Annotated in this window: 41 protein-coding genes; 17 read left to right on the plus strand and 24 right to left on the minus strand. The window is 61.0% G+C overall.

The window, feature by feature from the left end; translation table 11 throughout:
• Both AC3WJW_RS28740 and AC3WJW_RS28745 read left to right on the plus strand, forming a co-directional pair.
• Positions 1 to 2,898: beta strand repeat-containing protein (locus AC3WJW_RS28740; protein ID WP_493728367.1), on the plus strand; the 2,898-nt coding region annotated here is incomplete at its 5' end.
• A 389-nt stretch (positions 2,899 to 3,287) separates the two neighbouring features.
• Entirely contained in the window at positions 3,288 to 3,926 is a 639-nt protein-coding gene (locus tag AC3WJW_RS28745) for a LysE family translocator (RefSeq protein ID WP_493728368.1), read from the plus strand.
• A gap of 218 nt (positions 3,927 to 4,144) precedes the next feature.
• On the opposite strand, the gene AC3WJW_RS28750 is transcribed toward AC3WJW_RS28745, so the two are convergent.
• Positions 4,145 to 4,975, minus strand: coding sequence for an alpha/beta fold hydrolase (locus AC3WJW_RS28750; RefSeq protein WP_102699860.1), 831 nt, complete (start codon positions 4,973 to 4,975; stop codon positions 4,145 to 4,147).
• Between the two features lie 239 nt (positions 4,976 to 5,214).
• Between AC3WJW_RS28750 and AC3WJW_RS28755 the strand changes: the two genes are divergently transcribed.
• Positions 5,215 to 5,694, plus strand: a complete 480-nt coding sequence (locus AC3WJW_RS28755; protein WP_493728391.1) for a MerR family transcriptional regulator — start codon at positions 5,215 to 5,217, stop codon at positions 5,692 to 5,694.
• Between the two features lie 15 nt (positions 5,695 to 5,709).
• Here AC3WJW_RS28755 and AC3WJW_RS28760 read toward each other — a convergent pair whose 3' ends face one another.
• Positions 5,710 to 6,714: an acetoacetate decarboxylase (ADC) gene (locus AC3WJW_RS28760; RefSeq protein ID WP_493728369.1), complete on the minus strand. Its 1,005-nt coding sequence runs from the start codon at positions 6,712 to 6,714 to the stop codon at positions 5,710 to 5,712.
• 37 nt (positions 6,715 to 6,751) lie between these two features.
• Entirely contained in the window at positions 6,752 to 7,555 is an 804-nt protein-coding gene (locus AC3WJW_RS28765) for a type 1 glutamine amidotransferase domain-containing protein (RefSeq protein ID WP_493728392.1), read from the minus strand.
• Between the two features lie 194 nt (positions 7,556 to 7,749).
• Between AC3WJW_RS28765 and AC3WJW_RS28770 the strand changes: the two genes are divergently transcribed.
• Positions 7,750 to 8,829, plus strand: coding sequence for a saccharopine dehydrogenase family protein (locus AC3WJW_RS28770; RefSeq protein WP_493728370.1), 1,080 nt, complete (start codon positions 7,750 to 7,752; stop codon positions 8,827 to 8,829).
• A 231-nt stretch (positions 8,830 to 9,060) separates the two neighbouring features.
• Positions 9,061 to 9,975 carry a LysR family transcriptional regulator gene (locus AC3WJW_RS28775; RefSeq protein WP_102701806.1) on the plus strand — a complete coding sequence of 305 codons (915 nt, stop codon included), beginning with the start codon at positions 9,061 to 9,063 and terminating at the stop codon, positions 9,973 to 9,975.
• Here the strand turns inward: AC3WJW_RS28775 and AC3WJW_RS28780 are convergent.
• The 3 genes from AC3WJW_RS28780 to AC3WJW_RS28790 form a co-directional block, all read right to left on the minus strand.
• Positions 9,965 to 10,741 carry a substrate-binding domain-containing protein gene (locus tag AC3WJW_RS28780; RefSeq protein WP_493728371.1) on the minus strand — a complete coding sequence of 259 codons (777 nt, stop codon included), beginning with the start codon at positions 10,739 to 10,741 and terminating at the stop codon, positions 9,965 to 9,967. The two genes, AC3WJW_RS28775 and AC3WJW_RS28780, sit on opposite strands and share 11 nt — an antisense overlap.
• Before the next feature lie 26 nt (positions 10,742 to 10,767).
• The gene (locus AC3WJW_RS28785) at positions 10,768 to 12,072 is read right to left on the minus strand and encodes an MFS transporter (RefSeq protein ID WP_429393443.1); all 1,305 of its coding nucleotides are present in this window, start codon (positions 12,070 to 12,072) and stop codon (positions 10,768 to 10,770) included.
• 155 nt (positions 12,073 to 12,227) lie between these two features.
• Positions 12,228 to 13,301, minus strand: a complete 1,074-nt coding sequence (locus AC3WJW_RS28790) for a diguanylate cyclase domain-containing protein (protein WP_493728372.1) — start codon at positions 13,299 to 13,301, stop codon at positions 12,228 to 12,230.
• Positions 13,302 to 13,474: 173 nt separating this feature from the next.
• Between AC3WJW_RS28790 and AC3WJW_RS28795 the strand changes: the two genes are divergently transcribed.
• Positions 13,475 to 13,813, plus strand: coding sequence for an FKBP-type peptidyl-prolyl cis-trans isomerase (locus tag AC3WJW_RS28795; RefSeq protein WP_493728373.1), 339 nt, complete (start codon positions 13,475 to 13,477; stop codon positions 13,811 to 13,813).
• 19 nt (positions 13,814 to 13,832) lie between these two features.
• On the opposite strand, the gene AC3WJW_RS28800 is transcribed toward AC3WJW_RS28795, so the two are convergent.
• Both AC3WJW_RS28800 and AC3WJW_RS28805 read right to left on the minus strand, forming a co-directional pair.
• Positions 13,833 to 14,156 (minus strand): protealysin inhibitor emfourin, encoded by a 324-nt coding sequence (locus AC3WJW_RS28800; protein WP_102701812.1) that lies wholly within the window; start codon positions 14,154 to 14,156, stop codon positions 13,833 to 13,835.
• Entirely contained in the window at positions 14,153 to 15,214 is a 1,062-nt protein-coding gene (locus AC3WJW_RS28805; RefSeq protein WP_102701813.1) for a M4 family metallopeptidase, read from the minus strand. Before AC3WJW_RS28805 ends, AC3WJW_RS28800 begins: the two co-directional genes overlap by 4 nt.
• Before the next feature lie 200 nt (positions 15,215 to 15,414).
• Between AC3WJW_RS28805 and AC3WJW_RS28810 the strand changes: the two genes are divergently transcribed.
• Entirely contained in the window at positions 15,415 to 15,891 is a 477-nt protein-coding gene (locus AC3WJW_RS28810; protein WP_493728374.1) for an MEKHLA domain-containing protein, read from the plus strand.
• A gap of 7 nt (positions 15,892 to 15,898) precedes the next feature.
• Here AC3WJW_RS28810 and AC3WJW_RS28815 read toward each other — a convergent pair whose 3' ends face one another.
• On the minus strand, positions 15,899 to 17,020 hold the full coding sequence (locus AC3WJW_RS28815; RefSeq protein ID WP_493728375.1) for a cytochrome P450: 1,122 nt from the start codon (positions 17,018 to 17,020) through the stop codon (positions 15,899 to 15,901).
• Positions 17,021 to 17,099: 79 nt separating this feature from the next.
• Between AC3WJW_RS28815 and AC3WJW_RS28820 the strand changes: the two genes are divergently transcribed.
• Positions 17,100 to 17,867: an ArsR/SmtB family transcription factor gene (locus AC3WJW_RS28820; protein WP_493728376.1), complete on the plus strand. Its 768-nt coding sequence runs from the start codon at positions 17,100 to 17,102 to the stop codon at positions 17,865 to 17,867.
• A 244-nt stretch (positions 17,868 to 18,111) separates the two neighbouring features.
• Here AC3WJW_RS28820 and AC3WJW_RS28825 read toward each other — a convergent pair whose 3' ends face one another.
• The 5 genes from AC3WJW_RS28825 to AC3WJW_RS28845 all read right to left on the minus strand — a co-directional run bounded on the left by AC3WJW_RS28825 (position 18,112) and on the right by AC3WJW_RS28845 (position 24,344).
• A complete protein-coding gene (locus AC3WJW_RS28825) occupies positions 18,112 to 19,131 on the minus strand; it encodes a branched-chain amino acid aminotransferase (RefSeq protein WP_007976584.1) in 1,020 nt (339 codons plus the stop codon).
• Positions 19,132 to 19,375: 244 nt separating this feature from the next.
• Positions 19,376 to 20,758 (minus strand): dihydrolipoyl dehydrogenase, encoded by a 1,383-nt coding sequence (gene lpdA, locus AC3WJW_RS28830; protein ID WP_493728377.1) that lies wholly within the window; start codon positions 20,756 to 20,758, stop codon positions 19,376 to 19,378.
• 18 nt (positions 20,759 to 20,776) lie between these two features.
• Complete coding sequence (locus AC3WJW_RS28835) at positions 20,777 to 22,048, minus strand: dihydrolipoamide acetyltransferase family protein (RefSeq protein WP_102701818.1); 1,272 nt, start codon at positions 22,046 to 22,048, stop codon at positions 20,777 to 20,779.
• Positions 22,049 to 23,107, minus strand: coding sequence for an alpha-ketoacid dehydrogenase subunit beta (locus AC3WJW_RS28840; RefSeq protein WP_015095444.1), 1,059 nt, complete (start codon positions 23,105 to 23,107; stop codon positions 22,049 to 22,051).
• Between the two features lies 1 nt (position 23,108).
• The gene (locus tag AC3WJW_RS28845) at positions 23,109 to 24,344 is read right to left on the minus strand and encodes a 3-methyl-2-oxobutanoate dehydrogenase (2-methylpropanoyl-transferring) subunit alpha (RefSeq protein WP_007976592.1); all 1,236 of its coding nucleotides are present in this window, start codon (positions 24,342 to 24,344) and stop codon (positions 23,109 to 23,111) included.
• Positions 24,345 to 24,529: 185 nt separating this feature from the next.
• Between AC3WJW_RS28845 and bkdR the strand changes: the two genes are divergently transcribed.
• A complete protein-coding gene (bkdR, locus tag AC3WJW_RS28850) occupies positions 24,530 to 25,018 on the plus strand; it encodes a Bkd operon transcriptional regulator BkdR (protein WP_007976593.1) in 489 nt (162 codons plus the stop codon).
• Between the two features lie 266 nt (positions 25,019 to 25,284).
• Here the strand turns inward: bkdR and AC3WJW_RS28855 are convergent, their stop codons facing one another.
• The gene (locus AC3WJW_RS28855) at positions 25,285 to 26,148 is read right to left on the minus strand and encodes an MBL fold metallo-hydrolase (RefSeq protein ID WP_493728378.1); all 864 of its coding nucleotides are present in this window, start codon (positions 26,146 to 26,148) and stop codon (positions 25,285 to 25,287) included.
• A 96-nt stretch (positions 26,149 to 26,244) separates the two neighbouring features.
• Between AC3WJW_RS28855 and AC3WJW_RS28860 the strand changes: the two genes are divergently transcribed.
• The 3 genes from AC3WJW_RS28860 to AC3WJW_RS28870 all read left to right on the plus strand — a co-directional run bounded on the left by AC3WJW_RS28860 (position 26,245) and on the right by AC3WJW_RS28870 (position 28,806).
• Positions 26,245 to 26,586: an ArsR/SmtB family transcription factor gene (locus AC3WJW_RS28860; protein ID WP_007976596.1), complete on the plus strand. Its 342-nt coding sequence runs from the start codon at positions 26,245 to 26,247 to the stop codon at positions 26,584 to 26,586.
• Between the two features lie 165 nt (positions 26,587 to 26,751).
• Entirely contained in the window at positions 26,752 to 27,996 is a 1,245-nt protein-coding gene (locus tag AC3WJW_RS28865) for an NAD(P)/FAD-dependent oxidoreductase (protein ID WP_493728379.1), read from the plus strand.
• A 9-nt stretch (positions 27,997 to 28,005) separates the two neighbouring features.
• Positions 28,006 to 28,806, plus strand: a complete 801-nt coding sequence (locus AC3WJW_RS28870) for a sulfite exporter TauE/SafE family protein (RefSeq protein WP_493728380.1) — start codon at positions 28,006 to 28,008, stop codon at positions 28,804 to 28,806.
• Between the two features lie 3 nt (positions 28,807 to 28,809).
• On the opposite strand, the gene AC3WJW_RS28875 is transcribed toward AC3WJW_RS28870, so the two are convergent.
• From AC3WJW_RS28875 to copC, 6 genes are all read right to left on the minus strand, one after another.
• A complete protein-coding gene (locus AC3WJW_RS28875; protein ID WP_493728381.1) occupies positions 28,810 to 29,673 on the minus strand; it encodes an aldose 1-epimerase in 864 nt (287 codons plus the stop codon).
• Between the two features lie 117 nt (positions 29,674 to 29,790).
• Positions 29,791 to 30,678 (minus strand): SMP-30/gluconolactonase/LRE family protein, encoded by an 888-nt coding sequence (locus AC3WJW_RS28880; protein ID WP_493728382.1) that lies wholly within the window; start codon positions 30,676 to 30,678, stop codon positions 29,791 to 29,793.
• Positions 30,679 to 30,730: 52 nt separating this feature from the next.
• A complete protein-coding gene (locus tag AC3WJW_RS28885; RefSeq protein WP_493728383.1) occupies positions 30,731 to 31,555 on the minus strand; it encodes an NAD-dependent epimerase/dehydratase family protein in 825 nt (274 codons plus the stop codon).
• 260 nt (positions 31,556 to 31,815) lie between these two features.
• Entirely contained in the window at positions 31,816 to 33,111 is a 1,296-nt protein-coding gene (locus AC3WJW_RS28890) for an OprD family porin (RefSeq protein WP_493728384.1), read from the minus strand.
• Between the two features lie 242 nt (positions 33,112 to 33,353).
• A complete protein-coding gene (gene copD, locus AC3WJW_RS28895) occupies positions 33,354 to 34,211 on the minus strand; it encodes a copper homeostasis membrane protein CopD (RefSeq protein WP_493728385.1) in 858 nt (285 codons plus the stop codon).
• Between the two features lie 3 nt (positions 34,212 to 34,214).
• Entirely contained in the window at positions 34,215 to 34,580 is a 366-nt protein-coding gene (gene copC / locus AC3WJW_RS28900) for a copper homeostasis periplasmic binding protein CopC (protein WP_493728386.1), read from the minus strand.
• 135 nt (positions 34,581 to 34,715) lie between these two features.
• Between copC and AC3WJW_RS28905 the strand changes: the two genes are divergently transcribed.
• Positions 34,716 to 35,336 (plus strand): TetR/AcrR family transcriptional regulator, encoded by a 621-nt coding sequence (locus AC3WJW_RS28905; protein ID WP_102702465.1) that lies wholly within the window; start codon positions 34,716 to 34,718, stop codon positions 35,334 to 35,336.
• Positions 35,337 to 35,479: 143 nt separating this feature from the next.
• On the opposite strand, the gene preA is transcribed toward AC3WJW_RS28905, so the two are convergent.
• The 3 genes from preA to hydA all read right to left on the minus strand — a co-directional run bounded on the left by preA (position 35,480) and on the right by hydA (position 39,766).
• On the minus strand, positions 35,480 to 36,754 hold the full coding sequence (preA, locus tag AC3WJW_RS28910) for an NAD-dependent dihydropyrimidine dehydrogenase subunit PreA (protein WP_116582825.1): 1,275 nt from the start codon (positions 36,752 to 36,754) through the stop codon (positions 35,480 to 35,482).
• On the minus strand, positions 36,755 to 38,122 hold the full coding sequence (locus AC3WJW_RS28915; protein ID WP_493728387.1) for an NAD(P)-dependent oxidoreductase: 1,368 nt from the start codon (positions 38,120 to 38,122) through the stop codon (positions 36,755 to 36,757).
• Positions 38,123 to 38,326: 204 nt separating this feature from the next.
• Positions 38,327 to 39,766, minus strand: coding sequence for a dihydropyrimidinase (gene hydA, locus AC3WJW_RS28920; protein ID WP_493728388.1), 1,440 nt, complete (start codon positions 39,764 to 39,766; stop codon positions 38,327 to 38,329).
• A 542-nt stretch (positions 39,767 to 40,308) separates the two neighbouring features.
• Here hydA and AC3WJW_RS28925 point away from each other — a divergent pair.
• The 4 genes from AC3WJW_RS28925 to sigJ all read left to right on the plus strand — a co-directional run bounded on the left by AC3WJW_RS28925 (position 40,309) and on the right by sigJ (position 44,699).
• Positions 40,309 to 41,793, plus strand: coding sequence for an NCS1 family nucleobase:cation symporter-1 (locus AC3WJW_RS28925; RefSeq protein WP_126046082.1), 1,485 nt, complete (start codon positions 40,309 to 40,311; stop codon positions 41,791 to 41,793).
• A 141-nt stretch (positions 41,794 to 41,934) separates the two neighbouring features.
• Positions 41,935 to 43,218 carry a Zn-dependent hydrolase gene (locus tag AC3WJW_RS28930; protein ID WP_493728389.1) on the plus strand — a complete coding sequence of 428 codons (1,284 nt, stop codon included), beginning with the start codon at positions 41,935 to 41,937 and terminating at the stop codon, positions 43,216 to 43,218.
• 149 nt (positions 43,219 to 43,367) lie between these two features.
• The gene (locus AC3WJW_RS28935; RefSeq protein ID WP_429393500.1) at positions 43,368 to 43,802 is read left to right on the plus strand and encodes a carboxymuconolactone decarboxylase family protein; all 435 of its coding nucleotides are present in this window, start codon (positions 43,368 to 43,370) and stop codon (positions 43,800 to 43,802) included.
• Between the two features lie 3 nt (positions 43,803 to 43,805).
• Positions 43,806 to 44,699, plus strand: a complete 894-nt coding sequence (gene sigJ, locus AC3WJW_RS28940) for an RNA polymerase sigma factor SigJ (protein WP_493728390.1) — start codon at positions 43,806 to 43,808, stop codon at positions 44,697 to 44,699.
• Positions 44,700 to 44,805 lie beyond the last annotated feature (106 nt).

A 44,805-nucleotide genomic window follows, 5' to 3' on the forward strand; every position in this document is an offset into this window, starting at 1 on the left:
ATCGGCACCGGCGGTGCCTGGACCTACGTCGCCAATTCCGCCCACAACGAGTTCGCCGCCGGTACCACCTACACCGACACCTTCGCGGTGAGCAGTGCCGACGGCACCCTAACTTCGGTCACCGTGCATATCGCCGGCAGCAACGACTCACCGACTATCACGTCCAACGGTGGCGGGGCGACGGCTTCGATCAACGTGGCGGAGAACACCACGGCGGTCTCGACAGTGGCGGCGACCGATGTTGATCTGCCGGCACAAACGCTGAACTACAGCATCGTCGGCGGAGCGGATGCCGCGAAGTTCTCGATCGTTTCAGGCACAGGCGTGCTGAGCTTTATCTCTGCACCCAACTTTGAAGCGCCGACTGATTCGGGAACGAACAACGTTTATGACGTGATTGTGCGGGCGTCGGACGGCACGCTGTTTGACGACCAGGCGATCGCGGTAACCGTGACGGGAGTCAACGACAACTCCCCGGTGATCACCTCCAACGGTGGCGGAACGACGGCTTCGGTCAATGTGGCGGAGAACACCACGGCGGTTACGACGGTGGTGGCGACCGATGCCGATCTGCCGGCGCAGACGCTGAGCTACTCGCTCCTGAATACGGCCGGGACGGACTTCAGCAAGTTCTCGATCAGTTCGAGCGGGGTGCTGACGTTCAACTCGGCGCCCGATTACGAGAATGCCCAGGATGTCGGTGGTACTGACGGCGACAACGCCTACGTTGTGGACGTTCAGGTGTCCGACGGCAATGGCGGAGTCGACACGCAGACGATTACGGTGAACGTGCAGAACGTCGTTGAGACGCCAGTTGATACCGTGGCGCCAACGGTGACAGTGACAGGGACTGCCTTAGGCAGTTCGATGGGTTCAACGTCGACGGTCACATTCCAGTTCAGTGAGACGGTGAGCGGTTTCAACCTGTCTGATGTAGCCGTGACGACAACGAGCGGAACACCACGCGGAACCTTCAGTAACTTTACCCAGGTTGACGGCGATACCTACACGGCAACGCTGACCAGAACGCTGGGCGGTAGCATAAAGGTCGACGTTGCCGCGAACAGCTACACCGACCTGGCGGGTAATCCTGGTGCGGCCGGGAGCAGTGCAAACCTTCCGGCAGGCGTTGCCGGCGAACCCGTCAATCTGGCCCTCAACGTTCCACTGGCCGATATCAGCGGCCCCGTGACGGTGACCATCGGCGGTGTTCCTTCGGGGTGGGTGTTCAATGCAGGAACCGACAATGGCGATGGCACCTGGACCGTGCAGACCAGCGATCCCGGCGCATTGACTGTGACAACACCAAGCGAATTCGCCGGTGCGTTGGTGCTCGATGTCAACCTGTACTGGAATAACAGCGACGGCAGCACCGCAAGCGCCTACGTGTTCAACAACGTCGAAATCTATGCCCCGGGCGCACCGATCTTCGCCTTGTCCACCGACGACAACCTGACCGGCTCGTCCGGTGCCGACACTTTCGTATTCGCCCGGCCGATTGGCAACAACGTCATTTACAGCTTCGATGCGGTGACGGACAAGATCGACTTGATCGGCTTCACCGGCGTCAACGATTTTGCGGATGTGAGTATCGTCAACGACGCGAGCGGCAATGCCGTGCTCAGCATCAACGCCGACCAGACGATCACCATCAACGGCGTGGATGCGGCGGCGTTGAGCGGGGCCAACCTGCTGTTCGATGTGGACCCGGTCACGACCAATACGGGCACCCTCACCATTGCCGACGGCGCGATCATGCCGTTCGGTGGCAGCATCGACAACAGCGGCACCATAGCGCTCGGCTCCACCGGCAGCGGGACCGAACTCGAGATCCTGTTCCGTGGCGCGACGTTGACCGGTGGCGGGCAAGTGGTTCTGTCCGACAGCGCGCACAACGTGATCTTTGGTGGCAGCGCGGACACGGTGCTCACCAATGCCGACAACACTGTCTCGGGTGCCGGCCAGTTGGGCGCGGGGCAGATGATGCTGGTCAACTCGGGCCTGATCCTTGCCAGCGGCGTCAATGCGCTGGTGATCGATACCGGTAGTAGCGCGGTCACCAACACGGGGGTGCTGCAAGCCAGCGGCAGCGGCGGATTGGTGATTGAAAGTGCGCTCGTCAACAGCGGTAGCCTGTGGGCGAACGATGGCAATATTACCATCCACGGTGATGCTGCAGGCGCGGGAAGCGCGACTATCAGCGGTTCGGCGATGCTGGAATTCGGTGCGGCCTCCGATCAGCATGTGACGTTTGACAGCGGCGCGGCAGGCACGCTCAAGCTCGATGTGTCGACGGCGTTCAGTGGCAGCGTCAGCGGTTTTGTCGCAGGTGACAAGCTGGACTTTGGCGATGTGGCGTTCGGCGCCGATACGCAGATCACCTATGCAGCGAATGACACAGGCACCGGCGGCCTGCTGATGGTGAGCGACGGCGCGCATGCGGCGCAGATCGCGCTGAATGGCCAGTACGCGGCGGCGGGTTTGCAGGCGAACGCCGAGGGCAGCGGCAGTGAGCTGGCCTACGATGCCGCGGCAGCAAACCACAGGATGCTGGGCGGTCTGGCCAACGACACGCTGGTCGGCGGTGCGGGTGACGATCTGTTCCTCGGCGGGCAGGGCAACGACACGTTCTATGGCGGTCTCGGCAACGATACCTTCATGTTTGCTGCCGCAGGCTTTGGCAACGACTCGATCCAGGACTTCGACATCAATCCGAGCGGAGGGCAGGACTTGCTCAATATTGCGGGGACGGGGATCAACAGCGAGACGTTCGCTGCCAACGTGAGCATTGCGGCTGACGGGGCGGACACGGTGATCGGGATCGGCGTGGACTCTATTCGCCTTGTCGGTGTCAGCAGTGCCGGTATCGATCAGGCGGACTTTATCCTGGCGGTATGATGCTTTTGCTGCCGGCCGCTCGTTGCTGTGCGGTTGCAGACCCCATCGCGGATAAATCCACGATGGGGTCTGTGGGAGGTACTCTCAAGAACCTCGATGTACATTGACTGACTTGCCCAGCGCGTGAAGCGGTCATCCCATTGAAGTCAGCAAAGGGGTTTCGATAACCACCTCACTCTGGGGCAGCTCGTAATTTGGCACGACTACGTCGTCAACCTCTCGCCTCATCCTGTAGAGTTGATCGCATTGGCCATCACACGGGTTGCCGTCGCGATTGCCGTGGCGTCACTGGCAGGGCTCCGTTTGCTCCTGCAGGCGATGTGTAATTTGCCTCCTCAGGCAACGAAGCCTTCGGTAGCATGCCTTGAATTTTCTACGAGACTGGAACCATGGACCCTAACACTATGCTGGCTTTTACCCTGGTCGCCGCGATTGCCATCGCCAGCCCGGGGCCTGCGACACTGATGGCGATCAACAACAGCCTCGCCCATGGCCAACGCAGCGCAATGTGGTCCTCGCTGGGCAATGCCAGCGGCCTGTTCTGCCTGTCGGCGGCTGCGATGCTGGGGTTGGGGGCGCTGCTTGCCAGCTCCGAAGGGTTGTTCAACATGGTAAAGATCGTCGGCGCCGGGTATCTGTTCTACCTGGGGGTGAGGCAGTTGCTCAACAAGACGCCGCTGCTGGCTGATGGAATTCAGGAAGGACAGAGCCGGCGACCCACACGCCTGAAGCTGTACAGGTCGGCGTTTTTTACCGCGCTCTCCAACCCCAAGGCGACGCTGTTTTTTACGGCGTTGTTCCCGCAGTTCATCGATCAAGGCGCAGCCCTGTTCCCGCAATTCCTGATCCTGACCGCGATTTTCATGGCGCTCTCGGTGTCGTCGTTGAGCCTGTATGCCGCGCTGGCCTCGCGCGCCAAGGGCGTGCTGGTACGACCCGAGCTGTCCCGCTGGGTTAGCCGGGTGGTGGGGGTGACGTTCATCGGATTTGGTGCTGCGATTCTCGCTATACGCAGGCAGTCGGCCTGAGACATGAGTGTTGATGAGTGATCGCTTGTGGCCGATGGCTGCCTGTCTTGAAGGACTGCAACCGACTCGAAGCAGACGTTGGCGACAGGCAGGAATCCACAACCAAAAGCAGCCACTCAGTTAGCGCAGTTTTTTGACGGCATTGAGCTGAACCTGAACGCGTCGATCCAGTGGCCATGAAGAGGGTAAGGGCGGAATGTTTACCCGCCCTCCATTGTTCAGCTCCGCACGAATGCCAGCAGATCGGCGTTAATCGTATCGGCGTTGGTTGTAGGCATTCCATGCGGGAAGCCCGGGTAGATTTTCAGCGTACTGTTTTGCAGAAGTTTTGCCGACAGAACCCCGGAATTTTCATAAGGCACGATCTGGTCATCATCACCATGCATCACCAGAACGGGGATCTTGATGCTCTTCAAATCTTCGGTGAAGTCGGTCTGAGAAAAAGCCACGATCCCGTCATAGTGTGCCTTTGCACAACCCATCATGCCTTGCCGCCACCAGTTCCAGATGATGCCCTCAGACGATTTTGCACCTGGGCGGTTGTAGCCGTAAAAAGGCCCCGCTGGAACGTCGTGGTAGAACTGTGCGCGGTTGGCCTTCAGTTGTGCCTGCAGGTCGTCGAAAACTGACTTCGGCAGGCCGCCAGGATTACTCGGGGTCTGGACCATCAGCGGTGGGACGGCACTGATGATGGCGGCCTTCGACACTCGGTCTTCGCCGTGGCGCGCGATGTAATGAACGACTTCACCCCCGCCGGTGGAGTGGCCGACATGGACTGCGCCTTGTACGCCGAGGTGATCAACCACTGCCGCGACGTCGTCAGCATAGTGATCCATGTCGTGTCCGTCCCAGACCTGACTGGAGCGCCCGTGACCACGTCGGTCGTGTGCAACAACCCGGTAGCCGTTGGCCAGGAAAAAGAGCATTTGCGCGTCCCAATCGTCCGCGCTCAGTGGCCATCCATGATGGAAAAAGATGACCTGGGCATCGCGCGGGCCCCAGTCTTTGTAAAAGATCTCAACACCGTCTCGCGTAGTGACATACCCCATGTTCGCATCTCCTGAATGAAGTGAAGGCCTGAACCGAATCGTGTTTCGATCAAGGCCCTGAATGAACAAAGCGCAGCCCATCCAATAGGCGGTTCAGAGGGCGTGTTTCTGGATTGGTATCTGTCTGCCCCGTGAGTTCCATGACGACTGAGCAACACCTTGCACCCGAGCCGCTTGGCCGCCCGAAGACTTTAGGTTTAAAGTCAACTTTAAGGTCAATGGGTTTTTTGAGGTGGAATATGAGAATAGGCGAACTGGCGAAAATCAGCGGGTTGGCGCCTTCACGCATCCGCTTCTACGAAGCGAGCGGCCTGATCAAATCGGTCGAGCGTAAAGCCAATGGCTATCGGGATTATGCGCCTGACACTCAGTGGGTTCTGGAGATCATCACCGGTGCGCAGGCGGCGGGCTTTTCATTGGAAGAAATCCGCCAATTGATGCCGATGAATGCGAGTGGTTGGCAGCACGAAGAGTTGCTCAGTGGCCTCAAGCAAAAGGTTGAGGAAATCGAAGTCCTGCAGCAGCGGTTGGCCCAGAACAAGGCGCAACTTCTGCTGGTCATCAAGGGCATCGAGGGTAAGCCCGAGGGCATGGCGTGTGCGGACAATGCGCAATTGCTGTTGCATCGTCTGCGCGATGAGGGGGTGGCAGTCACTTCAGGCCGCCGTGATGCAGCGTCTTCCAGGAAAAAAACAGCCCGTCAGGCTTCCGAGGCCTGACAGGCGCAACAGGTTTCAGCGCTCGCCAACCAGGGTGGCAAGTGGTTTTGGCGCATAGAGCGCGCTCTGGAACTCAGGCACATATTCGTACTTCATCATTTTCCCCAGCTTCAGGGAGCGGAGGTAGTTCGACAGACTGCCGTCGCCCAGCGTGAGGATGGCCGAATCCGCGTCCCGGCTGGAACCATGGCTGAGCTGGCGGGAAACAGCGTACCCATAGGCCAGTTGGCCCTGGTGATCGAGATTGGTGAAACTGCTGGTGACGATATCGACATCGCGGGACAGGTCGTCGAGCTTCTTCGCTCTGAAGGACACGTCCGGTTTGCCGGTCTGGCTGTCGGTAATGTCATACACCACCGATTGCGCATCCTCTTTGCGGTCAATGCCGGTCAGCCATTTCGGCAGGTTGTAACCGACGACACCACGCACCCTCGCCAGCTCGGTATTCACGGGCAGCTTGAGCACATAACCCCAGAAATCTCCAGACATCGACTGACCAATCAGCGTAAACGGACCCAGATTGGCTTTGCCGGGTTTGTTGGTGATGATCGACACGGCCACCTCGTTGTAGGCGTCGTTATCGCAGTGCTCATAGGTGTACGCGGTGAACGCGATCAAGCCGCGACCTGGCCAGAGCTGCAGCGGCTGCACGGTTGCCAGTACTTCGGGCGGCATCAGTGCCCGGAGCCGGTCCAGGTCCGCCGTATAAACAGCCGTTACGCGACTGTTCTGGTAGTAAAAGTTTGGCGAGTACGACTCAAAGCCAATGTCGACCTTATTCTTCTCCAATCCCTTGAACCAGCTCAGATCAACGCCCGGTACTTCTGCTGCAATCACCGACAACGGAGGGTTGGAGCGAAAGCGGTCATACAGACCGCCCTTGACGACGGGCACCTGGTGGCCTGCGATATCGATGGTGGTTGTGTCGGTCGGACTGGGCATCTCAGGCGTCCCCGCCAACGCAGCGTTGGCAAAAGTGTTGAACAGTAATGCTGTTAAAACGGCGCTTGCGAGTTTCAATCGGTCTTTCTCCAGGTGATGGGATGTACTTGATGGATCAGCGAGCTACGTTGCCGGCGGCGAGCACGGTCATCACGGCTTCAGCCACGGCCTTGGGCGATTGAGGGTTCTGACCGGTCACCAGCCGCCCATCGGTGATGGAAAATGACGTGAACGGCAGCCAGCCCTTGCGGTAACGCGCACCCTGGCTCACCAACCTGTCCTCAAGGAAGAAGGGCACCTGGCTCTTCATGCCCGAGAACAGCTCTTCGCGGTCAGAGAATCCGGTGATGTTTCTGCCCTTGATGATCAACTGGCCTTGTTGATCCTTCAGATCCAGGAGTCCCGCTACACCATGGCAGACGGCCGATACGATGCCGCCCTGGTTGTAGATGGTTTCGGCGACACGCCGCAGGTCGGGGTTATTGGGGAAATCCCACATGACACCGTGGCCTCCCGTGAAGTAGATGACGCTGAACCGGGACGGATCGACATCGGCGATGGGTATCGTGTCTTGCAGGCGAGCGCGAAAGGCAGGGGACTGCAAATGCTCACGGGCAGCCTTGTCCATGTAAAGCCAGCCGAGGCTACGCTCGTCCAGAGGCACAGTGCCGCCCCTGGGGCTGGCAAAAACCGTCGTGTAGCCGGCCGCTTCCACCACATCGGTGAAATGCGTCAGCTCGGTCAGCCACAAGCCCGTGCTATCGGTTCGTGAGGGATAGCTGGCGTGGTTGGTCATGATCACCAGTATCTGGCGATCTTGCGCAACAACCGTGGAAGGGGCCGGCCCAGCATTTGCAAAAGTCATGAATGCACCGCCTATCAATACCAACGCACAGGAAATAAAGGTTTTCAACATCATCCAGGGTCCGACCGTCATGCAGGTCCGTGCATGCTCACCTTAAACCTCACTTTAAGGTCAACCCCGCTGCTGCAAAAAATCGCCGCGGCTACTCGCACACTTTTGCTTGACCCTCAACCTGACTTTAACGCTAGCGTCTGAGGCTGGTTGAGCAAGGCAACAACGCTCGCCATCAATCCTGTCAGGAGCAACGCATGAGTCAGCAAGGCAACCCGGATACGCAGATGAAATGGATGATTTACGGCGCCAACGGTTATACCGGCGAGTTGATCGCTCGAGATGCCGTCAAACGTGGACTCAGACCGGTGCTGGCAGGACGCAGCCGCGACAAGGTCGAAGTCCTGGCCCGTGAACTGGGCCTTGAAGCCCGGGTGTTCGGACTGGATGACGAGGCGCGGTTACTTGCCCAGATCAAGGGCCATGGCTTGGTCCTGCACTGCGCAGGACCATTTTCAGCGACCGCCGCACCGATGATGGAGGCCTGCTTGCGTGCCAATGCGCACTATCTGGACATCACCGGCGAGATTGCCGTATTCGAACATGCCCAATCCCTGAATGAGCGTGCGCGTGCGGCGGGCGTGGTGATTTGCCCCGGCGTCGGCTTCGATGTGGTCCCAACAGACTGTGTCGCCGCTGCACTGAAAAAAGCGCTGCCGGATGCAACGCATCTGGCGCTGGGGTTTGATTCGCGCTCCAGCTTTTCGCCTGGCACTGCCAAGACTTCAATCGAAGGCATGGCGCAGGGCGGCAAGGTACGCCGCGACGGGAAAATCGTCTCGGTACCGCTGGCGTATCGAGTCCGTCGTATCGACTTCGGCGCCGGAGAGAAACTGGCCATGACCATTCCCTGGGGCGACGTTTCCACGGCTTATCACACCACCGGTATTGCCAATATTGAAGTGTTCATACCGGGTTCTGCCGGCATGATTCGCGGTGCCAGGTTTGCCAATTTGATTCGTCCGCTGCTGGGTTTGTCGTTCGTGCAGAGGCTGCTCAAGGCACGCATCGGCAAGACAGTGGTCGGTCCGGACGAGGAAAAACGTGCAGATCAAGGCACCTATGTGTGGGGCGAAGCCCGTAACGCTCGTGGAGATCGCAAGATTGCGCGTGTGCACACTGCAAACGTCTATAGCTTGACGATCTACGCTGCGTTGGCCGTGGTCGACAACCTGTTACGGATGCGCCCGACTGGTGGGGCCTACACGCCTGCGCGGTTGTTGGGCGCCGATCTGGTGACGCACCTGCCAGGGTCGGGTGACTTGAAGGTCGAATAGTACTTGGGAGCTGGAACTGAATGGCAGTGGATCGTTCTTCATAAGCCTTTCAAGTTCAAATCGCCGCTTATGGTTGAACGTCCGATTTTGACCGCTTTCCTCCGGTCAAAATCGAATGAAGCAGATTCTTTGTCGTCGGTTAGCCTGCCAATTTTTGCCCACAAAGCTTTGCATCAATTGGTTACATTCATAGAATAAGCTGATCAATCTGCCTCGTTTCCGGGTAATGCCATGGCGATCAACTTCGACCTCAATGACCTGCAAGCCTTCCGTGCCGTGGTCGAGCAGGGCAGCTTTCGCAAGGCCGCCGATACGGTGCGCATTTCCCAGCCCGCCTTGAGCCGGCGGATCGAAAAACTCGAAGATGCCCTTGGCGTGCGCCTGTTCGAGCGCACCACGCGCAAGGTCAGCCTGACCCAGGCCGGACGGGGTTTCATGCCCAGCGTCGAGCGCCTGCTGGACGATCTGGACGTGGCATTGCTGGGCATCAGCGAAGTCGCTTCGACCCGGCTCGGCCATGTCACGGTCGCCTGTGTACCCTCGGCGGCTTACTACTTCATGCCGCGGGTGATCGCGCACTATCACCGGCAGTTTCCGCGGATCAAGGTCAAGGTGCTGGACTCCAGCGCCCACGACGTCTTGAGCGCGGTGGTCAATGGCGAAGCGGATTTTGGCCTGAGCTTCATGGGCACGCTGGAGGCCGAAGTGGATTTCGAGCCCCTGGTGCAGGAAGGGTATGTCGTGGCGTGCCGGCGCGATCATCCGCTGGCGGGGCGAAGCAGTGTCACCTGGGACGAGTTCTATCGGCAGGATTACATCTCGCTGGATAAAACCTCGGGCAACCGCTTTCTGCTGGATCAGGCGTTGACCGGTGTGGTGCCGCAGCGGTCGAGTATTTGTGAAACCCGTCATGTGACCACCATGATTGGTCTGGTGGAGGCCGGGTTGGGTGTGGCGGCGGTGCCGTTGATGGCGATGCCGGCGGCGGATCATCCGATCCTGACGCGGGTGCCGCTGACCGATCCGCAAGTGATGCGCAGCGTCGGTCTGATCAAGCGCCGGGGTCGAACCCTGACCCCGGCGGCATTGGAGCTGGAACGGCTGGTGGTGGAGATGAAAGTCCTGCAGCCGTCGGTCAGCGACTGACCGAGTCCAGTCCGGTCGCCTTCACATCCGGTTGAGCCTGGGTCGAGGCCAGGAATTCCAGCAAGGCCTTGGCTTCGGCCGGGTGCTGTGCCCCTACCGGGATGCCGGCGGCAAACCGGGTCACCGATTGCACGGACTCCGGAATCTTCGCCACGAAACTGACCCCCGGCACCGGCAACAATTCGCTGACCTGCTGAAAGCCCAATTGATAGTCGCCGGTGGCAACCACCGAGCCCACGGGGATTTTCGGTACCATCGTCGATTTGCGCTTGAGCTGGTCTTCGATCCCCAAACGCTTGAACAGCTGCTGTTCGATGTACACGCCGCTGGCACTGTCGGAGTAGGCCACCGATTTCGCCTCGAGCAATGTCTTTTTGAGGCCCTCGACATTGCTGATGTCCGGCTTCGGTGCACCTTCGCGCACCACCAGGCCAATGCGCGAATCCGCCAGTTCGACCCGTGAAGCAGGGTCGACCTTGCCTTGTTTGATCAGATCGTCCAGTGCGTAGCCGACCATGATCACCACGTCGGCTTGCTCACCCCGGGCCAGGCGATTGGGAATCGCTTCCGGCGCCTTGCCCATGGAGGGACCGAGCGCGGTGTCGAGGGTGTGGCCGGTGGCGGCGGCGAACTTCGGGCCGAGGATCTTGTAGGCCGCCGTGAAGCCGCCGGAGGTCATCACACGGATCTCTTCAGCCTGGGCAATGCCGCTCAATCCAAGGCTGGCCACCAACGCGATGGCGGCAAAACCGAACTGTTTTTTCATGATTGTGTTCTCGATCAAGGGCAGGTTCACGACGCCACCGGTTGCAGATGATTCGAGGCGCGGCGATAGAGCATGAGCGTCGCGCACAGCGCGCACAGTGCTGCAAAGCTCATCCAGTAGCCTGGCGCCGCCTTGTCGCCGGTGTACTGGATCAGCAAGGTCGACATCGCCGGGGTGAACCCGCCGAACACGGCCGTGGCCAGGCTGTAGGCGAGGGAGAAACCGGCCACCCGGACTTCCACGGGCATGATCTCCGTCAGCGCCGGGATCATCGCGCCGTTGTACAGGCCGTAGATGAACGACAGCCACAACAGCACCAGCAGCATGTGGATGAAGCTGGGCGCGTTCACCAGGTAGGTCAGCACCGGGTAAGTGGTGGCGATGGCCAGCAAGGCCATGGCGATCAACACCGGGCGTCGACCGATACGGTCCGAGAGTGCGCCGCCAATCGGCAGCCAGATGAAATTCGAAACACCCACCAACAATGTCACCAGCAGCGCATCGGATGTGCTCAGGTGCAGTACGGTTTTACCGAAGGTCGGTGCGTACACCGTGATCAGGTAGAACGCGGTGGTGGTCAGGGCGACCATCATCATGCCGGCGAACACGATCAGCCAGTTTTGCCCCAGGGTGCGGAACACCTCACCCATGCTCGGGCGGTGTTTACGGGTGGCGAACTCTTCGGTTTCTTCCAGGTTGCGGCGCAGCAGGAAGATGAAGGGCACGATCATGCAGCCGACGAAGAACGGAATGCGCCAGCCCCAGTCGGCAATCACACTCGGCGCCATCCACTGGTTCAAGGCGTAGCCCAGTGCGGCGGCGACGATGATCGCCACTTGCTGGCTGCCCGACTGCCAACTGGTGAAAAAGCCCTTGTGGCCGGGTGTAGCGATTTCGGCGAGATACACCGACACGCCACCCAGTTCCGCACCGGCGGAAAAGCCCTGCAGCAGCCGCCCGATCAGCACCAGGGCCGGGGCGAACAAACCGATGGTCTCGTAACCGGGCACCAGCACAATCAGGATGGTGCCGCTGGCCATGATCGACAGGGTCACGATCAACCCTTTGCGTCGACCCACATCATCGATATAGGCACCCAGCACCACGGCGCCCAATGGACGCATCAGGAAGCCTGCACCGAACACGGCGAAGGTCATCATCAGCGAGGCGAATTCGCTGCTGGCCGGAAAGAACACGGCAGCGATCTGCGTGGCATAGAAACCAAAAAGAAAGAAGTCGAACTGTTCGAGGAAGTTACCCGAGGTGACCCGGAAGATTGCGCTGGCCCGGGAGCGACCGGCAGTCGCGGGCCGTTGGATTGATGCTGTCATTGAACTGTACTCCACCGCTTTTATGACGTGCGCCGGCTGGACGCGGCGCACGGTTCTTATTAGGGCGGATAGTGGAGCAGGGGTATCGATATGTTAATTGCATAGTTGGCATGCATTGATGTGCAAAGCGGATCAATGCATTCGAGGAGCAAGCGCTATTCGCTGTGCGCCCGCACCATGCTCTCGGTGCCCAGCCGATACTGATTGTTCCCGCTGCGCTTGGCCTCATACATCGCCAGGTCGGCGATGTGCAGCAGGCGGTCGATGCTCGGTGCATGATCGGGGAACACGGCGACGCCCAGGCTGGTGCCGATGTGGCGCTGGTCGTTGCCGATGGTGACGGGCGGGGAGAGTTCGACGAAGATTTTCTGGCAGATGCTGCGCGCTTCGTCCTGCAGGTTTTCGCCTTGGGGCAAGCCCTGGAGGATGACCACGAATTCGTCGCCACCGATCCGGGCGACGGTGTCGGTGCCGCGCAGAATGCGCTTGAGCCGGGTGGCGGTGGTGACCAGCACGCGGTCGCCGGCCGCGTGGCCATAGTGGTCATTGATGGCCTTGAATCCATTGAGATCGACAAACACCAGCGCCACCCGCGTGGCGCTGGCGCGCGCCTGCTCCAGCGCTTCGGACAGGCGCTCTTCGAGCACCAGGCGATTGGGCAGTCCGGTCAACGGGTCGTAATGGGCCAGGTGCTTGAGGTAGTTGGCCGAGGCCTTTTCTTCGGTGATGTCGCGGACCACGCCCATCATCTTGATCGTTTCGTCGTGGTCATTCTTGACCACGTTGCCGGTTTCCCGCAGCCAGCGGATCGTGCCGTCGGGCCAGACCACACGGTATTCCTCATCATGGTTTTCGCCGGTTTCCAGGCAACGCAGTTCGCCGGCCCGGACCCTCAGCCGGTCGTCAGGATGCACGCAGGAGCAGAACAGGGCGTAGGAGGGCGTCACTTCACCGATCTTGAACCCGAACATGCCGAAAATCGCGTCTGACCAGTACAGGCGGTCGGTGTCGACCTCCCAATCCCAGGTGCCGATGCGAGCGAAATACTGGCTGCGTTTGAAGCGCTCGGCGTCGCCATCCTGGTGGATGTTCCGGCCCTCGGACAGGCTGTTGATGATCGCGCGGTACTGCGCCAGTTGCTTGTGCAGCGAGCGTTCGCGCCAGACCAGCGCGACGATCAGGGTAAGCGTCATTGAACCAAGGATGACGCTGGTCCAGAGCAGGATCATTCGGGCATGGCCATCAGGGCGTTGAACCGTACGAGTAATAGTTGATTATTTTAGTTCAGCAAACCGCTTTGAACGCAGCGCGCGGAGACGGCAATGGTTGCCAAGCGCGGGCAAATCTGGGAAAACGGCGCCCATCAGGCCCTTGAGGGCGAGTGAGCATACGAGTGAATTCAATGAATGACGAGCTTCAGATAATCGATCTGCAGTTGGGTGACGGAAAAGCCGCGGTTAAAGGCGCGCTGATCACCACCCAGTACCGTGGCTGGCTGGAGGACGGGACCGAATTCGATTCTTCCTACAGCCGGGGCAAACCCTTCCAGTGCGTGATCGGCACGGGGCGGGTCATCAAGGGCTGGGACCAGGGCATCATGGGCATGCAGGTCGGTGGCAAGCGCAAGTTGCTGGTGCCGGCGCACCTGGCCTATGGCGAACGCAGCATGGGCAAGATCACGCCGAACTCGAACCTGATCTTCGAAATTGAATTGCTGGAAGTGCTGACGCGGGATGATTGACCGGTGCGGGCGGGGAGATCTACAGCAACTGCCCCGTATCCCAAAGATGGACCAGCTCTCCCGGTGCCTGGTCCTCTGGCACTTTAAGCACCATCCGGTCTTCCTGCTCGCCTAGTCGATAGTTCACCTCTATCTGGTAAAAGCGCTGGTCACCACGCCCGGATACCGTGCTGTCCAGGGTCAGGCAACCCTCCAGTACCGAACAGATGCGGGTGCGCTGGCTGATGTCGCATTGCGCAAACTCGATCTCCCGAGGGCGGCTCAAGGCGTGAATCGCCGCGAAACCACCCTGGCGGGAGAGGCGAACCCGGGCGTCGTCGCCCAATGCAGGCAGGGTTTTCATAGGGTCTCCGTGATTTCGATGCCCGTTTGAGCCCAACCCTGGCGCACGGCCTCGACTTCTCGCGCGCCGAAGCGTTGGGCGGCATGGTCGACGGTCAGCCGGGCGAAGGCATCGAAATCGGCGTCCGGATTCAGGCGTTTGTCGCACAGGGCGTCGTACCAGATCACCCCGGCTTTCTTCCAGGCGAACCCGCCAAGCGCTCTGGCCGCCAGATAAAACGCGCGATTGGGGATGCCGGAATTAATGTGCACACCGCCATTGTCCTCCTGGGTGATGACGAATTCACGCATGTGATCCGGTTGCGGATCCTTGCCCAGCAGCGGGTCGTCGTAGGCCGTGCCCGGATGGGACATCGAGCGCAGGCCTCTGCCATTGATCTTTGGCGTCAGCAAGTCAGCCCCGATCAGCCAGTCCGCCTGCTCGACGGTGTGGCCAAGGACGAATTGCTTGGTGAGGATGCCGAACACATCCGACAGCGACTCGTTCAAGGCGCCGGACTGGTTGGCGTAGATCAGCCCGGCCGTGCTTTCGGTCACGCCATGGGCCAGTTCATGGGCGACCACATCCAGCGAGCGGGTGAAACGCTGGAAAATTTCCCCGTCACCGTCGCCGAAGACCATTTGCGCGCCATTCCAGAAGGCGTTTTCGTATCCCTGGCCATAATGCACGCTGCCGACCAAGGCAAATCCCTTGTTATCGATCGAGTCGCGGCGCAGCACCTTCCAGAAGAAATCATAGCTGGCACCCAGTGCATCGTAAGCTTCGTCGACGGCCGCATCGCCTGTGGCCGGCTGGCCTTCCATTCGCACCGGCATACCCGGCAGCAGCATTTTGTTCTGGGCGTCGTGCAGACTGCGCTGGGCCACTCCCGGCTTTCCGGGCGGCGGCAGAATCGCCCGCTCCGGCGGCCGCGAAGGTGGCCCGGGATTGGGCAGCAGGTTTTGCACATGATGCAGGGTGATCATCGCCGCCGTGCGCTGCGGTTCTGAGCCGTGGGCGATGATGCGGTTGAGAATGTAGGGCGGGATAAAACTGCGCAGTGCTGGTGAGTCGTTCATCAGTGCATCCCTGGCGTGACAGCGGTCGATACTGATGTGATCCGGGCACCGCGCGTTCGGTTCCGTACCGGGTCCTTGTGCGAGCTGGTTCGCGATAGCGACAGGTCGGTCAAAAATGATGTTGAATATCACGCCACCGTCGCGAGCCAGCTCGCTCCCACAGGTTTTGTGTTTGAACTCACCCGCCTTACAGGAAGCCCATGTCGCCAACCAAAGAATTTCTGGAGATGGTCCAACTGCTGGATGTCACTTACCGGCACTGGACCGGTGCGCGCTTGCCGGCTCCGCAATCGCTGAGCGAAGACGAGCGTCTGGCCTGGCTGCATGCTCGCGCGCCTTTTGCTTTGCTGGCCCATGGCACCGAGGCCGATCCGCTGTTTTATTACGCCAACGAGCAGGCCCTCGCCAGTTTCAAGTACCCGCGCGAGCAGTTCATCGGCATGCCTTCGCGTTTCAGTGCGTCACCGCTGGACCGGGAAATGCGCCAGACGCTTCTGGAGCAGGTCACGGCCCATGGCATTGCTCATGGCTACAGTGGCTATCGGGTGGACCGGCAGGGCAATGCCTTCATGATTCATGAAGGCAAGGTGTGGACGCTGGTTGATCAGCAGGGTGTGCACTTGGGGCAGGCAGCGTTGTTCTGGCCGGAGGCTGCACGGGTTGGGCAGTTGGACTGAGCGTCGATCAAGCGCCCGGCCAGTCCCTGAACAGCGGAGTTCGTCCATTCGCGGACGGGCGGTAATCCCAGGTCAGGCGGTCCAGTCCCGGCTTCATCGCCAGAATGTGCCGGACAGTAGCGCCAGCGATGCTCAACGCCAGTGTCTGCCCCGGACATTGATGGCGTCCTGCACCAAAGGTGAAGCTGCGCCGGTTTGGGCGGTCGAGCAGGAGTGCGTCGGGGTTGTCATTGAGCTGAGGGTCGCGATTGGCCGAGGCCAGCAGCACCAGGATCATGTCTCCGGCATTCAGCCTTGTGCCGTCGATTTCGCAGGGAGCGGCGACGAAGCGGCGGGTGTTCTGTACCGGCGGGTCAAAACGCTGCACTTCGGCCAGCAGATCGTCGACATGGGGTGATTGGCTGAGTAACGACGGGTGTTGAATTAACGCCAGCACCGCGTTGCCGATCAGCCCGGCCGTGGCGTCGAACGTCTGGGAAAACAGACCGATCAGGTTGGCGATCAGCGTTTGCGGTGCGCCGCCGGTGAAGCGCTGGCGGATGCCTGCAAGCAGGCGGCTGTGGTTGTCCGGGTCAGCCAAAAGCTCGACACAGTAACCGCTCAGTTGTTCGGCAGCGGCATGGGCGGCAGCCAGCTGTGCCGAGGTGCTCAAGGGCGACAGGCAAGCCACGAAGTCCGCCGTCAGTTCGCTGATGATTCGACCCTGAGCCGGGGTGAATCCCAGCAACGCCGCCACCACGCACACCGGCCCACGGAACATGGCGTTGTGCAGGCCGATGGCGTCGGCGGAGATCAAGCGGGCGCTGACCAGACTCTCGACTTCCCGCGTATCGATCAACTCCAGCCCCGGTGCAATCGCCGACCGTGGGCAATGCTGGCGCTCACCCTCATTCATGCGCATCAATTGGCCGAACACCTGGCCGGCCAGGCCATCGGCAATCGCCCTGGGGACGGGCTCCTGTGCGGGGCGAACATGGCAATCGGCATGCGCCAGCACGGCAGCCACCGCCCGGGCGCTGCTGGCCACCCACATGTTCAGCCCCGGATGGAAAGCCAGCCCGCCCTCGGCACGCAGTTGTGCGTAGTAGGGATAAGGATCGGCATGGGTCGCAGCGATGATCGGGTCCATGGGTCACAGCCTTTTGTTGTTGGAAAGTGTTGCTACTATCTCCAGTCCGAAAGGGCGTTGATTCGTCCGGGAGCGAAATATGAGCGCAGAACAACACGACATGGGCGTCTCGCAGGTGGCGGCGGCCATCGCCGAGCCAGCACGGACGAAAATCCTCTGTTCGCTGATGGATGGCCACGCCCGCACCAGCACCGAGCTGGCGGCGGTGGCCGAAGTCAGCGCGTCGACCGCCAGTGCCCACCTGGCCAGACTCAAGGAGCTGGCGCTGGTGCGGCTGCACGTCCAGGGACGTCACCGCTATTACAGCCTGGCGGACAAACGCGTCGCCCAGGCCCTGGAAGCGCTGATGGTGATCGGCCAGAACACGGCGCCGCGCTTCCAGGCGCGGACCCCGGATCGCCTGCAGTTCGCCCGCACCTGCTATGACCACATGGCGGGCACCCTGGCGGTACTGCTGCATGACCGGATGCTTGAGGCGGGCTGGCTGGAGGAAACCGACGAACAGGCCTATCGCTTGAGTGACAGTGGTTCGGCAATGTTTCAGGGGCTAGGCATTGAAGTACAGGATCTGAGCACGCGGCGCCGCCGCTTTGCCTGTCCGTGCCTGGACTGGAGCATGCGCCGGCCGCATCTGGGCGGGTCGCTGGGGGCTGCCTTGCTGCAAACGGCACTCAAGCGCCAGTGGGTGACCCAGGATCTGGACAGTCGGGCGTTGGCGTTGACGGCGTTGGGGCGCAGGGAGATGGCGCGGCGGTTTGGGCTTGAGTTGCGGCTGGATATTGAGGAGAAGAGCAAAAGATCGCAGCCTGCGGCAGCTCCTACAGGGGCCGCGAAATATCCACTGTAGGAGCTGCCGAAGGCTGCGATCCTGGGGGCGGCGTTGGGGGGCAAGGAGATGGCGGGGCGGTTTGGGGTTGAGTTGCGGTTGGATATTGAGGAGAAGAGCAAAAGATCGCAGCCTGCGGCAGCTCCTACAAGGGCCGCGAAATATCCACTGTAGGAGCTGCCGAAGGCTGCGATCTTTTCATTCGGCCATGAAAAAGCCCCCCGTCGGTCACCCGATGGGGGGCTTTTGTGCGTCTGGCGTCAGGTCAGACCTTGACGATCCAGCCCGCTGGCGCTTCTATGTCGCCGGTTTGCACACCGGTCAGCTCTTTGTAGAGCTTCTGGGTGACCGGGCCGACTTCGGTTTCGCTGTGGAACACGTGCAGGTGGTCGTTGTAGTCGATGCCGCCAATCGGCGTGATCACCGCCGCAGTACCGCAAGCACCGGCTTCCTTGAAGTCGGAGAGCTTGTCGATGAACACGTCGCCTTCAACCACTTCCAGGCCCAGGCGGGTCTTGGCCAGCTCGATCAGCGACAGGCGGGTGATGCCCGGCAGTACCGATGGCGAGTTCGGGGTCACGAACTTGTTGTCGTGGGTGATCCCGAAGAAGTTGGCCGAACCGACTTCCTCGATCTTGGTGTGGGTCATCGGATCCAGGTAGATGGCGTCGGCAAAGTGGGCTTTCTTGGCCTTGGAGCCCGGCATCAGGCTGGCGGCGTAGTTGCCACCGACCTTGGCCGCACCGGTGCCTTGTGGCGCAGCGCGGTCATAGCTGGAAATCTGGAAGTTGTGCGGGGTCAGGCCACCCTTGAAGTAGGCGCCGACCGGGATGCAGAAGATCGAGAAGATGAACTCGGGGGCGGTACGCACGCCGATGTTGTCACCCACGCCGATCACGAACGGGCGCAGGTACAGTGCGCCGCCGGTGCCGTACGGCGGAATGAAACGCTCGTTGGCGCGGACCACGGCCTTGCAGGCTTCGATGAATTGCTCGGTGTCGACTTGCGGCATCAGCAGACGGGCGCAGCTGCGCTGCATGCGCAGGGCGTTCTGGTCCGGGCGGAACAGGTTGATCGAGCCGTCCTTGCAACGATAGGCCTTCATGCCTTCGAAGCATTGCTGGCCATAGTGAAGGGCAGTGGAGCCTTCGCTGATGTGCAGCACGTTATCTTCGGTCAGGGTGCCCTTGTCCCATTCGCCATTGCGAAAGTATGACAGATAGCGCTTGTCGGTCTTGATGTAGTCAAAACCCAGCTTGTCCCAATTGATGCTTTCGTTACCCATGACACCCTCTATCACTTAACAACCGCCGAAACGGTTCAAGGCTTCTGACGTTTTTCCGGATGGGCACAACAATACTTCATTCCGGGCCAATTTCGCAGCCCAGACTAACGGCTGATCGGCAGATTAATCGTGTTGGCCTCAAGAATTCGCGAGCAGGCTCGCTCCCACATTTGAAATGCATTCCCCCTGTGGGAGCGAGCCTGCTCGCGAAGAGGCCATTACAGCCACCATCAATCGCCCTGAATCAAAGATGCAACGCATGCCCCAGCGCACGCAACGCCGCTTCCTGCACCGCCTCACCGAGCGTCGGATGCGCATGGATGGTGCCGCCGATGTCTTCCAGCCGCGCGCCCATCTCCAGGCTTTGCGCGAACGCCGTGGACAACTCGGACACGCCAACCCCCACCGCCTGCCAGCCGACAATCACATGATTGTCCCGACGGGCGACCACACGCACGAAGCCGCTTTTCGACTCCAGGGTCATCGCCCGGCCATTGGCGGCGAACGGGAAGCTCGACACGATGCAGTCCAGGCCTGCAATCCTGGCCTCGTCCGGGGTCTTGCCGACCACCACCAGTTCCGGGTCGGTGAAGCACACGGCGGCGATGGCGGTCGGGTTGAACTCGCGGGATTTACCGCTGATCAGCTCGGCGACCATCTCGCCCTGGGCCATGGCCCGGTGCGCGAGCATCGGTTCGCCGCTCAGGTCGCCGATGGCATAGACGTTGCGCATGCTGGTCTGGCAACGGTTGTCGATCTTGATCGACGAACCGTTCATGTCCAGGTTCAGCGCTTCGAGGTTCCAGCCCTGGGTGTTCGGCTTGCGACCGACGGCCACCAGCACCTGGTCGGTTTCCAGATTCAGGGTCGCGCCGTTCGGGGCCAATACTTGCAAGGTATTTTCTTTTGAATCAAAGCCTTGCACGCTGTGTTTCAAGTAAAGCTTTACGCCGAGTTTTCTCAGTTCGTCGTGCACAGGCTGGGTCAGTTCGGCGTCGTAGGCCGGCAGGATGCGCTCCTGCGCTTCCACCACGCTGACCTCGACACCGAGCTTGCGATAGGCAATGCCCAGCTCCAGACCGATGTAGCCACCGCCGACCACAATCAAGCGCTTGGGCACGGATGTCGGCGCCAGGGCTTCGGTGGACGAGATGATCGGCCCGCCAATCGGCAACATCGGCAAGTTCACGCTTTTCGAACCGGTGGCCAGCACCAGGTGCTCGCACTGGATGCGTGTGTCGCCGACCTCGACGGTTTTACCGTCAACCACTTTGGCCCAGCCTTGAATGACCTGGACCTTGTTCTTTTTCAGCAGCGCGGCAACGCCGGTGGTCAGGCGATCGACGATGCCGTCTTTCCATTCCACGCTCTTGGTGATGTCGAGGGTCGGCGCCGAAACGCTGATGCCCAGGGCCGAAAGCTGATGGTGCTGCTGCGTCTGATGAAACTGCTCGGCGACGTGAATCAGTGCCTTGGACGGAATGCAGCCGATGTTCAGGCAGGTGCCGCCCAGGGATTGGCCTTCCACCAGGATAGTCGGGATGCCCAGCTGGCCGGCACGGATCGCCGTCACATAACCGCCGGGACCGCCGCCGATGATCAGCAGCGTGGTGTTCAGGGTCTGCATGACTTTCTCCACAAATGCTTAATCGACAAAGAGCGTGGCGGGTTGTTCGAGCAGGCCACGAATGGCCTGGATGAAGAGCGCCGCGTCCATGCCGTCGACCACGCGGTGATCGAAGGAGCTGGAGAGGTTCATCATCTTGCGGACCACGATCTGGCCTTTGATCACCATCGGCCGTTCGACGATCTTGTTCACGCCGACAATCGCCACTTCCGGCAGGTTCAGCACCGGCGTGCTGACGATGCCACCCAGGGCGCCGAGGCTGGTCAGGGTGATGCTCGAGCCGGACAGCTCGTCGCGGCTGGCCTTGCCGTTGCGCGCGGCGGTGGCCAAGCGCGAGATTTCCGCTGCGCTGTCCCACAGGCTGCGGGCTTCGGCGTGACGTACCACCGGCACCATCAGGCCAATATCGGCTTGCGTGGCAATACCGACATGCACGGCGCCGAGGCGGGTGATGACCTGTGCCTCATCGTCATAACGGGCGTTGATCTGCGGGAAGTCGCGCAGGGCGACGACCATGGCGCGGACCAGGAACGGCAGCAAGGTCAGCTTGCCGCGAGTCGCACCGTGTTTTTCGTTGAGGTGCGCGCGCAGCTCTTCCACGGCGGTGACGTCGATTTCCTCGACGTAGCTGAAGTGGGCGGCGCGCTGGGTGGCGTCCTGCATGCGCTGGGCGATCTTGCGGCGCATGCCGATCACCGGGATCTGCTGTTCGTCGGTGCGCTGGGTGTAAGCGCTGCTGACCGTCGATGCATTCGACTGACCCTGAGCCAGGTAGGCGTCGAGGTCTTCATGCAGCACGCGGCCGGCCGGGCCGCTGCCACGCACCAGGCGCAATTGAATGCCGAGGTCCAGCGCATGCTTGCGCACGGCCGGGGAGGCCAGCGGACGTTCATCGGCCGCACGAGCCACCATCGGGCCCTGGCATACAGCAGCTTTCGGCGCTGGGGCAGCGACCGGTTTGCTTTCAACCACGGCTTCGACTTTCGGTGCTGCGACTGGCGCTTCTTTCACAGGAGCCGGTTGCGCCGACTCCTTAACGTTGCCCGCGCCTTCGACTTCAATGCTGATCAGCACACTGCCAACCGCCATGACTTCGCCCGGCTGGCCACCGAGGGCAATCACCTTGCCATGCACCGGCGACGGGATATCGACCATCGCCTTGTCGGTCATGACATCGGCCAGCACCTGATCTTCGACGACCATGTCGCCGACCTTGACATGCCAGACCGACAATTCAACTTCTGCAATGCCTTCACCAATGTCCGGCATTTTAATGACGTGCGTGCCCATTCAGACCTCCATGACCCGTTTCAACGCCGCGCCCACTCGGGACGGCCCTGGGAAATACGCCCACTCTTGCGCGTGCGGGTAAGGGGTGTCCCAACCGGTGACGCGTTCGATCGGCGCTTCCAGGTGGTGGAAGCAATGCTCTTGCACCAGCGACACCAGTTCGGCACCGAAACCACAGGTACGGGTCGCTTCGTGCACCACTACGCAACGGCCGGTCTTTTTCACCGATTTGACGATGGTTTCCAAGTCCAGCGGCCACAGGCTGCGCAGGTCGATGACTTCGGCGTCGACGCCGCTTTCTTCAGCAGCGACTTGCGATACGTACACTGTGGTGCCGTAGGTCAGCACGGTGACGTCCTTGCCCGGACGGGTGATCGCAGCGACGTCCAGCGGCACGGTGTAGTAACCGTCCGGCACTTGCGCGGCAGGGTGTTTCGACCACGGGGTTACCGGGCGGTCGTGGTGGCCGTCGAACGGGCCGTTGTACAGGCGTTTCGGCTCGAGGAAGATCACCGGGTCATCGTTTTCGATGGAGGCGATCAACAGGCCCTTGGCGTCGTACGGGTTGGACGGCATCACCGTGCGCAAACCGCAGACCTGGGTGAACATCGCCTCGATGCTCTGGCTGTGGGTCTGGCCGCCGTAGATACCACCGCCGCATGGCATGCGCAGGGTCATCGGTGCGGTGAACTCGCCTGCCGAGCGATAACGCAGGCGGGCGGCTTCGGAAATGATCTGGTCGGAGGCCGGGTAGACGTAGTCGGCGAACTGGATCTCGGCCACCGGGCGCAGACCGTAGGCGCCCATGCCCACGGCGACACCGACGATGCCGCTTTCGGAAATCGGCGCGTCGAACACCCGGGAGGTGCCGTACTTGTTCTGCAGGCCTTCGGTGCAGCGGAACACGCCGCCGAAGTAGCCAACGTCCTGGCCGAACACCACGACGTTGTCGTCACGTTCAAGCATCACATCCATGGCCGAGCGCAGGGCCTGGATCATGGTCATGGTGGTCGTGGTCATGGCGGTTTCCAGCTCGATATTGTTGTTGTGATCGTTCATGTCAGATCCCCAACTCTTGACGCTGGCGCTTCAAGTGCTCCGGCATCTCTTTGTAGACGTCTTCGAACATGGTCGCAGCGCTTGGAATCTGGCCGCCGGCGAGGGTGCCGTACTGTTCGGCTTCCTTCTGTGCGGCGATCACTTGGGCTTCGAGCTCGGCGCTGACCGCGGCGTGTTCCTCTTCGGACCACTGGCCGACCTTGATCAGGTGCTGCTTGAGGCGCGCAATCGGATCGCCGAGCGGGAAGTGGCTCCAGTCATCGGCAGGACGGTATTTCGACGGATCATCGGAAGTCGAGTGCGGGCCGGCGCGGTAGGTGACCCATTCGATCATTGTTGGGCCGAGGCCGCGGCGCGCACGTTCGGCGGCCCAGGCGGAAGCGGCGTACACAGCGTAGAAATCGTTGCCGTCGACCCGCAGGGAGGCAATGCCGCAACCGACGCCGCGACCGGCGAAGGTGGTGGCTTCACCACCGGCGATTGCCTGGAAGGTGGAGATCGCCCACTGGTTGTTGACCACGTTGAGAATCACCGGCGCGCGGTACACGTGGGCGAAGGTCAGGGCGGTGTGGAAGTCCGACTCGGCGGTGGCGCCGTCGCCGATCCAGGCCGAAGCGATTTTGGTGTCGCCCTTGATCGCCGAGGCCATGCCCCAGCCCACGCCTTGGATGAACTGGGTGGCGAGGTTGCCGGAGATGGTGAAGAAACCGGACTCCTTGACCGAGTACATGATCGGCAATTGCCGGCCCTTGAGCGGATCGCGCTCGTTGGACAGCAGCTGGCAGATCAGGTCGACCAGCGGTACGTCGCGGGCCATCAGGATGCTTTGCTGGCGGTAGGTCGGGAAGCACATGTCGTCGATGTTCAAGGCCAGGGCCTGGGCGCTGCCGATGGCTTCTTCGCCGAGGCTCTGCATGTAGAACGACATCTTTTTCTGACGCTGGGCGACCACCATGCGGTTGTCGTAGATGCGGGTCTTGAGCATGGCGCGCATGCCCTTGCGCAGGATCTCCACCGGCACGTTTTCGGCCCACGGCCCAAGGGCATTGCCCTGGTCGTCGAGCACGCGGATCAGGCCACGGGCCAGGTCAGCCGTGTCAGCCGGTTCAACGTCGATTGGGGGTTTGCGCACCGTGCCGGCATCGGTCAGATGCAGGTAGGAGAAGTCGGTTTTACAGCCGGGACGGCCCGAGGGTTCGGGGACGTGCAGGCGCAGCGGTTCATACGCTTGGGTCATGGCTTCTACGCTCGATCTTGTGAATTTCTTGTAGTGAGCTGACAGATTTCGTTCGGTAGAAGAAATCTTGTCCTACAACAATCATAGGCCCGCCCAAGAAGAATATTTCTCTCTGTTTCGTTGCGTTAAAGATCATTTGCAGATAAAAAACCTGCATAAGCATAAAAAACAGGTGGTTTTGTCTCATGCGCAAACTGGACCGTACCGATATCGGCATTCTCAACAGCCTTCAGGAGAATGCGCGCATCACCAACGCCGACCTCGCACGCTCGGTAAACCTCTCACCGACGCCGTGTTTCAACCGGGTCAAGGCCATGGAAGAACTGGGGGTGATCCGCGAGCAAGTGACGCTGCTCGATGCCGACCTGCTGGGGTTGCATGTGAACGTGTTCATTCACGTCAGCCTGGAGAAACAGGTGGAGGAGGCGTTGCAGCATTTCGAAGAGGCGATTTCCGACCGCCCCGAGGTGATGGAGTGCTACCTGATGGCCGGCGACCCGGACTACCTGATCCGGGTGCTGGTGCCGACCATCCAGTCGCTGGAGCGTTTCATGATGGATTTCCTGACCAAGGTGCCGGGGGTGGCGAACATTCGATCGAGCTTTGCGCTCAAGCAGGTGAGGTACAAAACCGCGCTGCCGCTGCCGGCCAATGGCCTGACGTTGGGTAACTGAAAATCAAGGATCGCGCTGTGTAGGAGCTGCCGAAGGCTGCGATCTTTTGATCTTCAGAGATCCACCTTTCGCCAGAATCAAAAGATCGCAGCCTGCGGCAGCTCCTACAGGGTCATAGCTGATTGATGGGGATTTTCAGGTGCGGCCAATGGCCTGACTTTGGGCAACTGAAAGCAAGGATGGCGCTGTGTAGGAGCTGCCGAAGGCTGCGATCTTTTGATCTTCAGGGATCCACCTTTCGCCAGAATCAAAAGATCGCAGAGGGGTTAGAGCTGATTGACGGGGATTTTCAGGTAGGTCACGCCATTGCCCTCGGCCGGCGGCAAGTTCCCTGCCCGCACGTTTACCTGGATCGCCGGCAGCAACAGCGTCGGCATGCCCAGCCCCGCGTCACGCCGTGTACGCATCTCGACGAATGCGGCCTCATCGATCCCGTCATGCACATGAATGTTGCTTTTGCGTTGTTCGCCGACCGTGGTCTGGCAGTGGGCCGACCGGTCGGCCGGCGGGTAGTCGTGACAGACGTAGAGCTTCACGCTGGCAGGGAAGGCCAGCAATTTTCGAATTGAGGCAAACAACTGGTGAGCATTGCCGCCGGGGAAATCGCAGCGGGCGGTGCCGACGTCGGGCATGAACAGGGTGTCGCCAACGAGGATTTGTTCTGCGTCGATCAGGTAGGCCATGTCCGCCGGCGTATGGCCGGGCACGTGCAGTGCGGTCGCCCTGAGGTTGCCGATCATGAACGATTCGTCGGGGGCGAAAAGGTGATCAAACTGCGAACCGTCGACGCGAAATGATGGCTCCAGATTGAACAGCGCCTTGAACACGTCCTGGACCTTGCTGATCGACTCGCCGATGGCGATTTTTCCACCCAGCTGTTGGCGCAGATAGGGCGCGGCGGACAGGTGATCGGCGTGGGCGTGGGTTTCCAGCAGCCATTGCACTTGCAGTGTGTGGGCGCGGACGAAGGCGATGATTTTGTCAGCCTGGGTGGTCGCGGTACGCCCGGCCGCACCGTCGTAGTCGAGCACGGGGTCGACAATCGCACACTGCCCGCCATCAGCCTCGTAGACCACGTAGCTGTAGGTCGAGGAGGCGGGGTCGAGGAAAGCTTCAATCAGTGCGGGCATGGACACGAACCTGTGCAGGGGTGGAAAAGTCAGTTGCAACACTTTATGTAAAAACATAATGTTCGCAGCTTAAGTGACGTTGAAGGCATCCTGCAAATGCAATCCAGTCTGACCGAATGTGAAGTCGCCCAACTGCGCGCCTCGGCCTCCAAGGCTTGCGCGTTGCTCAAGGCCCTGGCCAATGAGGATCGCCTGTTGATCCTGTGCCAGCTGACCCAGGGCGAGCGCAACGTCGGCGAGCTGGAAAAAATGACCGGCGTGCGCCAACCGACCCTGTCCCAGCAACTGGGGATCCTGCGCGATGAAGGACTGGTCGCGACCCGTCGTGAAGGCAAGTACATTTTTTACGGTCTCGCCAGTCACGAAGTGATCCAGGTGATGAAAACCCTCTCCGGGCTGTATTGCGGGGCGGTGCTTAAAAGCTGGGTTCAACCTTGATCTTGTTCAACACACCGTACCTGTGGGAGCGGGCTCGCCCGCGATGGGTCCGGCACATCCAACATTGATGGCGACTGACCTGACGCCATCGCGGGCAAGCCCGCTCCCACAGTAGTTTTGTGTCGCGGCTGATAGAAAACTTGCGTGCAGCAAAAGGAACAAGCAATGAACGATCAACACTGGGGCCCATCCATCAGTGCAGATATCGTGGTGATCGGCGGCGGCACGGCGGGCATAGGCCTTGTCGCCAGCCTGCTCAAGCGTAGCCCGCAGCTGAACATCACCCTGATCGAGCCCGACTCCCGGCACTACTATCAACCGGCCTGGACGCTGGTCGGCGGTGGTGCCTACAACGTGGAAAACACCGTGCGGCCGATGGCGTCGGTGATGCCGCGCGGGGTCAATTGGGTGCAGGCTGCCGTGACCGGCATCGACCCTGACCATTGCCGGCTCATCCTCAGTGACGAACGCACGGTCAGCTATCGGAACCTGGTGGTTTGCCCCGGCCTGCGCCTGGCCTGGGAAAAAATCGAAGGCCTGGAGGAGACCCTCGGCCAGCACGGCGTGACCTCCAACTACAGCTACCGGCACGCGACCTACACCTGGGACCAGGTGCAGAAACTGCGTGGCGGCAAGGTGCTGTTCACCCAGCCGGCCATGCCGATCAAATGTGCCGGAGCGCCTCAAAAAGCGCTGTACCTGTCCTGTGATCACTGGAACAGGGCCGGTGTGCTGAACAACATTGACGTCGAGTTCAATCTCGCGGGCGCGGCGTTGTTCGGCGTGGCGACCTTTGTCCCGCCGCTGATGAAGTACATCGAGAAGTACAACGCCCGGCTGGCATTCAATTCGAACCTGGTCAAGGTCGACGGCCCGGCGAAAACCGCGTGGTTCGAGGTCAAGGACGCCGAGGGCAATGTCTCCCGACAGGCAAAAACCTTTGACCTGCTGCATGTCGTACCGCCTCAGGTGGCCCCGGATTTCGTCGCCCGGAGTCCGCTGGCCGACGCCGCCGGCTGGTGCGAGGTCGATCCCCACAGCCTGCAGCATCCGCGTTATCCAGGCGTCTTCGCGCTGGGTGATATCTGCGGCACCAGCAATGCAAAAACCGCCGCGGCGGTGCGCAAGCAGATAGTGGTCGTGGCCGAAAACCTGCTGGCCTTGCGCAAGCAACAACCACTGCCCCTGAAGTACGACGGTTATGGCTCCTGCCCGCTGACGGTGGAGAAGGGCAAGGTGATTCTGGCCGAGTTCGGTTATGCGGGCAAATTGCTGCCGACCTTTCCCCTTGACCCGACGACGCCGCGCCGCTCGGCGTGGTGGCTCAAGGCAACGCTGCTACCGTGGTTCTATTGGAACGGTATGCTCAAGGGTCGCGAGTGGCTGACGCGTCTGTCCAGGGTCGACTGAGAACTCCCTATGTTGCTGGCAAGTCTGTTTGGCGTGGTGATGGGGTTGGTATTGGGGTTGACTGGAGCGGGCGGCGGGATTCTCGCGGTGCCGGCCCTGGTACTGGGATTGGGCTGGAGCATGACCCAGGCCGCTCCGGTAGCGTTGTTTGCGGTGGGCAGTGCGGCGGCGGTCGGCGCCATCGATGGATTGCGCCATGGCCTGGTGCGGTACCGCGCGGCGTTGCTGATCGCTGCGCTCGGTGCGGTGTTTTCACCGGTGGGCATCTACTTCGCCCATCAGTTGCCGGAAAAAATCCTGATGATCCTGTTCAGCCTGCTGATGGTCATGGTGGCCTGGCGGATGTTGCGCCGTGAACGCAAGGACGAAGGCCCGAGCGACCACGGGCACGCGAACTGGGGCCAGAAAAACTGCATGCTCGACCAACAGACCGGGCGCTTTTCCTGGACCGCCAAATGCACCGCGACCCTCGCCGCGCTCGGAGCGGTCACGGGGGTGGTCTCGGGATTGCTGGGGGTGGGCGGCGGCTTCCTGATCGTCCCGGCGTTCAAGCAACTGACTGATGTGCAGATGCGCGGAATCATTGCCACCTCGCTGATGGTGATCAGCCTGATTTCGGCCATCGGGGTGATCGGCGCGTTCCATGCCGGCGTGCGCATCGACAGCGTGGGCGCCACCTTCATTGGCGCGAGCATCATCGGCATGATCATCGGCCGCAAGCTCTGCGCCCGGGTGCCGGCGCGGGCGTTGCAGATCGGGTTCGCCAGTGTCTGCCTGCTCGTCGCCGTCTATATGTTGATCCGTGCCTGAGTTTCAGAGTGCTCGGTATTGCAGGTTGAAACCCAGTTTTGCGGACTGACCCTGTTCCAGCAAACGCAACCCCGGCCGACCGGGCAGGTGGTGCGCGTTGACCGGGTGACTCACCGGTTCAATGCAGAAAAAACCCAGGCCCACCGGGCAGTAGAGCAGGTAGTAATCACTGCCGGTGGCCTGGCAGTCCAGTTCGTATCCGAGGTCGGGCTGGCGGATCAGGCAGTGGCCGTTCCATTCGCAGAAGCCATTGTCCACGAGCGATTCGGGCAATGGCTTGAGCTGCTGAAAATCCCACTCGACCGGCAATGCGCTGAGTTGCGTCGGCAGTTTTTTCTCATTGCACAACCATACTTCGCGGGCCGCGGCCTGCAGTCGGGTGTTGGCGGTGCGCGGCAGATACGGATGCAGTCCCAGTCCATGCCAGGCCGCGTGTTCGGCCAGATGAGTAACGCTCAATTCGATGCTCAGTTTGCCTTCGCTCAGATGAAAGCGTTGGCGGGCGCAGTAGGCGAAGGGGGTGGTGCTGTCGAGTTGCAGGACCACTTCATTTTCCGACCGGGAAACCACTTCCCACGATTGCTGCCAGGCGCTGCCGTGAATCGGCAGGGGATCGGTGAGGCTATTGGGCGCCAATGCGAGCCAGCCATCGGGGCAGTCGAAGCCGCCTTCGGCGATGCGGTTGGACCAGGGGATCAAGGGAAAGCAGCCGAGCTTGCCGGGCAGGCCGGTGTTCAGGGCGTGCTCATCGGCGTGACGCAACAAGGGCTGGCCGCTGCTGCGCACGGTCCAGTTGACGATGCTGGCGCCAATGTCTGGGGCGAGGGTGAGGCGGGTGAGGTCGTCTTCGAGTTCGAGCAGATTCATTGTTTTTCGTTCTGCGTTGGAAGGGTGGGAAAGATCGCAGCCTCGTTGCACTCGACAGCTCCTACGGGGGGATGCCGTCAAAGTACGAGTCGTCGAGTGCCGCGAGGCTGCGATCCGTCAGGACTTGAACAAAGGCTCAGGCAATCCCTTCACCCCGGGATCAAGGGCAAACACGCCACCGGCCAGTGATTGAACGTCATGGTCATCGCCGGGGCGAATCGAGGTCACGAAGAGGGTGTCCAGCCGACTGCCGCCGAAGGCGCACATGCTGGGTTTTTTCACCGGAACGGCGAGGGAGCGGTCGAGGCGTCCTTCGGGGGTGAAACGGTGAATCAGGCCGGCATCGTTGCCGCAGATCCAGTAACAACCTTCCGCATCCACCGCCGCGCCATCCGGTCGGCCGCAGAACTGATTCATGTCGACGAACAACCGGCGATTGGACGGCGTGCCGCTGTCGATGTCGTAGTCGAAGGCCCAGATCTGCTGGACCTGCGGATGGGAGTCGGACAGGTACATCGTGCGCCCGTCCGGGCTGAAGCCCAGGCCGTTGGGCACGATGAACCCGCTCAGCCGGGACTCGAGCGGCCCGCGTTGCCCGGCGCTGTAGCGGTACAACCTGCCGTCGGCGGCGTTGGCGCTCATGTTCAGCACCATGCTGCCGGCCCAGAAGCGTCCCTGACGATCGCAGCGGCCGTCGTTCAGGCGCATGTCGGCGCGGGCATGGTCGACGTGGGCCAAGGGTTCACTGTCGAGGCTGCCGTCGTTGCGCGGATGCAGGCGGAAGAACCCGCTTTCCATGCCGGCGACCCAGCCGCCGTCGGCATGACGCGCGATGCAAGCGAGCATCTCCGGGGTTTTCCAGGTATCCACCTGCCCGGTGTCGGCACTCCAGCGCTGTAAATCGCCGGCGGGAATATCGACCCAGTACAGAGCGCTTTCTTCAGGCACCCAGACCGGGCTTTCACCGACTGCGTTGCGGGCGTCGACAATCAATTCAGCTTGCATGGCAACTCATTCCCTTGGCTTTTGTTGTGGGGATCAAGCGGGGCGCGAAGGTTCAGTCACCGAACGGGCCGGCTACGCAAAAGGCGCCGCCCTGGTACAACCGCGCCGGGTCATCGGCGGCAGGCATCGGCTGGGCTTCGATTTTTTCGCGGAACTGTTCGGAGCTGTCCTGCGCGACAAAACCCAGGGCCGTGGCATGGCGGTTGTCCCACCAGACGTCCTTGTTGTCGGACACGCCGTAGACCACGGTGTGGCCGACGTTCGGGGTGTACAAGGCACGTTCGAGCAGTTGCGTGAGGTCGCCGAAACTCAGCCAGGTGCTCATCATCCGCCGGTTGTGCGGCTCGGGGAACGAGGAGCCGATGCGCACGCTGACGGTCTCGATGCCATAGCGGTCGAAGTAGAACGTGGCCATGTCCTCGCCGTAGGACTTGGACAGGCCGTAGTAGCTGTCCGGGCGGCGAGGGGAGCGGGCGTCAATGACTTCGTCCTGCCGGTAGAAGCCGATCACATGGTTGGAACTGGCGAAGATCACCCGCTTCACCCCGTGGCGGCGCGCGGCTTCGTAGATGTGGAACACGCCGCAGATGTTGGCGCCGAGGATATCTTCGAACGAGTGCTCGGTCGATACCCCGCCGAAGTGCAGGATCGCGTCCACGCCTTCGACCAGTTGATGCACCGCTTGCTTGTCGGCGAGGTCGCACGGCATCACTTCTTCGCGATCATCGATGGCTGGCGCGATGTCGGCGATGTCCGACAGGCGAATGACATTGGCGTAAGGGCGCAGGCTTTCGCGCAGGACTTTGCCGAGGCCACCGGCGGCGCCGGTCAGCAGCAGGCGGTTGAAAGGAGGGCGGGCGGTTGCTGTGGTGGTCATGGGAATCCTGGGTGCGCTGTTGTTGGTTTGTTGTAGGTTGTCGTATGACTTGGGTGAAGTATCGTTAGGCTTTCCGGCTCTTGTCAACGCGGCATTGGTGGAAATTGACGGAGGGTCGTCCTGTCTTGTCCTCTTCTGTAGGAGCGAGCTTGCTCGCGATGAACCTGAGAACGCCACGGGGTATCAGGTTTCCAGCGTTATCGTTGACGACCATCGCGAGCAAGCTCGCTCCTACAGGGGCTGGTGTTGATGCCTACGATTTACAACAACGAAATCGGGTAGCTGATGAAAATGCGGTTTTCATCGAATTCGTTGGTGCTGAAACTCTTGCGGATACTCGCGTTACGCCATTTCACGTTGAGGTTTTTCAGCGCACCGCTCTGCACCGTGTAGGCCAGTTCGGATTCGCGACCCCATTCCTTGCCGTCGGTGATGGCGCCGGTGTGCACGTTGTCACCACTGATGTAGCGGTTCATCAGGGTCAGGCCGGGAATGCCGAGGGCGACAAAGTTGTAGTCGTGGCGCACCTGCCAGGATTTCTCCCGGGCGTTGTCATAGCTGGAGTTGTAGCTGTCGTTGGCCAGGGTACCGCCGCTGGTGCCGTTGACCCGCATCCACACATCGTCGCCGGTGAGTTTTTGCAGGCCGACATAGAAGGTGTTGCCGCCATATTTGGCCGAGAGCAGGGCAAACGCGGTCTTGTTGTCGAGGTCACCGGCCTTGGCGCTGCCGTCTTCCTTGCCGATGAAGTAGCCCAGGTTGGCGCCCAGGGTCCAGTCGCCGACGGGCTGGCTGTGGGTCAGGTTGAAGTATTGCTGCTGGTAAATGTCGCTGAGTTCCGAGTACCAGACGCCGACCTGCGTGCGCTTTTCATTGAACGCGTATTCACCGCCGCCGAAGTTGAAACGGTCGGAGGTGAACGCCGTTTTACCGTTCATGAACATGTCTTCCATGCTCGCGTCATTGCGCGGGCTGTTTTGCTGGAATTGACCGCCATACAGCGTCAGGCCGCTGATTTCGGCGGACGTCACCTGGGCGCCCTGGAAGGTCTGCGGCAGTGAGCGGCCATCGTCGGAACGCAGGATCGGCAGCACCGGCATCCATTCGCCGACCTTCAATTCGGTTTTCGAAATCTTGCCTTTGAGCGCCACGCCCAGGCGGCCGAAATTGTCAGCGGGGCGGCCGTCGTCGTGGATCGGCAACAGTTGCGTGCCGCCAGTGCCCTTGCCGCCATCGAGCTTCTGCGAGTACAGGCCCAATACATCGACACCGAAACCCACGGTGCCCTGGGTGAATCCGGACCTGGCATCGAGAATGAAGTTTTGCGTCCACTCTTCAGCCTTGCCCTGGGGGTAGGCCGGGTTGGTGAAGTTGCGGTTGAAGTAGGCGTTGCGCAGGTTCAGCGTGGCCTTGGCGTCGTCGGTGAAACCTTCGGCCTGGCAGGTGAGGGGCAAGACGAGGGCCAGCCCGCTGCAGCCGATCAGGCTCAGGGTATGACGACGAGAATGGTTTACTAGCGAAGAACGGGCGGACGAATTGCGGACGAGCTTGCTCACTGTGACGCTCCCTTGTTTCTTGTTTTTATTGTTGTCATACGTCGTCGTACAACATTAGGGCGATATTTGCGGGATTTTTGTGGGTTGTCAATCGGAAGTTATACGATGACTTGTGGCGAGGTGAGTTGAAATGGATAGCCCTGTGGGAGCGAGCCTGCTCGCGAAGGCGGACTATCACTCACATCAGTGTTGAATGTGAGAATGCCTTCGCGAGCAGGCTCGCTCCCACAGGGAATGGATTGTCAGCTGGAAATCATGGGGGGCAGGGTACCCAGTAGCGAGACCGCCGCGACTGCACCAAGCCCCAGCATCCACTCCAGCATCACGCTGGTGCGCAATGCTTGCAGACGCTGCTCGCAATCATTGATCCGCAAGCGATTGAACAATGCCAGGCTCAGCATCGTCGCCACCAACGTTGCCTTGATCAACAGGATCAGCGCAAACCCGCTGAACAACGGCGTCGGCCAGAACGCCCCGGTGAGCACCCTTACATTGATCAGCCCGGTGATCAGCAGCCCGGCGACCAGGCCGTATCCGACACCGCTGAAACGCTGCAACATCACGCGGATCGAATGCCCCGCAGGCTGTCGCAGAATCATCACCAGCAACAACAGGCCACCGAGCCAGGCACCCACGCAGAACAAGTGAATGAGTTGATTGAGGATCAGCAACTGGCCTGCGCTGCCATCGAGCATGGCGCCGTGGCCGACCGGGGCCAGGGTGGCCAGCAGCAGGCCGCTGAGGATCAGGCGCAGTGCGAGGCTTGCGCGCAAGGGTGTCAGCAGCAACGCCACCAGCGCGAGGTTAATCAGCAAATGCCAGCGCCAGACCTGGCCGAAAAAGGTATTGCCCAGCACCAGGCCCAGGGTCGACGGATCGAAGGCCGCGTCCCAGGCCCCGGCCATGCTCGCGGTAATCAACAACAACCAGCAGACCCCGCTGGCCAGCGCCGCCACGGCCAGCCAACGGCAGGTGCGTGCCAGGCGCTGATCCAGTGCGCTTTCGTCACTTGATAGCAAGGGCCTGAACAGCCAGGCCCCGAACAGCATCAGCACCACGATGAAATGCAGGAAGCGACACAGCACCAGCGCACTCGCCATGAGTTACTGGCCAACCTTGAAGGCGTAGGCACCTTCGCTTTTGTGGGTATCGACCGATACCGCGTGCCATTCGACCTTGTAGGTACCGGCGGTCAGCGGCGCGACAGGGGTGACGACCAGGGTTTTCTTGTCGTTGCCCTCGGTGGTCAATGCTTTCACCGCCACCGGTGCGCCATCCCGGGTCAGGGTGACTTTGGTGAAACTGGCCTCGATACCCTCGGAGAACTCCAGGCGCAATTGCATTGGCGCGGCCACGGTGCTGTCAGCGGCCGGTGTCTGGCTTTTCAGGTGGGCGTGGGCCAACACCGAAGAAGCGGCGAGCAGCGAGCCGAGCAGGGCAGCGACGGTCAGGGTTTTCTTCAGCAGCATCGTGGGTACCTCAGGCAGTTTCCAAGTGCGCAGAGTTTAGCTTTCCGACAGCGGCTGTACGAAGATTCGTTTTACCCTGTCGCCGCAGTCCAGAGCGGATGCTAGTCTTGCTCAACGCTGTTGTCGGGGACCCGCATGGGCAATCACAAGATCGAGATTCGTCGCAGTAACGTCGAAAAAATCCTGCTCGGGGCGGAAAAGGTCTTCGCTGAAAAGGGCTTCGGCAGCACGGCCATGGCCGACATCGCCGCTGAAGTGCAACTGCCGCGTTCCAACCTGCATTACTACTTCAGCACCAAGACCGAACTGTACAGCGCGGTGCTGTTCGATTTGCTGGAAGTCTGGAAGCAGGACGCGCTGTGCTTCGAGATGTTCGACGACCCGCGCGTGGTGCTCAGCAGCTACATCCGCGCCAAGATGAACCATTCCCGCAGCCGGCCTCATGGTTCGAAAGTCTGGGCCAACGAAATCATCCACGGCGCGCCAACCCTCGGCGCAGCGCTGGATGCGAGCCTGTACGACTGGGCCAAGATGAAGGAAGCGAAAATCCGCCAGTGGGTGGACGACAAACGCATCCTGCCGGTGGAGCCGTCGAGCCTGCTGTACATGATCTGGGCCTCGACCCAGCACTATGCCGACTTCGATCACCAGGTGAACATTCTCAACGACCACCAGCCGCTGTCGGACATGCAGTTTGAAAAGGCAGTGCAGACGGTGACCAGTGTGATTTTGCGGGGGATCGGGTTGGAGCCTTGAGGTTGGGTGGTGTGGCTGCTGGCCTCTTCGCGAGCAGGCTCGCTCCCACAGGTATCATTGGTGTACTCAGGTTTGATGTACGACACAAATCCACTGTGGGAGCGAGCCTGCTCGCGAAGGCGACGGTTCAGTCGCAGCTAATGCTAAGGGCTGACGTGATACGGATTCCTCGGATCATGATTCCAGTCCAGGAACGGCTTGCCAGTCTCCACCGGCACCATCTCGATACAGTCCTGCACCGGGCAGGTGATCTGGCACAGGTTGCAGCCCACGCACTCCTCATCGATCACCTGGTACTTGTGCGTGCCATCCGCTTGCTTGAGGCTGGCCACGGCCTGGTGCGAGGTGTCCTCACAGGCAATGTGGCAACGACCACAGCCGATGCACGCCTCCTGGTCGATTTTCGCGATCACCTGGTAGTTGATGTCCAGGTACTTCCAGTCCGTGGTATTGCCCACCGCGCGCCCGGAAAATTCCGCGATGCTGGCGTAGCCCTGACTGTCCATCCAGCGTGACAAACCGTCCTTCATGTCTTCGACAATCCGGAAGCCATGCAGCATCGCCGCCGTGCACACCTGTACCGCGCCGCTGCCCAACGCGATGAATTCCGCGGCGTCGCGCCAGTTGCCTATGCCGCCGATGCCGCTGATCGGCAGGCCTTGGGTCTGCGGGTCGCGGGCGATTTCGGCGACCATGTTCAAGGCAATCGGCTTGACGGCCGAGCCACAGTATCCGCCATGGGTGCTCTGGCTGCCGACCATGGGATTGGCCACCATGCGTTCGAGGTTGACGCTGGTGATCGAGTTGATGGTGTTGATCAGCGACACCGCATCGGCACCCCCACGGTGGGCCGCGCGGGCGGCGACGCGGATGTCGGTGATGTTCGGCGTGAGCTTGACGATCACCGGCAGCGAGCAATAGGTCTTGCACCAGCGGGTGACCTGTTCCACGTATTCCGGCACCTGGCCGACCGCGGCGCCCATGCCGCGTTCCGGCATGCCGTGGGGGCAACCGAAGTTCAGTTCGATGCCGTCGGCACCCGTGGCTTCCACCAGCGGCAGGATGTGTTTCCAGGACTCTTCGACGCAGGGCACCATCAAGGACACGATCAGTGCGCGGTCCGGCCAGTCCTTTTTGACCTGGGTGATTTCCCGCAGGTTGATCTCCAGCGAGCGGTCGGTGATCAGCTCGATGTTGTTAAAGCCCAGCACCTCCCTGTTCGCCCCGAAGTGCGCCGAGTAGCGCGAAGACACGTTTACCGCCGCCGGATCTTCCCCCAGGGTTTTCCAGACCACGCCGCCCCAGCCGGCCTCGAAGGCGCGGACCACGTTATAGGCTTTGTCGGTGGGTGGCGCGGAGGCCAGCCAGAATGGATTCGGTGCCTTGATGCCGGCGAAGACAATCGACAGATCGGCCATTTACGCAGCCTCCACGTTGAGCATCAGTTGAGTGTTGATCGCCTCGGCGGCGCGCTTGCCATGCTGCACGGCTTGCACGGTGAGGTCTTGATCGAGGCTGGTGCAGTCGCCGCCGGCATACACGCCGGGGATGCTGGTGCGCAGCTGTTCATCGACGGCGATGCGCTCGCCCTGGCGCTTGAGTTCGCGTGCCAGCGGATCGGCGAGGGCGTCGCTGTCAAAGGCCTGGCCGATGGCCTTGAAGATCGCATCGGCAGCCAGCTCGAAGGTTTCACCGGTGGTTTGCAGGCGACCTTCGACCAGGTGGGTGCGGGCGAAACGCATGCCGCGCACGCGGCCATGGTCGTCGAGCAGCACTTCTTCAGGTTGCGCCCAGGTCATCAGCCGCACCTGGTTGGCCTTGGCAATCTCCTGTTCGTGATGGGTGGCGCCCATGTCTTCGGCGCCGCGCCGGTACACCAGGTTCACGTCACGGGCGCCGAGACGGGCCATTTGCACGGCCATGTCGATGGCGGTGTTGCCCGCGCCGAGGACGATGCAATGGTCGGCCAGGGGCAATTGGCTCAGGTCATCGGCCTGGCGCAGTTCGCGGATGTAGTCGGTGGCGGCGAGCAGGCCGGGCGCGTCTTCGTGGGCCAGGCCCAGTTGTTTGCTGGCGTTGAGCCCGAGGCCGAGGAACACCGCATCGAACTGTTGATGCAGTTCGCTGAGGGTCAGGTTGTCCCCGAGTTTTTGCCCTTGGCGGATTTCGATTCCGCCGATTTCCAGCAGGAACTCAAGCTCCCGTTGCGCGTAGTCGTCCACCAGTTTGTATTTGGCGATCCCGTACTCGTTGAGGCCGCCAGCCTTTTCCCGCGCCTCGAAGATCACCACGTCATGCCCGTGCATGGCGCTGCGGTGGGCGCAGGACAACCCGGCCGGACCGGCGCCCACCACGGCGATGCGTTTGCCGGTGGCGGCAGCACGCGGGAACGGGTGCGTGCTGAAATGGGCGTTGTCCACGGCGTAGCGCTGCAACAGGCCGATCATGACCGGCGCGCATTCGTGGGCGTTGTTGCGCACGCACGCTTGCTGGCAAAGGATTTCCGTCGGGCACACCCGGGCGCAACTGCCGCCGAGGATGTTGGCCGAGAGGATCTTCTGCGCGGCGCCTTGCACGTTGTCCTGCTGGATATTGCGGATGAACGAGGGAATGTCGATTTCGCTCGGACAGGCATTCACGCAGGGCGCGTCGTAGCAATACAGGCAGCGCGAAGCTTCGAGCTGAGCCTGGCGCTCGTTGAGCGGCGGCGCCAGATCGGTGAAATGGCCGGCGAGGGCGGCCGCATTCTCGACGGGGTGCGGGAGGTGGTCCAGGGTCTTGATCACGGTGTTGGCCTCACGGTTATTTGAGGTGCTGCCTCTGAATGGGCATTGATTCAACTCGATCCCTGTAGGAGCTGTCGCAGGCTGCGATCTTTTGACTTTGTTTTTTAGATCAAGATCAAAAGATCGCAGCCTGCGGCAGCTCCTACGGGGATCGCATTTCAAATGTGGGAGCGAGCCTGCTCGCGAAGGCCGAAGGCCTCGATTTCAGCGTTTCACTGCCGTCGGCTTGTGCAGCTCAGCCCGCTTGCTCAGCAAGTCAAACACCGCCGGGTACGCCGGCCGTTCGATGTAGCGCCCGGCGCCACGCTCGGCCCGCAGGTCGCCGTCGGCCCAGACCACACGGCCCTGGCTGATGGTGTGGCTGGGCACGCCGCGTACGGTCTTGCCTTCGAAGATGTTGAAGTCCACCTGCTGATGGTGGGTCTTGGCGGAAATGGTCCGTGTGCCTTGCGGGTCCCACAGCACCAGGTCGGCATCGGCCCCCACACGAATCGCGCCTTTGCGTGGGTAGAGGTTGAAGATCTTCGCGGTGTTGGTGGACGTCAGCGCGACGAATTGCTGCATCGAAAAACGTCCGCTGTTCACCCCTTCATCCCACAACACCGCCATGCGGTCTTCGATGCCGGCGGTGCCGTTGGGGATCTTGCTGAAGTCGTCGCGGCCTGCGGCTTTTTGCTCGGCGCAGAAGCAGCAGTGGTCGGTGGCGGTGGTGTGCAGGTTGCCCGATTGCAGGCCATGCCAGAGCGCCTCTTGATGGCCGCGAGGGCGGAACGGCGGGCTCATCACGTAACCGGCGGCGGTTTGCCAGTCCGGGTGGCGGTAGACACTGTCGTCCAGGAGCAGGTGCCCGGCCAGCACTTCGCCGTACACCGGCTGGCCCTTGCCGCGGGCGTAGGTGATTTCGTCGAGGGCCTCCTTGGTCGAGACGTGCACCAGATACAGCGGCGTACCCAGGGTTTCGGCGATACGGATCGCCCGGCTCGCGGCCTCGCCTTCAACCTGTGACGGTCGCGACAGTGGATGCGCTTCCGGCCCGGTGATGCCCTGGGCCATCAGCTTGCGTTGCAGGTGATAGACCAGTTCGCCGTTTTCCGCATGCACGGTCGGCACCGCGCCCAGTTCCAGGCAGCGTTCGAAGCTCGCCACCAGGGTGTCATCGGCGGCCATGATTGCGTTCTTGTAGGCCATGAAGTGCTTGAAGCTGTTGACGCCGTGCTGGCTGACCAGTTCGGCCATTTCCTCGCGGACCTGGTCGCTCCACCAGGTAATGGCGACGTGAAAACCGTAGTCCGACGCCGACTTCTCGGCCCAGCCGCGCCACTGATGGAAGGCTTCGAGCAGGGATTGCTGCGGGTTGGGAATCACGAAGTCGATGATCGAGGTGGTGCCGCCGGCCAGTCCCGCCGCCGTGCCACTGTAGAAGTCTTCGCTGGCCACCGTGCCCATGAAGGGCAGTTGCATGTGGGTGTGCGGGTCGATGCCGCCGGGCATCAGGTATTGGCCGCTGCCGTCCAGCACTTCGGCGCCTGCGGGGATATCGAGGTTTTCGCCGATGGCCTTGATCACGCCGTCTGCGCAATACACATCGGCGCGATAACTTTCATCATGGGTAACAACGGTGGCGCCACGGATCAACAGAGACATTCCGAGTTCCTCGCAGGCAATGACCGGCTTGTGCCGGTTCTAGATGTTTTATATGACGCCAGCGTCAACAGGTGTATTCCTGTCAGTGCTGTCAGGATTAAACGCTAGCTGCAGTTATTCGAATCGGCAAGAATATTTTTTATAAGCTTATGCAGTTATTAACTGATTGATATTTAACGATTAAATACAAAAATCACCAAAATGGTGAGCGACCTCACCATTTTGACGCACTTGACAGGATCGAAAAATAGTCAAGATTTCTTATGTGAAATCAGCTGTTTGAGTATGGTCTATGGTTGATGCGCAGCCATTGAAAAAAGATCAACGCACCAGTTTGAGTCCTGACTGTCCGGACAACTTGCCTGGCATTCGGCCTGAGTGGCCTGACAATTAGTCGAGTCAGCGAATAAAACCGATAAACATCAGTTGGTTGCAATGTGTTTATGGAACTGCCCGATGCGTAATCGGGGCACCCGGCACGTTTATTGATGCCGCCAGCCCCCGATGAGCAAAAAAATAATTCAAAGAACAGTGGAGCGGCCATGCAACAGATCAGATCGCAAGTGACCGAGCGCGACGGCTTGTTTGAGCTGGAAGCCGGCAGCGATGTACTCGACAGTCCCCGTTACAACCACGACATTGCACCGACCAAGGTGCGCGAACGCACCTGGAACAAATGGCACATCACCGCGCTGTGGGTGGGCATGGCGATCTGCGTGCCGACTTACACCCTCGGTGGCGTGCTGACCGCGTACTTCGGCCTGACCGTCGGTGAAGCGCTGCTGGCGATTCTGTTTGCCAACATCATCGTGCTGATTCCCCTGACCCTGAACGCCTTTCCCGGCACCAAGTACGGCATTCCCTTTCCGGTGTTGCTGCGCTCGTCCTTCGGTGTACTCGGTTCCAATATTCCGTGCCTGATCCGCGCCCTGGTGGCGTGCGGCTGGTTCGGCATCCAGACCATGTTCGGCGGGTTGGCGATTCACCTGTTCCTCGGCTCGGTGTTCGAGGGCTGGAAATCCCTGGGCGGCACCGGCGAGGTCATCGGCTTCATGGTGTTCTGGGCGCTGAACCTGTGGGTGGTGATTCGTGGCGCCGAGTCGATCAAATGGCTGGAAACCCTGTCTGCACCGCTGTTGGTACTGGTGGGTGTAGGGCTGCTGGTCTGGGCCATGCCGAACGTGTCGATGACCGAGTTGCTGGCGATTCCGGCCAAGCGTCCCGAAGGCGCCGGGGTGGCCAGTTACTTCGCCGCCGGGCTGACCGCGATGGTCGGCTTCTGGGCCACGCTGTCACTGAACATTCCGGACTTCAGCCGCTACGCAAAAAGCCAGAAGGATCAGATTGTCGGGCAGATCATCGGCCTGCCGCTGACCATGTTCCTGTTTGCTTCCCTGGGTGTGGTGATGACCGCGGCCTCGGTGAAGCTGGTGGGCGTGACGGTTTCCGATCCTGTGACCCTGATCGGCCATATCCAGAGCCCGGTGTGGGTGGCGCTGGCCATGGCGCTGATCATCATCGCCACGCTGTCGACCAATACCGCAGCCAATATCGTGTCGCCGACCAATGACTTCCAGAACATCGCCCCCAAGGTGATCAACCGCACCAATGCCGTGCTGCTGACCGGCTTCGTCGGCTTGGCGTTGATGGCCCATGAGTTGTTGAAAAAGCTTGGCCTGATCGTTTCCGACCTCAGCCTGGAAACGGTCTACTCCAACTGGTTGCTCGGCTATTCCAGCCTGCTCGGGCCGATCGCCGGGATCATGGTGGTGGACTATTTCCTGATCAAGAAACAGCAACTGGACCTTGCCGGCCTGTACCGCGATGACGTGTATCCGGCGTGGAACTGGAGCGGTTTCATGGCCTTCGGCGTGCCGGTGGTGTTGACGCTGCTGTCGCTTGGCAGCGATGCCTTCAGCTGGTTCTACAGCTACGGGTGGTTCACCGGCTCGATTTTGGGAGGGGTGATTTATTACGGGTTGAGTGTGATGTGGCCCAGCCCATCTGTCGCGAAATCGGCGGTGTAGCGGCTGGCCTCTTCGCGAGCAGGCTCGCTCCCACATTTGGAATGCATTCCCCTGTGGGAGCGAGCCTGCTCGCGAAAGCGGCGGTCCTAACACCAACGAATTGCCTGAAGAAACACACAAGAACAGCCAGAGGAGATCATCATGAACGCGGCCGTCGACGTTCTGCAGTCCAGCCATCAACACATCAACCGCGACCGCCTGTGGCAGTCGCTCATGGAACTGGCCAAACTCGGCGCCACGGTCAAGGGGGGCGTGTGTCGCCTGGCCCTGACCGATCTCGATCGCCAGGCTCGGGACATCTTCGTCAAATGGTGTATCGATGCCGGCTGCACCGTCAGCATCGACGCCGTCGGCAACATCTTCGCCCGTCGCCCCGGGCGCAATCCCGACCTGCCACCGGTGATGACCGGCAGCCACATCGACACCCAACCCACCGGCGGCAAGTTCGATGGCTGCTTCGGTGTATTGGCGGGCGTCGAGGTGCTGCGCACCCTCAATGACCTGAACATCGAAACCGAAGCGCCGCTGGAGGTGGTGGTCTGGACCAACGAAGAAGGCTCGCGCTTTGCCCCGTGCATGATGGGTTCCGGTGTGTTCGCGGAAAAATTCACCCTCGAAGAAACCCTGGCCAAGGTCGATGCCGATGGCGTGACCGTGGGTGAGGCGCTGAATGCCATTGGCTACGCCGGCCCGCGTAAAGTCAGCGGTCACAAAGTCGGGGCCTATTTCGAAGCCCACATCGAGCAAGGCCCGATCCTGGAAGACGAACGCAAGACCATTGGCGTGGTCATGGGCGCTCTCGGGCAGAAATGGTTCGACCTGAAACTGCGTGGCGTCGAAGCCCACGCCGGCCCGACCCCGATGCACCTGCGCAAGGACGCCCTGGTCGGTGCCGCGGTGATCGTCGGTGCGCTCAACCGCGCCGCCCTCAGCCATCAACCCCATGCCTGTGGCACCGTCGGTTGCCTGCAAGCCTATCCCGGCTCGCGCAACGTCATTCCCGGCGAAGTGCGCATGACCCTGGACTTCCGCCACCTGGAACCGGAACGCCTGGATTCGATGATTGCTGAAGTGCGCGAAGTCATCGAAACCACCTGCGACGAACATGGGCTGACCTTCGAACTCACCCCGACCGCGGACTTCCCGCCGCTGTACTTCGACAAGGGCTGCGTCGAGGCTGTGCGCGGTGCCGCCCAAGGCCTGGGCCTGTCGCACATGGACATTGTCAGTGGGGCAGGGCACGACGCGATCTTCCTCGCAGAGCTCGGTCCGGCCGGGATGATCTTTGTGCCGTGCGAAGGTGGTATCAGCCACAATGAAATCGAAAACGCTGCGCCGGAAGATCTGGCGGCCGGGTGTGCGGTGTTGTTGCGGGCGATGCTGGCGGCTTCGGCGGCGGTGGCCAGCGGTGAATTAGCGGCTTGAAGATCAAAGGATCGCAGCCTGCGGCAGCTCCTACAGGGGAATGCGTTCTCATGTAGGAGCTGCCGCAGGCTGCGATCTTTGCTTTCATGTCACAAAGCGAAATGCTCAATCGTCATCCTGTTGAATCCCTCAATCAGTGGAGCAATACGATGTCGTCCAACACCCAGCCGGTCAATCTGCTGCAATCGATCCCGCAGGTTTTCGAAAGCCTGACCCAGGTTCATGTCGCCCTCGACAATCATGATCTCAATCCCACCCTCAAGCATTTGATCCACCTGCGCGCCTCGCAGATCAACCAATGCGGTTTCTGCGTGAAGATGCACACCCGCGAGGCCCGTGAGGCCAACGAAACCAACGAGCGTCTGGATCGCCTGATCGTCTGGCGCCATGTCAGTGATTTCAGCCCTTCGGAGCGCGCCGCGCTGGCGTGGACCGAAGCCTTGACGGTACTGGATGAAAAAACCGATTACGCCAGCTTGCGCGGTGCGCTCAGAGCGCATTTCAGCGACGAGCAGATCGGCGCCTTGACGGCCGAGATCGGCATGATCAACCTGTGGAACCGCTTACAGGTGTCGAGGCACTGATTGATGAGCTCCGCTGAAAACGCCGCCACTGTGTTCGAGCAGCGCCGGCCCTTTTTGCTCGGTCTGGCCTACCGCATCCTCGGCTCGCGCGCCGAAGCCGAGGATGCGGTGCAGGAAATGTTCATCAAGTGGCTGGAGGCAGACCGCGCCTCCATCGCCACACCGGCCGCCTGGCTGACCACGGCTTGCACCCGGCACTGCATCGATGTGCTGCGCTCGGCCCACACATCCCGGGTCGACTACGTCGGCACCTGGCTGCCGGAGCCGATTCACACCACCCATCAGGACTCACCCGAGCACCGGCTCGAACTGGCCTCGTCATTGTCCACCGCTTTCATGTTGCTGCTCGAGCGCCTGTCACCCAAGGAGCGTGCCGCATACCTGCTTCACGAAATCTTCGACATGGATTACCCGCAGGTCGCCGATGCGGTCGGCGTACAGGAAGCCGCTTGCCGCAAACTGGTGTCCCGGGCCAAGGCGAGTCTTGGCAACGGACATGCTCGTTACCAGCCGCCACCCATGCGTCAAAACCAATTGCTGAGCGCGTTTCACAGCGCTATCGCCAGCGGCTCGACCGTTGCCCTGAGCGCCATGTTGACCGAGGACGTTGAACTCTGCGCCGACAGCGGCGGCAAGGCGCCGGCCATCCGCGAAACCCTGTCGGGGATCGCTCGTGTACTGGATTTCATCGGTCAGTCGCTGCACACCTATTGGCAGGCGTGCCAATGGCTGCCCATCGAGATCAATGGTGCCCAAGGTGTGATCATCAAGGCCGACGGCGTCATCACCGCCTCGATGACCTTTGGCTTTGATGACGCGGGGCGAGTGAGCCGGATCTTCATCATGCGAAACCCGGAGAAGTTGGCGCGGCTGGAGGCGTCGCTGAGTCTGTACTAGTCAAGCGACCACCTGAAAATGATGAAGATCCCTGTGGGAGCGGGGGGGGGGGGGGGGGGGGGGGGGGGGGGGGGGGGGGGGGGGGGGGGGGGGGGGGGGGGGGGGG

It is taken from the genome of Pseudomonas sp. GW821-FHT07G06 (assembly GCF_058986625.1).

Coding starts and splice junctions, on each gene's coding strand:
- AC3WJW_RS28745 (WP_493728368.1), top strand. CDS start 3,288: ATGGACCCTAACACTATGCTGGCTTTTACCCTGGTCGCCGCGATTGCC.
- AC3WJW_RS28750 (WP_102699860.1), bottom strand. CDS start 4,975: ATGGGGTATGTCACTACGCGAGACGGTGTTGAGATCTTTTACAAAGAC.
- AC3WJW_RS28755 (WP_493728391.1), top strand. CDS start 5,215: ATGAGAATAGGCGAACTGGCGAAAATCAGCGGGTTGGCGCCTTCACGC.
- AC3WJW_RS28765 (WP_493728392.1), bottom strand. CDS start 7,555: ATGATGTTGAAAACCTTTATTTCCTGTGCGTTGGTATTGATAGGCGGT.
- AC3WJW_RS28770 (WP_493728370.1), top strand. CDS start 7,750: ATGAGTCAGCAAGGCAACCCGGATACGCAGATGAAATGGATGATTTAC.
- AC3WJW_RS28775 (WP_102701806.1), top strand. CDS start 9,061: ATGGCGATCAACTTCGACCTCAATGACCTGCAAGCCTTCCGTGCCGTG.
- AC3WJW_RS28780 (WP_493728371.1), bottom strand. CDS start 10,741: ATGAAAAAACAGTTCGGTTTTGCCGCCATCGCGTTGGTGGCCAGCCTT.
- AC3WJW_RS28785 (WP_429393443.1), bottom strand. CDS start 12,072: ATGACAGCATCAATCCAACGGCCCGCGACTGCCGGTCGCTCCCGGGCC.
- AC3WJW_RS28790 (WP_493728372.1), bottom strand. CDS start 13,301: ATGATCCTGCTCTGGACCAGCGTCATCCTTGGTTCAATGACGCTTACC.
- AC3WJW_RS28795 (WP_493728373.1), top strand. CDS start 13,475: ATGAATGACGAGCTTCAGATAATCGATCTGCAGTTGGGTGACGGAAAA.
- AC3WJW_RS28800 (WP_102701812.1), bottom strand. CDS start 14,156: ATGAAAACCCTGCCTGCATTGGGCGACGACGCCCGGGTTCGCCTCTCC.
- AC3WJW_RS28805 (WP_102701813.1), bottom strand. CDS start 15,214: ATGAACGACTCACCAGCACTGCGCAGTTTTATCCCGCCCTACATTCTC.
- AC3WJW_RS28810 (WP_493728374.1), top strand. CDS start 15,415: ATGTCGCCAACCAAAGAATTTCTGGAGATGGTCCAACTGCTGGATGTC.
- AC3WJW_RS28815 (WP_493728375.1), bottom strand. CDS start 17,020: ATGGACCCGATCATCGCTGCGACCCATGCCGATCCTTATCCCTACTAC.
- AC3WJW_RS28820 (WP_493728376.1), top strand. CDS start 17,100: ATGAGCGCAGAACAACACGACATGGGCGTCTCGCAGGTGGCGGCGGCC.
- AC3WJW_RS28825 (WP_007976584.1), bottom strand. CDS start 19,131: ATGGGTAACGAAAGCATCAATTGGGACAAGCTGGGTTTTGACTACATC.
- lpdA (WP_493728377.1), bottom strand. CDS start 20,758: ATGCAGACCCTGAACACCACGCTGCTGATCATCGGCGGCGGTCCCGGC.
- AC3WJW_RS28835 (WP_102701818.1), bottom strand. CDS start 22,048: ATGGGCACGCACGTCATTAAAATGCCGGACATTGGTGAAGGCATTGCA.
- AC3WJW_RS28840 (WP_015095444.1), bottom strand. CDS start 23,107: ATGAACGATCACAACAACAATATCGAGCTGGAAACCGCCATGACCACG.
- AC3WJW_RS28845 (WP_007976592.1), bottom strand. CDS start 24,344: ATGACCCAAGCGTATGAACCGCTGCGCCTGCACGTCCCCGAACCCTCG.
- bkdR (WP_007976593.1), top strand. CDS start 24,530: ATGCGCAAACTGGACCGTACCGATATCGGCATTCTCAACAGCCTTCAG.
- AC3WJW_RS28855 (WP_493728378.1), bottom strand. CDS start 26,148: ATGCCCGCACTGATTGAAGCTTTCCTCGACCCCGCCTCCTCGACCTAC.
- AC3WJW_RS28860 (WP_007976596.1), top strand. CDS start 26,245: ATGCAATCCAGTCTGACCGAATGTGAAGTCGCCCAACTGCGCGCCTCG.
- AC3WJW_RS28865 (WP_493728379.1), top strand. CDS start 26,752: ATGAACGATCAACACTGGGGCCCATCCATCAGTGCAGATATCGTGGTG.
- AC3WJW_RS28870 (WP_493728380.1), top strand. CDS start 28,006: ATGTTGCTGGCAAGTCTGTTTGGCGTGGTGATGGGGTTGGTATTGGGG.
- AC3WJW_RS28875 (WP_493728381.1), bottom strand. CDS start 29,673: ATGAATCTGCTCGAACTCGAAGACGACCTCACCCGCCTCACCCTCGCC.
- AC3WJW_RS28880 (WP_493728382.1), bottom strand. CDS start 30,678: ATGCAAGCTGAATTGATTGTCGACGCCCGCAACGCAGTCGGTGAAAGC.
- AC3WJW_RS28885 (WP_493728383.1), bottom strand. CDS start 31,555: ATGACCACCACAGCAACCGCCCGCCCTCCTTTCAACCGCCTGCTGCTG.
- copD (WP_493728385.1), bottom strand. CDS start 34,211: ATGGCGAGTGCGCTGGTGCTGTGTCGCTTCCTGCATTTCATCGTGGTG.
- copC (WP_493728386.1), bottom strand. CDS start 34,580: ATGCTGCTGAAGAAAACCCTGACCGTCGCTGCCCTGCTCGGCTCGCTG.
- AC3WJW_RS28905 (WP_102702465.1), top strand. CDS start 34,716: ATGGGCAATCACAAGATCGAGATTCGTCGCAGTAACGTCGAAAAAATC.
- preA (WP_116582825.1), bottom strand. CDS start 36,754: ATGGCCGATCTGTCGATTGTCTTCGCCGGCATCAAGGCACCGAATCCA.
- hydA (WP_493728388.1), bottom strand. CDS start 39,766: ATGTCTCTGTTGATCCGTGGCGCCACCGTTGTTACCCATGATGAAAGT.
- AC3WJW_RS28925 (WP_126046082.1), top strand. CDS start 40,309: ATGCAACAGATCAGATCGCAAGTGACCGAGCGCGACGGCTTGTTTGAG.
- AC3WJW_RS28930 (WP_493728389.1), top strand. CDS start 41,935: ATGAACGCGGCCGTCGACGTTCTGCAGTCCAGCCATCAACACATCAAC.
- AC3WJW_RS28935 (WP_429393500.1), top strand. CDS start 43,368: ATGTCGTCCAACACCCAGCCGGTCAATCTGCTGCAATCGATCCCGCAG.
- sigJ (WP_493728390.1), top strand. CDS start 43,806: ATGAGCTCCGCTGAAAACGCCGCCACTGTGTTCGAGCAGCGCCGGCCC.